The organism is Kaistia sp. UC242_56, assembly GCF_044452255.1.
Lineage (GTDB): Bacteria > Pseudomonadota > Alphaproteobacteria > Rhizobiales > Kaistiaceae > Kaistia > Kaistia defluvii_A.
In genome coordinates this window covers 1,934,471-1,989,808 of the sequence record NZ_JBIOAN010000002.1, presented here as the reverse complement: position 1 = coordinate 1,989,808, position 55,338 = coordinate 1,934,471, and the positions used below count along the sequence as shown (strand labels likewise).

Sequence of the window (55,338 nt, the reverse complement as noted above, 5' to 3'; positions counted from 1 at the left end):
TGGTCACCGGCGGCGCGCGGCGAATCGGGCGCGCCATCGTCGAGGACCTCGCGAAAAGCGGCTTCGCCGTCGCCATCCATTGCCGGAGTTCGGTCGACGTGGCCGAGGCGCTGGCCGAGGATGTCCGCAAACAGGGCGGCCGCGCCGCCGTGGTCACCGCGGACCTCGCCGATCTCGACGCCGCGCGCGCCTTGCCGGCCAAGGCTGCCGCAGCGCTCGGACCGTTGACGCTGCTCGTCAACAATGCCTCGATCTTCGAGGCGGACGGCATCGGCTCGCTCGAGCCGGAGCGCTTCCAGCGCCAGATGGCGGTCAACCTTGCCGCGCCGGTCTTCCTCGCCGACGCCTTCGCCGCCCAGATTCCGGCCGACCGGGACGGGCTGGTCGTCAACATGATCGACCAGCGCGCCTGGAAGACGACGCCGCACTTCGTTTCCTATCAGCTGTCGAAATCCGGCCTGCTGACCGCGACCCGGACTCTGGCCCAGGCGCTGGCGCCGCGCATCCGCGTCAATGCCATCGGGCCGGGCCCCACCCTGCCCTCGCCACGCCAGGATCCGGCCGAATTCCGCAAGCAGGCGGAAGCCGTGCTGTTGCGTCACGGCCCGGACCTTTGCGAATTCGGTCGGACGATACGATATCTGTATGAAACACGCTCCATCACCGGCCAGATGATCGCGCTCGATGGCGGGCAGCATCTTGCATGGGAAACGCCGGACGTCGTAGGCATCAACGAGTGAACACCCTGCCTCCCCACGATATCGACAAGCCCGAGCCCGAGATCGAAGGCGATTCCGCTGCGGTCCCGGTCGCGCCGGAAGAAGCGCCATCGGCCGAGACCGCCTTCGAGGCGGGCGGCGAATTCCTGTCGCGTGGCCAGGGCGCGTCGGTGATTGCCGATTTCGTCACGCGCCTGCCCAATGCGCCAGGCGTTTACCGGATGTTCGACCAGAGCGGCAACGTTCTCTATGTCGGCAAGGCGCGGAACCTCAAGAAGCGCGTCACCAGCTACACGCGCATCGGCATGCAGTCGAACCGGATCATCCGCATGATCCAACAGACCGCAACGATGGAATTCGTCACGACGCGGACCGAGACCGAAGCGCTGCTGCTGGAAGCGAACCTGATCAAGCGCCTGCGCCCGCGCTACAATGTGCTGCTGCGCGACGACAAGTCGTTTCCCTATATCCTGATCACCGACCACGAAGCGCCGCAGCTGGTGAAGCATCGCGGCGCGCGCAGCCGTGGCGGAGAATATTATGGTCCCTTCGCCTCGGCCGGCGCGGTGGGCACGACGATGAACGCCATGCAGCGGGCGTTCCTGATCCGCACCTGCACGGATTCGGTCTATGAAAGCCGGACGCGGCCCTGCCTGCTGTTCCAGATCAAGCGCTGCTCGGCGCCCTGTACCGGCGAGATCGCGCTCGACGACTATGCCGAGCTCGTGCGTGAAGCCAAGGGCTTCCTGACCGGCAAGTCGTCCGTGATCAAAACCGACCTGGCCCGCGCCATGGAATCGGCCAGCGCCGATCTCGATTTCGAGCGCGCCGCCATCTATCGCGACCGCATCGCCGCGCTATCGCATGTCCAGTCGCACCAGGGCATCAACCCGCAATCGGTCGACGAGGCCGACGTGCTGGCGGTGCATCAGGAAGGCGGCCAGAACTGCGTGCAGGTATTCTTCTTCCGCACCGGCCAGAACTGGGGCAACCACGCCTTCTATCCCCGCGCCGACAAGAGCCTCGACGCGGCCGAAATCCTCGGCGCGTTCCTGGCGCAGTTCTACGAGGACAAGCCCGTGCCCTCGCTCATCCTTCTCAGCCATGAGGTCGAGGAAATGGACCTGATCGCCGCGGCGCTTTCCGAGCATGCCGGGCACAAGGTCGAGATCGCCGTGCCGAAGCGCGGCGAGAAGAAGGATCTGGTGGATCATGCGCTGCTGAACGCGCGCGAGGCGCTCGGCCGCAATCTGGCGGAAACGTCGAGCCAGGCGCGCCTTCTGGAAGGCGTCGCCGCCGCGTTCGGCCTCGAAAGCCCGCCGCGCCGGATCGAGGTCTACGACAACAGCCACATCATGGGCACCAATGCCGTCGGCGGCATGATTGTCGCCGGGCCGAACGGCTTCGTGAAGAACCAGTACCGCAAGTTCAACATCCGCTCGGAGGACATCACGCCGGGCGACGATTTCGGCATGATGCGCGAGGTGCTGACCCGGCGCTTCTCCCGCCTCGTCAAGGAGGCCGGCTCGCGCGAAGCGGCGCCACGCGACGAGGACGGGTTCGGCCCATGGCCGGACCTGGTGTTCATCGATGGCGGACAGGGCCAGTTGTCGGCGGCGAAATCGATCATCGACGAACTGGGACTGACCGACCAGGTGCCGTTGATCGGCATCGCCAAGGGACCGGACCGCGACGCGGGCCGGGAGAAATTCTTCGTGCCCGGTCGCGAGGCTTTCATGCTGCAGCCGCGCGACCCGGTGCTCTATTTCGTTCAACGGCTGCGCGACGAAGCCCACCGCTTCGCCATCGGCACGCATCGCGCCAAGCGCAAGGTCGCGCTCACCAAGAGCCCGCTGGACGAAATCGACGGCATTGGTCCGACGCGGAAGCGCGCCCTGCTGGCCCATTTTGGTACGGCCAAGGCCGTCGGCCGGGCGAGTGTGCCGGATCTGCTCGGCGTGCCCGGCATATCCGAACAGATGGCGCGCGCGATCTATGATTTCTTCCACGACAATGGCGACCGGTCCGGCTAGCTAGCGACGGTCTCGTCAGCCTGGCGAGACCGCATTCCGCCAGTAGCGCAACGTCACGGCGCCAAACCTGTCCGGGTCTTCCGCATTCAGCGCTTCGAGCGCCGCCAGGAAGGCCTGTGCTTCGCGCTGCAATCCCAATTGGGTCATGGCGCGGAGAATGCGGCTGATGCGCAGCAGATTGTGGTTGCCCGGCCTCGCCCAGTTCTGCGACCGGCGCGGAAAGTCGGGCGCCTGGATGATGTGTATGTCGCGATCTCCGGAAGTCTCGGCGAAGCCGTAAAAGGCGAGCAGGCGCAGGAAGGCCTTATGGAGGGACGCCCGAAGGTCGGGCCGCTGCCGGAAGGCTGCAATATCCGTCGCGGTGAGGATCGGCGCACCGGGATTGAACGCGCTCCGTTCGGTCAGCGGAAAGAGCCATTGGATATAATCATGGACCCGTTCCAACTGGTCGTCGTTCCAGTCGAGGATTTCCTGGATCCGCCGACCCCGGCTGTCGGTCGCCACACCGGCATGGAAGCGCACCAGGGCTGACTCCGTCATGCCGGGGGCTCCCGCCGGGCTTTCCGGCCATGGACCTCATCCATCGCCGTCGGCCGATCCTCGTTCGCCATATTTCATGCCTTCCAGCTTCAGCCCGTCAGGATCGAGGAAGAATACCGCGTAGTAATCCTCGTAATATTCGGCAGCGGGGTCGACGATGGGAATGCTCTCCCGCTTCAAAAAGGCCTCGAGGTCATCGACATCCTTCCGGCTTCGCAGTTCAAACGCGTAGTGATGAAAGCCGATATTGCCGATGCGGTGCGGATGCTTCTTGCCTTCCTCATCCGCCTCGCCGATCCAGAAGCGGGTCTTGCCATTGGTCCAGCCGATTGCGTCGCCATATTCGCCCAACACCTCGAAGCCGAGAAACGTGAAGAGCCGGTCATAGAACGCCTTCGATCGCTCGAAATCACTTACGCGAATGACGAGATGATCGATCCCGACAACTTTGGCCATGGCCTCCTCCCAGTCTCCCTTGCAGACAAGGACGCCCGCATGGAAAGCAACCCGGCAAAGGGTCGGATTGTTCCCGGCGGCCCATTCCTCCCCGTAGGCAGGGGTAGACGATACCTCTCATGCGCCCCAGGACACCGCCCTGAGCGGGCGCAAGGTCCCGCCGGCAGCCCCCCCCCCTCCCCGCCCAGCCCGCCCGCCATAGCAAAAGGCGAGGCACCGGCTGCCTCGCCCTTCCATGCCGACAGGATGCGCCTCTTCAGTCCAGCTTCGAGAGCAGCGGCAGAAGTTCGCCCAGATGCGGCACTTCGCGGAAACGCGGGGCGTCGACGGGGGCATCGACGTGTTCGAAGGACCAGGTCAGGTCATGAGGCACGTAGACGCCCCAGCTGCCGGCCTCGATCGCCGGGACGATATCGGACTTCAGCGAGTTGCCGACCATCATGCTGTTGGCGGGACCATCGGCATGGCGGGTGAAGATGCGCTGATAGGTGGCCGCATTTTTGTCGCTGACGATCTCGACGGCATGGAACAGTTCGCCGAGGCCGGACGCCGCCAGCTTGCGCTCCTGGTCGAACAGATCGCCCTTGGTGATCAGGATCAGGCGATACTGGCCGGAAAGCTGCTCCAGGGTCTCGCGCACATGTGGCAGCGTCTCGACCGGATGGACCAGCATGTCGCGGCCGGCGGCAAGGACTTCGCGGATCGCGGTCGCCGGAATGCGGCCATCGGTCAGCTCGATCGCGGTCTCGACCATGGAGAGGGTGAAACCCTTGATGCCAAAGCCATAGAGCTTCAGGTTGCGCCGCTCCGCCTCGTTCAGCCGACGCGCAATATCCTCCCGGTCGCCATGCTCGGCCAACAGGTCGAGAAAGCGCTGCTCCGTCAGCCGGTAGAACTGCTCGTTCTGCCAGAGCGTGTCATCGGCATCGAAGCCGATGGCGGTGAGCGAGGGGCTGGAAGGCATTGCATCTCCCGAAATTCAGCAGAGAAAAAAATAGCGGGCCGGCAGACATGCCGACCCGCTTTGTCGCTTCGGTTCAGCCTGGGTCGATCAGGCTTCCTGGATAGCAGAGAGCTTCCACTCGCCGCCAGACTGGCGTGCGAACGTCCAGAGCTCGGTCGTCTCCGTCAACTCGTCGGCATTGCCGGAGAGGATCGCGCCGGTCGCCCGGTCGCGCATGACATCCCGGCTCTCGTAGCGCATGGCGACAGTTGCGTAGTCCGTGCCATCCTCGCTCCAGGCCTCGGCCAGGTCGCCCTGCAGCAGCTTGACGTCCGTGACGTCATTACGCTGGCCGTTGGTCGCGTTCTGGCTCAGCTCCTCGGACAGGTAGGACATGATCTCCGGCGTCGTGCGCAAACGCAGCGCCGCATAGTCCTCGCGACCGAAAGCGCCCTGCACATCGTCGAGAAGCTGCTGGAAATCCTCGAGATCACCGCCCGTGATGCCGACTTCGTCATTCGCATTCATGGCATTGGCCGGCCGGGGAGCCGCCTTGGCGCCGGAGCCGAAGCCACCCAGGCCGCCAAAACCGCCGAGGCCGGCGCCCAGACCGCTGCGCGGAGCGGTGGACGCCGGCGCTTCACGCGACGGCGCGTCGACATTGGGCATGCCGCCCGCCATCCGGGGAGCCGGACCGGCAACGCCGGCTGCGGCGCCCGCCGGACGGTTGCGATTGGCCAGGAAGCGGAACAGGAACATGGCGCCGATCGCCAGCAGCGCGAACTGCAGCATGAAGCCGAACGCTCCCGCCATGCCGCCCAGGCCATTGCCCAGCAGCATGCCGATGAGGCCGCCCATCAACAGGCCGCCCAGCATCGAGCCGCCGAAACCGCCCAGGAAACCGGGACGCGATGCCTGCTGCGCGGCGGGGCGCGCGGCGTTCGTCGCCTGCCCCGGCTGCGTCATCGAACGCTGCACGGGCTGAGCGGCGTTGGGCGCCGTCTGCGTGGCAGCAGGAGCCTGGAAGGTGCGCGTGCCACGGCTGCCGAAGCTACCGCCCCGGCGGGCGTCCGCAACATCCACAACAGCGAAGCTCATCGCCGTGGCGATGCCAATCATCGCCAGAAAAGCCGGTGTGCGCTTGCCGAAAAACATATCTCGTCCCTTTTGTAAGATAGCGAGCCTTCTCGGGCCCTCGGTCAGCATGTAGGAACGATTCCAGCCTATGTTTAGAGGTGAGCCGCGTCATTCTTGCATTTTCGTCGCTTGCGACATCGTGTTATTGCCTCGCCGCATGACACATAAGGTTGCCGCCCTGTATCAATTCGCAGCACTTCCCGACTTCGAGGACCTGCGCGCGCCGTTGCTCGAACTCTGTGCGACGCACGGAATTCGCGGAACGCTGCTGCTGTCGCCCGAGGGAATCAACGGCACGATCGCCGGGCTGGACGACGGCATCGACGCCGTCATCGCCGAGATCACCACCGGCGCCCTGTTCGGCGGCCGGCTCGACAATCTCGAGCTGAAATTCTCCAGCGCGAGTGCCATGCCTTTCAAGCGGCTCAAGGTCCGGCTCAAGAAGGAAATCGTCACGCTGGCGCAGCCGCAGGTCGATCCGACGAAGCAGGTCGGCACCTATGTCGCGGCGGAGGACTGGAACGCGCTGATCTCGGATCCCGACGTGATCGTCGTCGATACGCGCAACCGCTTCGAAGTGAAGATGGGGACGTTCGAGCGCGCGCTCGATCCCGAAACGCGGAAATTCTCGCAGTTCCCGGATTTCGTCAGCCGTACGCTCGACCCCGAGAAGAACAAGAAGGTCGCCATGTTCTGCACGGGCGGCATCCGCTGCGAGAAGGCGAGCTCCTACCTGCTGTCGCAGGGCTTCGCCGAGGTGTTCCACCTCAAGGGCGGCATCCTCAAATATCTGGAAACCATCCCGCCGGAGCAGAGCCTCTGGCAGGGCGAGTGCTTCGTGTTCGACGAGCGGGTCGCGCTCGGCCATGGACTGGTCGAACGCGCGCCGGCCGACGAAGAGGGCGAAGGCGAGACGCCTTAGCCCTTTGTCGCAGCGTCGGCTCAGCCGGCGTCTTCGGTGTCGGCCGGGTCGCCGCGCAGATAGGCTTCGACGACGCCCTTGAGCTTGATCGTCAGCGGGTTGCCGAAACGATCGCGCGCCTTGCCGGCGGCGACGCGGACCCAGCCCTCGCTGATGCAATATTCCTCGACATTGTTCTTCTCGGTACCATTGAAGCGGATGCCGATGCCGCGCTCGAGCAGCGCCTCGTCATGGAAAGGGCTCTTTGGGTCGTTGGAAAGACGGTCGGGCAGCGTGTCGGTCATGATGAAGCCTTCAAATCGAGAAGCATTGGCCGGGAGACATAGCGGGGCGGCACGGTCCTGCCAACCCGCCTGAGCCGGGGCCTCACCGGCCCATGGCGGCCGCGACCGTCAACAGCACGAGATAGAGGCCGGTTCCCACCAGCATGAACATCACGGCGGCCGAGCCGAGGTCCTTGGCGCGGCGGGCAAATTCGGATTGCTCGGGCGAGATGCGATCGACGATTTCCTCGATTGCGGTATTCAGCGCCTCTACGGCGAGCGCTGCGAAGACCAGCACGAGATAAACGCCGATTTCGGCCAGCGATCGCCCGATCGCCACCACCCACACTAGGCCAACGATCCCGGCCGCCAGTTCCATGCGAGCGGCCCTCTCGCCGCGGAACAGATCGGCCACCCCGGCGCTCGACCAGCGCAGGGCGGAGAAGAAATGATCGATCCAGGCCCGCATGCTTGTTTCCGTCCCATCCGCGCCACAACCCGTGGCTAGTCTTCTTGAACTCTTCCGCAGTGGCGCAATTTTCCCGCGACACGATATCATGTACGCGATTCCCCGCGATTGCCTCTCCCCGCATCGCATCCGCGCCAAACTTGCCGACACGCCTTGGCAGGGCGGGGCGTGGGTGCAATATGAGGGAGAGGGTTCAGGATAGACATGAGCGAACTTCGCACCTTCGACGTCAGACGGCCGCAGCGGGCGCTTCTGCTCTCGCTTCCGAACATCCTGACTTATGGCCGCATTCTCGCGGTTCCCCTCGTCGTGTTCTGCGTCGTCGGCGGCAAGGATACCTGGCGCTGGACCGCTCTCGCGCTGTTCGTCCTCGCCAGCATCACCGACTATCTCGATGGCTATCTGGCGCGGATCTGGAAGCAGCAATCCTCGCTCGGGCGCATGCTCGATCCGATCGCCGACAAGCTTCTCGTCTCCGCCTGCCTTCTGGCCCTGGTGTTCGAACGCACCATCGACGGCCTGTCGCTCTGGGCCGCGCTCATCATCCTCTCGCGTGAAATTCTCGTCTCGGGGTTGCGCGAATATCTGGCGGAGCTGCGCGTCAGCGTGCCGGTCTCGCGCCTGGCCAAATGGAAGACGGCGCTGCAGATGGTGGCGATCGCCTTCCTGCTCGCCGGACCGGCCGGGAACGTCTATTTCGCCTATACGACGATGATCGGGCTTGTCCTGCTCTGGGCCTCGGCGATCGTCACGCTCTATACCGGCTACGACTATTTCCGCGCCGGGCTCAGCCATATCCTGGAGGAAGAGCCGTGAAACTGGTCTATTTCGCCTGGGTTCGGGAACGGATCGGCATGGCGGAGGAGACGGTGGAGCCGCCTCGCAACGTCGAGACGGTCCAGGACCTGCTCGGCTGGCTGCGGACGCGCGGCGACGCCTATGATTTTGCGCTCGGCGAATCCGCGACGATCCGGGTCGCGCTTGACCACGACCACGCCGATCACGACGCATCGCTCGCCGGTGTGCGCGAGGTCGCGCTCTTCCCCCCCATGACCGGAGGCTAGGCTCGCCATGGCCAATGTCCGCGTTGCGATCGTTGCCGAACCGCTCGACATCACGGCAGAGATCGAGAAGGTGACGGCGGGGCGCGGCGATATCGGCGCGGTCGTAACCTTCACCGGCCTCTGCCGCGACGAGGACGGAAGGCTCGAGGCTCTGGAACTCGAGCATTATCCGGGCATGGCGGAAAACGAGGTCCAGCGCATCGCCGAGCAGGCGGCCGGCCGCTGGGAAATCTCTGACATCACCGTCCTGCACCGGCACGGCACGGTCCGGCCGGGAGAGACCATCGTCCTGGTGGTGACGGCGTCGAAGCATCGGCACGCGGCGTTCGAATCGGCCGAATTCGTTATGGACTTCCTCAAGACCCACGCCCCCTTCTGGAAGAAGGAACACACGGCGGCGGGTGCGGTCTCCTGGGTCTCGGCCCGCCAGTCCGACGACGACGCCGAAGAGCGCTGGAACACCCCCGATTGAACCCTACTCTCTCGAATGGCCAGGGCGGCGCCTTTGCGCCGCATCAGGCATTGGCGGAAGCCCTCCTGCCGCACGCCACCTCCGGCGATGACGGTTCGCACGATATCGCGCATCTGCAACGGGTCTGGAGCAACGCCGCCGCCATCCTCGCGCAGGAAGGCGGCGATGCCGATATCGTCGCCGCCGCGACGTTGCTGCATGACTGCGTTTCCGTCGAGAAGAACGACCCGTTGCGCGCCCAGGCGTCGCGCCTGGCCGCCCACAAGGCGGAAGGCGTGCTGCGCGCGCTGCGTTGGGAGGATGCACGGATCGCCGCGGTCGCGCATGCGATCGAAGCCCACAGCTTTTCGGCCGGGATCGTCCCCGAGACGCTGGAGGCGAGGATCCTGCAGGATGCCGACCGGCTCGACGCGATCGGCATGGTCGGCGTGGCGCGCTGCTTCTATGTCGCCGGACGAATGGGCAGCGCGCTCTATGATCCCACGGATCCGGAAGCCGCCTTCCGTCCGCTCGACGACAAGCGCTTTGCCATCGACCATTTCGAGAACAAGCTGTTCAAGCTCGCCGCGGGGTTCCAGACTGCGGCCGGGACACGGCTCGCGAAATTGCGGCAGGCGCGCCTGCGCCGGTTTCTGGACGAATTTCTGGACGAGATCTGAGGCTGCCCCTTCTGCGAGGCGCGGGCCATAGAGAGGAAACGTTTCATGCTCACGATCTGGGGCCGCAACAATTCGACCAACGTCAAGAAGGTGCTGTGGTGCGCCGAGGAGATCGGCCTTCTCTATGAGTGGATCCCCGTCGGCGGCAGCTTTGGCGGGACCGGCGATGCCGCATATCGCGCCATGAACCCGACAGGGCTGGTGCCGACCATCCGCGACGGCGATTTCGTGTTGTGGGAATCGAACGCCATCGTGCGCTATCTGGCGAGCCGCTACGCCTCCGGCACGCTGGCGCCCGAGTCGCCGACCGAGCGAGCCGGGGCCGACCGCTGGATGGATTTCGCGTCGACCAGCCTCGCCGCCCCGTTTCGCGACGTGTTCTGGGGCCTCATCCGCACGCCGCCGGAGAAGCGCGACATGACGGCGATCCATTCCGGCCAGGAAAAATGCGCGTCGGTCTTCGCTATCGCCGACCGGGCGCTTTCGACGCAGCCCTGGTTCAGCGGCGCGTCGTTCGGGATGGGCGACATTCCGCTCGGCTGCTTCGCCTATGCCTGGTTCGAGATGCCGATCGAGCGGCCGGACCTGCCGCATCTCGCGGCCTGGTATTCCCGCCTCACCGAGCGCCAAGCGTTCCGCAAGACCGTGATGATCGGGCTGAGCTGAGTCAGCCCATGCGTCTTCTTTCACCTCTCCCTCAGGGAGGTGGAAATACCGACCTTCAAAAACAAAAATGGCCGGGACAAGCCCGGCCATTTTCAGATGTCTGCTGGTTCGGCGAATTAGCCGACGAGCTCGATGCCCGAGAACCAGTAAGCGATTTCCTGGGCAGCCGTCTCGGGAGCGTCCGAGCCGTGGACCGAGTTCTCGCCGATCGACAGGGCGAATTCCTTGCGGATCGTGCCGGCATCGGCATTGGCCGGGTTGGTCGCGCCCATGACTTCGCGGTTCTTCAGGATGGCGCCTTCGCCTTCCAGAACCTGAACGACGGTCGGGCCAGCGGTCATCGTCTCGACCAGCTCGCCGAAGAAGGGGCGATCCTTGTGGACGGCATAGAAGCCCTCGGCCTGCTGGCGGGACATCCAGACGCGCTTGGAAGCGACGACGCGCAGGCCGGCTTCTTCCAGCTTGGCGGTGATCTTGCCGGTCAGGTTGCGCTGGGTCGCGTCGGGCTTGATCATCGAGAAGGTGCGTTCGATCGCCATATCTTCAGTCCTGTCATATCGTTTGAAACGGGATAATTGGGTGGCGCTGTATAGCCTTGCCGCAGGGACCGGGCAAGGGCAGCGACGGGTTCGGCACCGCTGTCGTGACGCAAAAATGTCAGCCATACTGACCTGATAAACGCGACGTTTTCGCGACCGGGGAGAAGGACCAGGTCATGAAGCCGCATTTCGAGATGTTCGCCGCCTATAACCGCTGGGCCAACGAACGCCTGTATGACGCGGCGCGCACGCTGCCGCGCGAGGACTATCTCGCCGACCACGGCGCCTTCTTCGGCTCGCTCAACGCGACGCTCAACCATCTCCTCGTAACCGACCGGATCTGGATGCGGCGCTTCTCCGGCGACGGCCCCGTCCATGCCGCGCTCAACGAGGTGCTGACCGACGAACTCGACGAACTGGCGGCATTGCGGGCCAGCGAGGACGCGCGGCTGATCGCCTATGTCGACAGCCTCGACCCGGCCGCGATCGCGGGCCAGTTCACCTATCGTCCGATCACCAACCCGGTCGAGATCACCCAGCCGCTCGGCCCCGCCCTCGCCCATCTGTTCAATCACCAGACCCACCATCGCGGCCAGGCGACGGTGATCCTGACGCGGATCGCCGGACGGGATGCGTGCCCGAGCCTCGATCTGATCCTGTTTCAGCGCCAGTCGGGCATGGGCTTGCGCTGAACGGGCAAGGCGGGCCGACACAACCGTTCGGGCGAAATATATCGGAAGTGTGTGAAGGCGGTCGCTTGATTCAGCCGGGGGGGAGGCGCACGTTTTCAGAGCGTCTGTTTCTGTTCCTGCGAGTCTCCATGTTCCGGCCCCTGCTTCTTGCGTTCGCCCTCACCGTTTCCGCCGCGCATGCCGCGACGCCGAATGTGGACGTCGAGGCGCCACAGGGGCTGTCCGACTCGGAGATGGCGGAAGTGGTGGATTTCGTCGTCGGCAATGCCGTCTTCGCGCTCTACCATCAGGCCGGCCACATGATGATGGAGCGCCTCGGCGTCGACGCAGCGGGCGGCGAACAGACCGCGGACGACTTCGCCGTGATGACGCTGCTCGAGCCCCGGACCGGCGCCGGCGACCAGACCCTGGTCGACGCGGTCGACAGCTGGATGCTTTCGAACCACCTGACCGCCTCGGCCGGCGCGGACGCGATCGGCTTGCCGGACCGGCATTCGGTCGACGCCGACCGCGCCAATGCGATCGTCTGCAACATGGTCGGCTCGAACCCCAAGGATTTCGCCGATATCGCGGAGGCTGCCGCCCTGACGCCGGCGACCCGCGCCAATTGTTCGGCTTCCTACCAGCAGAAGCGCGCGCTCTGGTCCAATGCACTGAAGCCGGTGCAGCGCGAGCCAGGCGCGCCGCTTTCGGTCATTCCCGTCGTCTACGAGCCGCCGACCGGCAACGAAGTCGCGGAACTGACGATCCTGCACGACAACAAGGTTCTGGAGGAAGTCGCGACCCGCCTCGCCAACGACTTCACCCTGGCGAAGCCGCCGACGCTGCGCGCCAAGAGCTGCGGCGCCGTCACCTCCAGCTATGACCCCGGCCGCAACGAGATCGTGCTGTGCTACGAGCTGTCGAGCTACCATGCCGAGCTGATCGTGCGCGACATTCAGGGCCGCTGAGCCTTTGCCGGCGACATCTTCGCGCGCCGCGCTTGCTTCCGGCGGCTAGGCACGGCACATAGCCGGCCATGCTGCACGTCAATGAAGTCACCTATCGCATCGCCGGCCGTACGCTCCTCGAGGGGGCGACCATTGCCCTGCCCGACGGGGTCAAGGCCGGCTTCGTCGGCCGCAACGGCACCGGCAAGACGACCCTGTTCAAGCTGGTCACCGGCGAGATCGCGCCGGAGAGCGGCTCGATCGGCCTGCCGCGTGGCGTCCGCATCGGCCAGGTGGCTCAGGAAGCGCCGGGCACCGAGCAATCGCTAATCGACTTCGTGCTGGCCGCCGATACCGAGCGCGCGGCGCTGCTGGCCGAGGCCGAGCATGCGAGCGACCCGCACCGTATCGCCGAGATCCAGATCCGCCTTTCCGATATCGGCGCGCATGCCGCCGAAGCGCGTGCCGGCACCATCCTGTCCGGCCTCGGCTTCGATGCGGAAGCCCAGCTTCGCCCCTGCTCCGCCTTTTCCGGCGGCTGGCGGATGCGCGTGGCGCTCGCCGCCGTGCTGTTCGCGGAGCCGGACCTGCTGCTGCTCGACGAGCCCACCAACTATCTCGATCTCGAAGGCACGATGTGGCTGGAGAACTATGTCGCGCGCTATCCGCACACGGTCTTCCTGATCAGCCATGATCGCGACCTGCTGAACCGCGCCGTCGACATGATCGTCCATCTCGATCAGGGCAAGCTGACGATCTATCGCGGCGGCTATGACAGCTTCGACCGCCAGCGTCGCGAGAAGCAGGCGCTGCAGCTGAAGCTCAAGAAGAAGCAGGACGACCAGCGCAAGCACCTGCAGGCCTTCGTCGACCGTTTCAAGGCCAAGGCGTCGAAGGCGCGCCAGGCGCAGTCGCGCATGAAGGCGCTTGAGCGGATGCAGCCGATCGCCGGCATCGTCGACAGCGACGTGACGCCGTTCCACTTCCCGCCGCCGGCCAAGATCCTTGCTCCGCCGATCATCGCGCTCGACAACGCCTCGGTCGGCTACGAGGAAGGCAAGCCGATCCTGCGCAAGCTGGACCTGCGCATCGACGTCGAGGATCGCATCGGCCTGCTGGGCGCCAACGGCAACGGCAAGTCGACCTTCGCCAAGCTGCTCGCCGGCCGCCTGCCCAATCTCACAGGCGCGATGCGGCGGGCGGAAAAGCTCGATATCGCCTTCTTTGCCCAGCACCAGCTCGACGATCTGCGCCCGGCCGAAACCGCCGTGCAGCACATCCGCATGCTGATGCCGGACGCGACCGAGGCCCAGGTGCGTTCCCGCGTTGGCTCCATGGGCTTCCCGACCGCCAAGATGGATACGCCGGCGCGCGAGCTTTCCGGCGGCGAGCGGGCACGCCTGCTGCTCGGCATCGCGACGTTCCGCGGCGCCAACCTGCTCATCCTCGACGAGCCGACCAACCATCTCGACATCGACAGCCGCGAGGCGCTCGTGCAGGCGCTGAACGACTATCCTGGCGCGGTGATCCTGATCAGCCATGACCGCCATCTCATCGAGGCGTCCGTCGACCGGCTTCTGCTGGTCGCCGATGGCACGGTGTCGAATTTCGACGGCGACATGGACGATTATCGCAAGCTGATCGTGAAGGGACCGGATACCTCGTCGGCCAAGAGCGACGGTGACGCGTCCAAGAACACGGCCCAAGATCGCCGCCGCGAGTCGGCCGCCAAGCGTTCCGAGCTCGCCCCGCTGCGGAAAAAGATCAAGGAAACCGAATCCTTGATGGAAAAGCTTCAGAAAGAGATTCAGAAGCTCGACACCGCGCTGGCCGACGTGAACCTCTACGCCAAGGACCCGGCCAAGGCGACGACGCTGGCCAAGCAGCGCGCCGACGCGGTCAAAGCGCTCGGCGAGCGGGAAGAGAGCTGGCTGGAAATGTCGGCGGAGTATGAGGCGGCAGCCGAGGCGGTCTGAGCTTTCTCGGAAGAGTGGCAACGCAGCGGGACCGCACCATCATCCTGAGGTGCCCGGCTTTGCCGGGCCTCGAAGGAGGGTCCAGTGGTCTCCCGTGTCCGTCCGCCTTGTCCTGCCGGCAGGCGATTGATCTCGCGTCCAGAGGCGATCTCTGGAACCTCCTTCGAGGCTTCGCTGCGCAAAGCACCTCAGGATGACGGACTTTGGGTACTAATGTTACTGTCCTCGGCGTAGCGCTGGACGCCCTCGGCGATCACGCCTTTTTCTGCCAGCGGCCCTGCTCGGATTGCTGCCAGTAGGTCGCGTCATGGCCCTCGGCCTTGACGCGCTTCCAGGACGCGCGCGCCGCGTCCAGCGCATCGGGGTCGTTGCCGTCGAACATCAGCACCACCCGGACATAGCCCGAGAGGTCGCCCGCTGAGGCGCCTGCGACGAGGAAGCGGACATTGGCGCCGTTCGGATTGCCCGGCTCCGGCGTGATCAGAACCGGATGCTGCGCCGCGTCGGGATCGCGCCAGAGGCCATGCGGCAGGAAGCTGTCCTCGCCATAGGTCCAAAGCAGCGCATCCAGCGACTCGCAGCGTTCGACCGAACCCGCCTCGACGACAACGCGCCAGCCGCGCTCCAGCGATTTCTCCAGCAGTCCCGGCAGGAGCGTTTCGAGCGGCTGCTGCTGCAGATGGTAGAACAGGACTTCGGTCATCGTGCCTTCTCAAAAAGGCCGGCCGCCCCGAGGCGCTCGGAGCGGCCGGCCCTGACCTTCTAGCAGATCAGCCTTCGTAATTGTCGGCCACGAAGCGGTCGAGGATGCGCACGCCCCAGCCCGAAGCCCAGGAGCGGTTGATCTCGCTCTGGGGCGAACCCATGGCCGTTCCGGCGATGTCGAGATGGGCCCAGGCGACGCCATCGTCGATAAAGCGCTGGATGAACTGCGCCGCCGTGATCGAGCCGGCATGACGGCCGCCCGTGTTCTTGATGTCAGCGAACTTCGATTCGATCAGCTTGTCATAGGCAGCGCCGAGCGGCAGGCGCCAGACCTTCTCGCCCGTCACCTCGCCGGCCCTGGACAGGGCTGCCGCCAACGCGTCGTCATTGGCGAACAGGCCGGCATGGTCGCTGCCGAGCGCGACGAGAACGGCGCCGGTCAGCGTCGCCAGGTCGATGATCACCTTCGGCTCATAGGTCTTCTGCGCGTACCAGAGCGCGTCGGCGAGCACGAGCCGGCCTTCGGCATCGGTGTTGATGATCTCGATCGTCACGCCGGACGCGGCCTCGACGATGTCGCCGGGGCGCTGCGCATTGCCGTCCGGCATGTTTTCGACGAGGCCGATGATGCCGACAACATTCGCCTTGGCCTTACGCGAGGCCAGCGCATGCATCAGGCCGACCACGGCGGCGGCGCCGCCCATGTCGCCCTTCATGTCTTCCATGCCGCCGGCCGGCTTGATCGAGATGCCGCCGGTATCGAAGACGACGCCCTTGCCGACGAAGGCGATCGGCTTGTCCTTGGACTTGTTGCCGTTCCAGTGCATGGCGACCAGGCGCGGCGGGCGCACCGAGCCCTGCGCGACGCCGAGCAGCGCCCGCATGCCGAGCTTCTTCATCTGCTTTTCGGTCAGGGTCTCGATGGTGACGCCCAGCGCCTCCAGCGCCGCCGCCTTTTCCGCGAACTCGACCGGTCCCAGCACGTTGGCCGGCTCGTTGACCAGTTCGCGCGCCAGGATGGCGCCCTCCGCGATGGCCGAACGCGCGACCCAGGCCTTCTTTGCCTTGCTCGCTTCGCCGCCAACGATATCCAGCTTCACATGCGCCTTGAACGCCTTGCCGCTGTCGCCGTCCTTCCCTTCCTTGTCGTTCTTGCCGCTCTTGTAGCGGTCGAACGAATAGGCCCGCAGCACCGCGCCCATGCCGATCTCGGCCAGTTGCTCGCCGGAGACCAGCGTTCCGTCCGGCCGCTCGGCCAGCAGGGTTGCCTGCTCGCCCTTGCGCAGAGCGCCCTGGATCGTGCCGCCGAGGCGCGACCAGTCGCCTTCCACAAGTTCTTCCGCCTTGCCGAGGCCGACGACGATCAGCCGGTCGAAGCGAAGGCCGGCTGGCGCGAGCAGGTCGAGCGTGCCGAGCGTCTTGCCCTTGTAATCTGCCGTCCCTGCGGCCTTTCGAAACAGATCGGCGAATCCCAATCCACTCGTCTCCGGGCCGAAATTCAGCGTCTCGTCGGTCAAGACGACCAGCGTTCCGCTCTCGGCCGAGACAGATTTGTGGAACGAAACGGCAGGGTTTTGGCTCATTTTTAGGTCTCGCAGGGCAAGGACGGCAGGCGCCGGACGGCGCTGTCAGGGACAGGGGGTGCGTGGGTAAAGCCACACCCAGAGGATGATCAATCTGTCCACCGGCTGCGTCTCTGGCAAGTGGCGCGGGTTCCAGCTAGACGTTTACGCTTCATTAAGAATGTTCTTTCGCGTTTGATTCACCCAATTGGTTCACCCATGGACGGTCGGACGTCGGATTGATGAGGAGATAGACCGAGATATCGCGCAGCCCCGGCGGGGGCTGTCATCGTTTGGCGTTCAGAGTTCGAGGATTGACGAAACCAAGATGAAGCTCATCGAGCGCTACATCTTCAAACGAATGTTCGCGGCGTTCCTGCTGAGCCTTTGCGGCTTGTCGGGCACCGTCTGGCTGAGCCAGGCCCTGCGCGAACTCGACCTGATCACCAGCAAGGGCCAGAACTTCGTCACCTTCTTCCGCGTGTCGAGCCTGATCTTCCCGGGCCTTCTCCTGATCGTCTGTCCCGTGGCCCTGCTGATCGGCGCGATCTACACCTTCAACCAGCTCAATGCCGATTCAGAGCTCGTCGTCATCAACGCCAGCGGCGCGTCGCAGACGCGGCTGCTGAAGCCGGCGCTGTCGATGGGGCTGATCACGGCGATCATCGTCGGCTCGATGTCGCTCTATCTGGTGCCGCTGTCGCTGCAGGCCTTCCGCGGCCTGCTCACCGGCATCAATGCCGACCTGATCACCAGCTTCGTGCGCGAAGGCCAGTTCATGGAACTTGGCAACCGGTTGGTCTTCCATGTGAAGGACCGCAAGCCGGACGGCACGCTGGAGGGCATCTTCATCCAGGACGGCCGCCAGCCCGACCAGACCTCGGTCTACATCGCCAATCGCGGCGCCGTGCTGAAGAACCCGCTCGGCACCTTCCTGATCATGCAGAACGGTACGATCCAGCAGAAGTCCGAGACCAACAATTCGATGTCGATCATCGAATTCGAATCCTACGCCTTCGATCTCTCGACCTTCGGCAGCCGCACCAGCCTGCCCGACTACACGGCGTCCGAACGCAGCACGCTCTATCTGCTGTCGCCGAACCCCAACGACCCGGAATACCAGAAGCGCCCCGGCGCCTTCCTGTCCGAGCTGCATGACCGCCTTTCGGCGCCGCTCTACGCGCTCTTCTTCGCCATCCTTCCCGTCGCCGCGCTCGGTCAGGCCCAGACCACCCGGCAGGGCCGCAGCCTGGTAGTTCTCGGCACGATCGCCATCGCCACCGGCGTACGCATCGGCGGCTTGATCCTCGCCAGCCTTGCCGCCAACGATTCGCGGCTGATCCCGGCGCTCTATGCGCTGCCGCTCGGTTTCATCGTGCTGTCGCTGATCGCGGTCTACAGCTCGTTCCGCTTCTCCGCCTCCGACAGCATCGCCTCGATGGCCACGGAGTTCGTGCAACGAATCGCCAATCGGTTCAGGATTGGTCCACGCCCATCGGCAGGGGGCCGGACCTAAGCCATGTTCCGCAGTCCGACGCTCAGTCTCTATTTCGCCAAGCGCTTCGCCAAGACGGCGTTGATCATCTTCATCGTCGTCTTCGTCCTAATGGCGTTCATCGACTATCTCGAACTCGCCCGCCGCGCCGCGCGCCGCGAAGGGTTCGATGCATTCCTCTACCTGATGGTGTCGCTGGCCCGCGTGCCAAACGTCATCGAAAGGGCCCTGCCCTTCACCATCCTGTTCGCTGCGATCGCCGCCTTCGTGATGGCCAATCGACAGCTCGAACTGGTGGTCGCGCGCGCCTCTGGCGTCTCTGCCTGGCAGTTCCTGCTGCCGGCCGGCCTGGTTGCGGTGATGATCGGCGTGTTCGCGACCACGATCTTCAACCCGGTCTCGACCGAGCTGAAGCAGCGCTCGATCCTGCTCGCCAACGAGCTGGCGCAAAACCGGATGAAGCTGGAGGCGAAGTCGGCCCCACCGGCGGCGCCAGCCCCCGCTCCGGCCCCGTCCATGCCCGAAGATGTGGGCTCGACACCCGAATCATCGTCCGACTGGACGATCTGGATGCGGCAGACGGGGCGCGAGGGCTCGTCGATCATCGGCGCCAAGCAGAGCCTGAATCGCGGCCTTTCGCTCGTCGACGCGTCGGCCTTCGTGTTCAAGACCGACGGCTCGCTGGACCATCGAATCGATGCATCCACAGCTGATTTCGAGGACGGCGACTGGGTGTTCCGCAACGCCACCGTGACCCGTCCGGGCACCCGTCCCGCGCCGCAGCCCGAGGTGCGGTTGCCCACCGATCTCAACGCCGATCAGGTCAGCCAAAGGCTGGCGGACCCTGAGACAGTCTCGTTCTGGTCCTTGCCAGAACTCATTGAAATTTCAAAGAAATCAGCAGTCCCGAGTGATGCGTACGAAATGCAGTTCCAGTCGCTGCTGGCCCAGCCGCTGCTCTTCCTCGCCATGGTTTTCGTGGCGGCCACGGTGTCGCTCCGGTTCTCCCGTTCCAGGGATCTGGGGCAAGTGATTTTGACTGGTGTCGCTGTGGGCTTCGTGCTTTATGTTGTCACGGAATTGGCGAGGGGATTGGGGAGGAGCGGCGTCGTGTCACCGATGATTGCCGCTTGGACTCCAGCCATCGTCGCCACCTTGTTAAGTGTCACAGTGCTTCTGCATCGGGAGGACGGATGATGGTCGTTTCCGTTCCTCTCCAGAGGCGCGGCGCGGTGTCTCGCGCTGTTCGTGGCTTGGGTGCCCTGCTCGTCGCGGCAACGCTTGGCCTTGGCCTTGCGCTGACGGCACCGGTCGACAACGCTTACGCGCAGTCCGCACCCGGCACGCTTGGCTTCGGCGCCGACAACCTGCCGCGTCCCGCCAAGGACGCGCAGATGGTGCTGGAGTCCGACCAGTTGGTCTATGACTACGACAAGGCCGCCGTCGCGGCCGTCGGCAAGGTCAAGATCTACTATGACGGCTACACGCTGGAAGCCGACCGCGTCACCTACGACCAGAAGAACAAGAAGATGCGCGCCGAAGGGCGCGTGAAGATCGTCGACAGGACCGGCGCGGTCATCACCGCCGAAACCATCGACATCACCGACGACTTCGCCACCGGCTTCGTCAATGCGCTCCGGCTCGATACGCCGACGCAGACGCATTTCGCGGCCGAGAAGGCGCTGCGCGACCAGGGCAAGACCACCACCTTCTATCGCGGCGTCTACACCGCCTGCGAACCCTGCCGCGAACGCCCCGAAAAGGCGCCGATCTGGCAGGTGAAAGCCGCCCGGATCATCGTCGATCACAACGAGCACATGGTCTATTTCAAGCGCGCCTCGCTTGAATTCCTCGGCATGCCGATTGCCTATTTCCCGGCTTTTTCGGCGCCCGATCCGACGATCAAGCGCAAGAGCGGCTTCCTGTTCCCGTCCGCGGGCTATAAAAAGACCCTCGGCGCCTTCATCCAGACGCCCTATTTCTGGGCGCTGGCTCCGAACTACGACCTGACGCTGGCCCCGGCCGTGTACACCAACCAGGGCTTCCTGGCGGACGTCGAATGGCGGCACCGGCTGGAATATGGCCAGTACTCGCTGCGCATGGCCGGCATCAACCAGCTCAACCCCGATGATTTCTACGACGAGGGAACCCGCAATTCCGGCGTCAAGGATTTCCGCGGCGGCGTGAAGACCGAGGGTGAGTTCTATCTCAACCGCTACTGGACCGTGGGCTGGGACGCGACGCTGCTCAGCGACCGCACGTTCAGCCGCGACTACAGCCTGCTGTCGACCAACACCGACATCAACGTCTCGAACGTCCACCTGACCGGCATCAGCGAGCGCAATTATTTCGATGCGCGGATGCTGTATTTCCAGGTTCTGACGAACGACGAGGACATCAAGTACGACCAAGGCCGGCAGGCGATCGTCCACCCGGTGATCGACCACAGCTACCTGTTTGACAACTCGGTTCTCGGTGGCCAGCTGTCGATCAAGTCGAACCTGACCAGCCTGTCGCGCGACGAAACCGACATCGTCAACAATGACGGTAACGGCATCACCGTCGCCGAGGGCGTGCTCAACGGCCAGCTCCAGGACGACGCGCACATTCTCGGCCTCTCGGGCAACTACAATCGCCTGAGCTCCCAGGTGACGTGGCAGCGCAGCATGATCGGCCCGCTGGGCATGGTCTTCAAGCCGTTCGGCTACCTGCGCGGCGACGGCTACTATCTCAACCAGGACCAGATCATCGCCGGCCTGAATGACGACGGAAGCTATTTCCGCGGCATGCCGGCAGTCGGCGTGGAATGGCGTTGGCCGATCATGGCCGCCGGCCTTTCCTCCAGCTTCCTGTTCGAGCCGGTCGCCCAGATGATCGTTCGCCCGAACGAGCCGATGGCAGGCCAGCTGCCGAATGAAGACGCGCAGAGCCTGGTGTTCGACGATTCCAGCCTGTTCGACTGGGACAAGTTCTCTGGCTATGACCGCATCGAAGGCGGTACCCGCGTCAATGTCGGCTTCCGCTATCTCGCCAGCATCGGCCAACTCGCCACCATTCAGGGTGTCGTCGGCCAGTCCTACCAGGTCGCGGGCGAAAACTCCTTCGCGGTTCAGGACCTGACCGCGACCGGCGCCGTCTCCGGCCTCGAGACGGATGTCTCCGACTTCGTCGCCGGCGTCACGCTCGATACCGGTTATGGCTACTTCCTGACGGCGCGGGGCCGCTTCGACAACGAGAACCTGGACGTCAACCGCGCCGAGCTGACGGCAACCGGCAAGTTCGGCGACCTCACAGCCTCCGCCTCCTACCTGTTCCTGCGCGAGCAGCCCGCGATCGGCAACGACTCACGAACCGACACGATCAGCGGCAAGGCCTCCTGGCAGATGACCGACACGTGGCGCGTGTTCGGCTCGGTCGCCTGGGACATCGAGGGCGACCAGTTGGCATCCAGCGGCATCGGCATCGCCTATGACGACGAGTGCACGACCTTCTCGATCGCCTACAGCGAGATCCGTCAGGACTACACCGATCTGCAGACTTCCAAGCAGCTGATGGTGCGCCTGGAACTGCGGACTCTGGGCGGTACGAAGCTGCATAGCGACGTCGGATCGCTGACGAGCAACAACACCAGCAATTGATCTTCATGGTTTCGCCGGATTTGCAGGGTCTATCCAGTCGAAATGAACGCCTCCCGTGGCGGCAGGGCGAGTCGGCACGCCAGCACGCCGGCGGCACGCCGCAGCTGACAGGATTCGGATATTGGCCATGCGTAATCGAATGAAATTCCTTCTTCTGCCGGCTCTCGCCATTGCTATGGGCCTGGGCTCGGTCAGCCTGCCCGCAACGGCTTCGGCGCAATCCGCCGTGCGTGCCACCGTCAACGACCAGCCGATCACCTCCTACGACGTCGGCCAGCGCATCAAGCTGATGAAGCTTTTCCGCCAGCCGAGCGGCGACAAGGCCGTTCTCAACGAGATGATCGACGAGGTGCTGCTGGCCCAGGTCGCGACGCGACGCGGCATGAGCGTGCCGGACTCGATGGTTGAAGAGCGCTTCAACGGCATCGCCAAGCAGGTCAAGCTGCCCCCGGCCCAGTTCGCCAAGGCGCTTGCCTCGCAGGGCGTGCAGGCCGAGACGCTGCGCAAGTTCCTGCGCGCGCAGATCACCGGCGCCATGGTCGTGAAAGCCAAGGCCCGCAGCATCAAGGTCAGCGAAGCTGACGTGCAGGCGCAGATCGAGAAGGAAGGCATCCAGACCGAGACGGCGACGATCCGCGAGTTCAAGCTGCAGCAGATCGTCTTCGTCGTGCCCAAGGGCTCCTCGCCGGGCTATGTCGGCCAGCGCCAGCGCGAGGCCGAGGCCTTCCGCAAGCGCTTCAGCGGCTGCGACAACAGCCTGGCCCAGGCCAAGGCGATGAAGGGCGTCGTCGTGCTCAACATGGGCCGCCGCGACACCACGCAGATCCAAGGCCCGGCCGGCGATGCGCTCAAGTCGGCTCCCGTCGGCGGCACGTTGAAGCCGGACGTCACGGAACGCGGCGTCGAGGTGATCGCTGTCTGCGAAGCCAAGGATATCCGCAGCTCGGCCGGCGTGCGCGCCGAGATCGAGGAAAAGCTGACCGCAGAGCAGAGCAAGAATGTCGGCAAGGATTTCGTTGCCGAGCTCCGCAAGGACGCCAAGATCAATTACAAATAGGCGTATCCCGCGCGGCTGCCGCGCCCTTCAAGTGAGACGATATGGTTGAATCCGCCTCGTTCCGGCCGCTTGCTCTCACCATGGGAGAACCGGCCGGCATCGGACCAGACGTCACCCTGGCCGTCTGGCGGGAACGACGCGAACGTCGCCTGCCGCCCTTCTACGTGCTGGCCGACCCAGAGGCACTTCGGGGTCGCGCCGCGCTGATGGGTCTCGATATCCCGATCGAGACCATGACGGCCGACGAGGCCGTCGACGCCTTCGACCGCGTTTTGCCGGTGGTGGCGCTGGAATCCCCGGCGGTTGCCGCTCCGGGCGTTCCCGAACGCAGCGCGGCGCGCGGCGTGATCGAGGCGATCGCGCGCGCCGTTGGCGATGTGCGCGCCGGACTGGCCTCGGCGCTCGTCACCAATCCGATCAACAAGAAGGCCCTGTTTGACGCGGGCTTCCAGCATCCGGGCCATACCGAGTTCCTGGGCATGCTGTCGGCCGCCTGGAGCGGGTCGCCCGCCCATCCGGTCATGATGCTGGCGGGACCGGGACTGCGCGCCGTGCCCGCGACGATCCACGTTCCGATCTCGGTCGTACCGCGAATGATCACCGAGGAAATGCTGATCCGCACCGGCCGTACCATCGACCACGACATGCGCCGCCGCTTCGGCATTCCGGCGCCCCGCATCGCGGTTGCCGGCCTCAATCCGCATGCCGGTGAGGGCGGCGTGATGGGCACCGAGGACGACGCGGTGATCCGCCCGGCCGTGGCGGCGCTTCGCGCCGAGGGCATCAACGCCATCGGCCCGCTCGCGCCCGACACCATGTTCCATGCCGATGCGCGCGCCCGCTATGACGTGGCGCTCTGCATGTATCATGACCAGGCGCTGATCCCGACCAAGACCATCGCCTTCGCCGAAACGGTGAACGTCACGCTGGGCCTGCCCTTCGTGCGCACCTCGCCGGATCACGGCACGGCGTTCGATATCGCCGGCACCGGCAAGGCTGATATTTCGAGCCTCGCGGCGGCCCTGCGCCTGGCCGACGAACTGGCACGCCACGAGGCGGAATACCGCCAGCACGAGCACGTCGCAGGCGTCGCTTCGTGACGCTGGCGCAGGACGGCCTCCCTCCCCTTCGCGACGTGATCGCCACGCATGGCCTGCAGGCCATGAAGCAACTCGGCCAGAATTTTCTGCTCGATCTGAACCTGACGGGCCGAATCGCGCGCGCCGCCGGCCCGCTGGCCGGCGTGACGGTGATCGAGGTGGGGCCGGGACCTGGCGGGCTGACGCGCGCTTTGCTCGCGGAAGGCGCGGAGAAGGTCATCGCCATCGAGCGCGACCGCCGCTGCCTCGATGCGCTCGCCGAAATCGCCGCGCATTATCCCGGCCGCCTCGAGGTGATCGAAGGCGACGCGATGCAGGTCGACATGTCGAAGCTGGCGACGGGCCGCGTGCGGATCGCCGCCAACCTGCCCTACAATATCGGCACGCCGCTGCTGCTCGGCTGGCTGCAAAGTGAGCCGTGGCCGCCCTTCTACGAGAAGATGACGCTGATGTTCCAGCGCGAGGTCGCGGAACGGATCGTCGCCACGCCGGAGGACGACGCCTATGGTCGCCTCGGCGTGATCTGCGGCTGGCGCAGCGAGGCGCGCATCCTGTTCGACATTTCGCCCAAGGCGTTCACGCCGCCGCCCAAGGTGGTGTCGTCGGTCGTCGAAGTCGTGCCGCGCCAGACGCCCCTGGAATGCAGCCGGGCGAAGCTGGAGCGCGTCACGGCCGCCGCCTTCGGCCAGCGCCGCAAGATGCTACGCCAGAGCCTGAAGAGCCTCGGCACCGATCCGCTGCCGCTGCTGGCGGCCGCCGGCATCGTCGAGACGGCCCGCGCCGAAGAAATCGACGTCGCCGGCTTCGTCCGCCTCGCCAACGCACTGCCCTGAGAAGCCTGCGACCGCTCCTGCCCCGGCGCACGAGCGGCCGGACCGCGTTTGACCTACGGCCCGAGCCTGGCTTGTACCCTTAGTCCTTGGTCTCGCAGGTCGTGGCTTTGCCGGCGATGGTCAGCGTCGCGCCATTGCCCTTGATCCAGAACTCGATGTCGTCCTTCGTGTAGCGTCCGCCATCCGCGGAGACTGCCTGCGGCAGGGTCACGGCCTTGCCATCGGCGAGCGTCAGGTCGACGAAGCCATCCGGCTGGTCCGGCGAGCTGAAGCGGGCCGTCACCTTCGTGCCGTCGGCGCAATGATAGGCGAAGGTCTTGGCCGGCGCGCTGGCAGCGGCCTCGGCGGCGGCGGGCTCGACGGTCGCTGCATCGGCCGGCATCAGGTCGGCCGCATGCGCGTGGGTCGCGAGCGTCCCGGCAGCGAAGGCAAGGGCAAGAGCGAGGCACGGGCGAAGGGGATTCATGGTCGGCTCCAGATGATCATCGGGCGTCGATTGTCGCAGCGCCACCGGTCGAAGGCAAATGGCGCACCCTCGGCAGCGGCGCGCCGCTCCTCGCCCAAAAGCTTGGGACAACAGCGAAGACGAGGAGCAGCCCAGACGAGGCTTGGGCCCCTCGCGGGGCGACGCCCCTACTCCTGATGGAGCAGGTCCGCCACAAACCCTTCCAGCCAGGTCGTGCGGGCGCGGCGCATGCGCTCGGCATAGAGGATGGCCTGCGCCTTCTCCAGCGAGGTCTGGAGGTCCTTGTTGATCAGGACATAGTCATAGTCGCGCCAGTGCTGGATCTCGGCCCTGGCGTTCGCCAGGCGCTTGGCGATGACATCGGGGGCGTCCTCGGCCCGGCGGACCAGGCGCGATGCCAGTTCGGCCATGGTCGGCGGCAGCACGAAGATGCGAACGAGATCTTCCGGCATCGCCTTGGCGACCTGGTCGGCGCCCTGCCAATCGATGTCGAACAGCACGTCCTTGCCGGAGGTCAGCCAAGCCTCGACCGGCGCGCGCGGCGTGCCGTAGCAATTGCCATGCACCTCGGCCCATTCCAGCAGCTCGCCCCGGTCGCGCAGCTTGTTGAAGGTCGCCTGGTCGATGAAGTGATAGTGCACGCCGTCGATCTCGCTCGGCCGGCGCGCGCGAGTCGTCACCGAGACGGAGAGGACGATATCCTTGTCCTCGGCCATCAGGTGGCGGGCGATGGTCGACTTGCCCGCGCCCGAGGGCGAGGACAGGACCAGCATCAGGCCACGCCGCGAGGGGGAATTTCCGGCAACCGACATCAGGGACTTCCTATTCGAGGTTCTGGACCTGCTCGCGCAGCTGATCGACGGCGGCCTTCAGGTCGAGACCGAGGGCCGTCAGGGAGCGATCATTCGCCTTGGCGCAGAGCGTGTTGGTTTCGCGATTGAATTCCTGGGCGAGGAAATCGAGCTTGCGCCCCACTGGCCCGCCCTCGGCGAGCAGCGCGCGGGCGGCGGCGACATGGGCCGTCAGCCGGTCGAGTTCCTCGCGAATGTCGGCCCGGGTCGCCAGGAGCGCCGCTTCCTGGTGCAGCCGGTCAGGATCGAGCGCCGGCGACGCGTCGAGCAGAGCCGCGACCTGGTCGGCAAGCTTCTTGCGGATTGCCTCGACCGTGCGGGCGGGCGACGCCTCGGCTGCCGCGGTCAGGCGCTCGATCTCGTCCATGCGGGCGTTGAGCACGGCACCGATCGCCGCTCCCTCGCGATTGCGGGCAACGACCAGTTCGGCGAGCGCCAGGTCGAGATCGGCGAGCAGGTCGGCTGCCAGCGCCTCGGCCACGGCCGGATCGTCTTCGGCATCGACGGTTTCGAGAATGCCGCGAATCGACAGGAGGCCGTCCAGCGTCGGCGGCGCCGCGTCGATCTCGCTGCCGACACGGCGGACGAGATCGAGCACCTGCCGCAGCAGTTCCTCGTTGACGCGCAGGGCCTGGGCCGTCGTCTCGCGCTGCAGGCTGAGCCCGACCTGCAGATTGCCGCGCTGCAGCAGCTTGCCGATGCGCTCGCGCACCGGCTGGTCGAGCGTATCGAAGCTCGGCGGCAGGCGAAGGCGGATGTCGAGGCCCTTGCCGTTGACGCTGCGCAGCTCCCACGTCCAGCGATAGCCGTGTCCCGCGCCGGCGGCGCGCGCGAAGCCGGTCATGCTCGTCAATGCCATCGGAATTCCCCGGCTATGAATGGTCTGTGGCCCAAGAAGGATAGCCGGTCAGGCCCCTCGTTTGGACGGCGACAGTAATGCGCGCGCCAAGGCCGCTCAAGGGCGCGGCGGCGGATATCCCTCAAACCGACACATGGACGGTGAGGGATATGGTCTATGGTCTGAATCGACCCTGGCCGGTGGGCCCTCTCCCCACATTCCGGCCGCCTCACCCTGCTGGGGAACGCGCATGCAATCCATCCTGAAATTCTCGCTCATCGCCCGCTACAGCGCCTTCGCGCTCTGCATCCTCGCAGCGCTGATCCTGCCGCTGATCCCGATGACGCCTACGCTCAACTTCCTGCTGACGATGATTTTCGCGGCGTTGAGCGTGCTCGGCGTCTACGACCTGGTCCAGACGCGCCACGCGATCACGCGCAACTATCCCGTCATCGGCCACATGCGCTTCCTGGTCGAATCGGTTCGGCCGGAGTTGCGGCAATATCTGTTCGAGTCCGATTCCGACAGGCTGCCCTTCTCGCGGGCGGAACGCTCGCTCGTCTATCAGCGCGCCAAGAACGAAGCGGATCAGCGGCCATTCGGCACGCTGCTGGACGCCTATGCCGACGGCTACGAGTTCATCGGCCATTCGATGCGCCCGGCGCCGATGCAGGATCCCAGGCACTTCCGCATCACCATCGGCAACGACCAGTGCGACAAGCCCTATTCCGGCTCGGTCCTGAACATCTCGGCCATGAGCTTCGGGGCGCTTTCGAGCCACGCCATCCAGGCGCTGAACCGCGGCGCCAAGCTCGGCGGCTTCGCGCAGGATACCGGCGAAGGCTCGATCAGCCCGTATCATCGTCAATATGGAGGCGATCTGGTCTGGCAGATCGCCTCGGGCTATTTCGGCTGCCGCCATGACGACGGCAGTTTCTCGGCCGAGAAGTTCGCGGCGCAGGCCGCCGACGATCAGGTCAAGATGATCGAGCTGAAGCTCAGCCAGGGCGCCAAACCCGGCCATGGCGGAATCCTGCCGGCCAACAAGGTGAGCCCTGAGATCGCCGCGACGCGTGGCATTCCGGTCGGCGTCGAATGCGTCTCGCCCGCTTCGCATTCCGCCTTCTCGACCCCGATCGAAATGATGCAGTTCATGGCCCGGCTGCGCGAGCTTTCCGGCGGCAAGCCGGTCGGCTTCAAGCTCGCCATCGGCCAGCCCTGGGAATTCATGGCGATCGTCAAGGCGATGCTGAAGACCGGCATCATCCCCGACTTCATCGTCATCGACGGGGCCGAAGGCGGCACGGGCGCGGCGCCGGTGGAGCTTACCGACCATGTCGGCGTGCCGATGCGCGAGGCGCTGCTGCTGGTCCACAACACGCTGGTCGGGGCGGGATTGCGGCCGCATGTCCGGATCGGCGTCGCCGGCAAGATCGTCTCGGCTTTCGACATCGCCGCCGTGCTGGCGCTCGGCGCGGATTGGGTCAATGCGGCGCGCGGCTTCATGTTCGCGATCGGCTGCATCCAGTCGCAGAGCTGCCACACCAACAAGTGCCCGACCGGCGTCGCGACGCAGGACGCGTTGCGACAGCGCGCGCTCGTCGTGCCCGACAAGGCCGAGCGGGTGGCGAACTACCATCGCAACTCGCTGCACGCCTTGGCGGAGCTGCTGGCGGCAGCCGGGCTGGAGCATCCCTCCAGCCTGAAGCCGCACCACGTCGCTCGCCGGGTCAGCTCCAACGAGATCCGCCTATACTCGCAGCTCTTCCCCTATCTGGCGGAAGGCGAACTGCTCGGCGGTGACAGCCCGCATCCCTTCTACCGGCAGACCTGGGCGCTGGCGTCGCCCGACAGCTTCTCGCTCGCCGGCGAGCTGCGCAAGGCGAGCTGAGCCTTGCCTTGATGCGGCCGATGGCCATAGCGTGCAGGTCCCGACGTCAGCGCGAGACCTGTTCATGCCCGGCCCGCATCGCGGCTCCTGCCTTTGCGGCAGGGCGACCTATGAGATCCACGGCGATTTCCAGAGCTTCTTCCTGTGCCACTGCTCGCGCTGTCGCAAGGACAGCGGTTCCGCGCATGGCGCCAATCTGTTTTCGACGGAAGCCCGGCTCGAATGGCTGTCGGGCCAGGACAGGGTGACGACGTTCCGCCTGCCGGAGACGCGGCACCAACGGAGCTTCTGCGCCGATTGCGGATCAGCGCTGCCGGGTGTTCAGATGGAGGGCGCGCTGCTGGTCGTGCCGGCGGGCAGTCTCGACAGCGAGGTGCCGATCCGGCCGAACGCGCATATCAACGTCGCCAGCCGGGCCGGCTGGGATGAGCACCTGGAGACCATCCCGCACATCGACGGATTGCCCGGCTAGAAGCCGGCAGCGGCCACAGCCGCTCCGGCCGCCCTAAGGCTTGGGCGGCGGTACCGGTGCCGCATCGGTGGCCGCATCCGGGGCTTCCCCGTCATCGACCGCATCGCCGGGGCCGGCGCTTGCCGGGACGACATCGCCCTTGGCCTTCTGCTCGGCCAGCCACTTGCGGTAGCGCGCGACGTTCTTGCGGTGCTCGGCATAGCTCTCGGCGAAGGCGTGCCCGCCTGTGCCGTCGGCCACGAAGTAGAGATCCTTGGTCCGCGACGGATTGGCGACCGCAGCCAGCGAGGCCTTGCCGGGATTGGCGATCGGTCCCTTGGGCAGGCCGTTGATCTTGTAGGTGTTGTAGTCGTTGACCGCATCGAGGTCGGAGCGGCGGATCGGCGTGCCGGACGGCAGGCCGCTGCCGCCATAGACGCCGTAGATCACCGTCGGGTCGGACTGCAGGCGCATGTTGCTGCGCAGGCGGTTGATGAACACGGCGGCGACGCGGCTGCGCTCGTCGGCCATGCCGGTTTCCTTCTCGACGATCGAGGCCAGCGTCACGAGCTCCGCCTGCGTCTTGATCGGCAGGTCCTTGTCGCGGCTGGTCCAGATCGCCGTCATCACCCGATCGCGCTCGCGCAGCATCCGGTCGATGATGTTCTGGCGGCTGTCACCGCGCGAGAAACGATAGGTGTCGGGCAGCAGGCTGCCCTCTTCCGGAATCTCGGTGATTTCGCCAACCAGGCCGGGATCGGCATTGAGACGGTCGACGATCTGCTGGCTGGTCAGGCCTTCCGGAACGGAGACCGAATAGAGGATCGCCTTGCCGCTCACCATGGCGTTCATGATGTCGCGCATGCTGGAACGCGGCGCGATCAGATAGTCACCGGATTTGAGGTCGTCCTGCAGGCCATAGGCGCGGACGCCGGCGATGAAGATCCACTTGGAAGAGATCAGGCCGCGCTCGTGAAGCTCCTCGGCGATCTCACGCAGGCTCTTGCCACGCTCGATCGAGACGGTTCGCGGCTGACCGAAATGGCTGGACTGCTCGAAGCGCAGCTTGCCGAAGAAGAACATCCCGACCGCGCCGAGAACGCCGACGACGAGGATCGTCATCGCGAAGTTCATGATGATGACGATGGGGTGGCGCGCCTGCTGCGAGCGGGGCGGCGGCGGCGGCACGCGTTCGGGGCGCAGCGTATCGCCGGGACTGCGGGGATTGATGCGGTTGCCGAATTCCGCCGAGCCGACGTCGCCGGCATCGCCAGCTTTGTTGTCTTTGGCGCCCGGTTGATTCGTCTCGTTCATCGCACCCTACTTCTCACCTGTTCGACACCCGGACTCGATCCGGGTGCCGAGAGGCGACTGTATGGAGGATTATGGCGAAAGCGCGAAGCCGCGCCCCTATTCGCCATGCCGACGGAAGATGAGCGACGCGTTCGTGCCGCCAAACCCGAAGGAATTGGAGAGCGCCACGTCGATCTGCTTCTTCTTGGCCACCTTGGGGACAAGGTCGATGGCCGTCTCGACGGAGGGATTGTCGAGATTGAGCGTCGGCGGCGCGACATTGTCGCGAATCGCCAGCAGCGAGTAGATCGCCTCGACGGCACCGGCCGCGCCCAGCAGATGGCCCGTCGCCGACTTGGTCGAGGACATCGCGATCTTCGAGGCGGCATCGCCGACCACGCGCTCCACGGCCTTCAGCTCGATGCCGTCCGCCATGGTCGATGTGCCATGGGCGTTGACGTAATCGATGTCGGAAGGCTGCAGACCCGCACGCTTCAGCGCGGCCTGCATGCAGCGGTAGGCGCCGTCGCCGTCCTCGGACGGGGCGGTGATGTGATAGGCGTCGCCGGACATGCCGTAGCCGATCACTTCGCCATAGATCTTGGCGCCGCGGGCAATGGCATGTTCGCGCTCTTCGAGCACGACGATGCCGGAGCCCTCGCCCATGACGAAGCCGTCGCGATCCCGGTCATAGGGGCGCGATGCCTCTTCCGGGCGGTCGTTGAAATTGGTCGCCAGCGCCTTGCAGGCGGCGAAGCCGGCCAGCGCGATGCGCGAAACCGAACCTTCGGTGCCGCCGGCGATCATGACATCGGCATCGTCGAGCGCGATCAGGCGCGCGGCATCGCCGATCGCATGCGAACCCGTCGAGCAGGCCGTCACGACCGAGTGATTCGGCCCCTTGAAGCCGTAGCGGATCGAGACCTGGCCGGAGGCGAGGTTGATCAGGCGGCCGGGAATGAAGAAGGGGCTGATGCGGCGGGGGCCCTTGTCGCGCAGCGTGATGCCGGCCTCGACAATGCCCTGGATGCCGCCAATGCCAGATCCGATCAGCACACCGGTGCGGATCTGATCCTCATAGGCGGTGGGCAGCCAGCCCGAATCATGTACGGCCTGATCGGCCGCAGCCATCGCATAGACGATGAAATCATCGACCTTGCGCTGGTCCTTCGGCTCCATCCAATCGTCAGGATTGTACTTGCCGTCGGCCTTGTCACCATGCGGGATGAGGCATGCGATCTGAGCCGGCAGGTCATCGACCTGGAAGCTCGTTACCTTCTGGGCGCCGCTCTTGCTGGCAAGAATATTGGCCCAGTTGGCGTCGACGCCGCAACCGAGCGGCGTCACCATCCCCATCCCGGTTACAACGACTCGTCTCATACGCTTCCCCCGATCCGGACCCATACGGGTCCGGCCGTTCTTGTCATTGGCTTGGCTTGGATGAACATCGGCGATCAGCCGGCGTTCTTCTCCAGGAAGCTTACTGCGTCGCCGACCGTCAGGATCGTCTCGGCTGCATCGTCGGGGATTTCCACGCCGAATTCTTCCTCGAACGCCATGACCAGCTCGACCGTGTCGAGGCTGTCAGCGCCGAGATCGTCGATGAAGCTCGCGCCTTCGGTCACCTTGTCGGCCTCAACGCCGAGATGCTCGATGACGATCTTCTTTACCCGATCAGCGATGTCGCTCATGTCTCAAAACCTCGATTGTTCTCTGTCTACTATTGCCGCGACTTCTCGCGCGCTGGAAACCCGGACGTATCGGCAATCCCCCGAAAACGTACCGCGATATCGTCACTAGTCTTCGGCGATCGTCAATCCACACCCGCTCCGCCGCGAAAGCGACGAAGACGCGGCACTGATATTGCGCGGTCCTAACATAGTTTCTGAACCTTGACCAGCCGCCGCAAGGGGGTGTGACAACCCCATCCGAGGGATCTGCACGAATGCAGATTCCTCAATTAAATCATAGCCATACCACCGTTAACGTGCAGGGTCTGACCGGTCACGTAGGACGCTTCTTCGGAGGCCAGATACACCACCGCCGAGGCGATGTCGTCGGCCGAGCCCAGACGCTTTGCCGGGACTCGCTCGAGCAACGCGGTGCGAATCTTTTCGTTCAATGCGTCGGTCATCGCCGTTTCGATAAATCCGGGGGCGACGCAGTTGACCGTAATATTGCGACTCGCCACTTCCTGGGCGAGCGACTTCGACATGGCGATCAGCGCCGCCTTCGACGCGGTATAGTTGCCCTGGCCGGCATTGCCCGTGACGGCGACGATCGAGGTGATCGAGATGATGCGGCCATAGCGGCGGCGCATCATGCCGCGCAGCGCCGCGCGCGTCAGGCGGAAGGCGGAGGTCAGGTTGACGTCGAGGACCTCCTGCCAGGCTTCGTCCGACAGGCGGGCAAACAGCATGTCGCGCGTGATGCCGGCATTGTTGATCAGCAGGTCGAGCTCGCCCATCGCCTCTTCGGCGCGCGGCACCAGCGTCTCGACTTCAGCGGCGACCGAGAGGTTGCACGGCAGGACGTGGACATTGGTGCCCAGCTCCGTCGCCAGCGCTTCAAGCGCCTCGCGACGGGTGCCGGAGATGGCGACGGTCGCGCCCTGCTTGTGCAGCGCCTGGGCGATCGCCCGGCCGATGCCACCGCTCGCGCCGGTCACCAGCGCGCGCTTGCCGGTCAAATCGAACATGACGACTTCCTTCTGATTACCCTGTTCATCCGTAAGCTTGGCTGCGAAGCGGCCAGCGCTCAAGCGAGACGCTCGATCGCGGCGGCCACATCGTCGGGCGTGCCGACATTCAGCGTCTGTGCCTCGGGCGCGATGCGCTTGGCAAGCCCCGACAGCACCTTGCCGGCGCCGATTTCGACAAACAAATCGCTGCCATTGGCCGCGAGCCAGCCGATCGACTCGCGCCAGCGCACCATGCCGGTCACCTGCTCGACGAGGCGGGCGCGGATTTCGGCCGGATCGGAGATCGGCGCGGCCAGCACATTGGCGACCAGCGGCACGACCGGCGCGTTGATGGTGACCTTGGCGAGCGCCTCGGCCATCACGTCGGCGCCGGGCTGCATCAAGCGGCAATGGAACGGTGCGCTCACGGGGAGCAGCAGCGCGCGCTTGGCGCCCTTGGCCTTGGCGATGTCGAGCGCCCGCTCGACGGCGGCCTTGGCGCCGGAGATCACGACCTGGCCGGGACCGTTGTCGTTGGCGGCCTCGCAGACGTCGCCCTGCGCCGCCTCGTTAGCGACCGCCTGGGCCGTCTCGAAATCGAGGCCGAGAAGGGCTGCCATGGCGCCCTCGCCGACCGGCACGGCTTGCTGCATGGCCGTGCCGCGAATGCGCAGCAGGCGGGCAGCGTCCGAGATCGACAGGCTGCCGGCGGCGGCGAGCGCCGAATATTCACCCAGCGAATGGCCGGCGACATAAGCGGCCTTGGAAACGGCGAAGCCCTGGGCCTCCAGCACGCGCAGGGCCGCGAGGCTGACGGCCATCAAAGCGGGCTGGGCATTGGCGGTGAGGGTCAGGGTCTCGATGGGGCCGTCCCAGATGACGGCCGAGAGCTTCTCGCCGAGTGCCGCGTCGACTTCGTCGAAAACGGCACGCGCCTCGGCGAAGTTGTCGGCGAGCGCCTTGCCCATGCCGACGGCCTGGCTGCCCTGTCCGGGAAAGGTGAGAGCGATCGTCATGGCTGGCCCCGCACGAATTGTTACTGCGATGATAGTCGCGTGTTCGGCGGCGGCTAATCCGCTGTTACGGCCGCCGAGTCAAGTCTCGGGGCATTTTCGGGGCGGCAACGACCGCGAATATAGGCTGACCGAGAGGCAGAATCCGACACGCCTCCACCGCGTGAAGAGCGTGCATTCACCCATGCCGGCGACGCAGGGGCGGCCTGTGGTTCGACGCCCAAAAAGCAAATCGGCGGCGGACCGATGTCCACCGCCGATCTCAAAGCTTGGGGCCTCAGACGGACTTCGGCTTGCGGATGTTGGGCAGGAAGGCCGTCAGCAGGCCCAGCACCGGCAGGAAGGCGCAGACCTGGAACACGAAGGTGATCGAGGTCCAGTCGGCAAGCTCGCCGAGCGCTGCCGCGCCGATGCCGCCCATGCCGAAGGCGAAGCCGAAGAACAGGCCGGAGACGAGGCCGACCTTACCGGGCAGCAGTTCCTGCGCGTAGACGATGATCGCCGGGAAGGCCGAGGACAGGATGAAGCCGATCACGATGGAGAGCGCGATGGTCCAGCCGAGGCTGGCATGCGGCAGCAGCAGGGTGAAGGGCAGCACGCCGAGGATCGAGAACCACATCACGAACTTGCGCCCGAAGCGGTCGCCGATCGGCCCGCCAGCGATGGTGCCGGCAGCCACCGCTGCGAGGAACACGAACAGATAGAGCTGCGAATCCTTCACCGACACGTTGAACGTCTCGATCAGGTAGAAGGTGTAGTAGCTGGTCAGCGCCGCCATGTAGAAGAACTTCGAGAAGATCAGCACGGCGAGGATCAGGATCGAGCGCACGACCACCTTGTGCGGCAGCGTCTGCACCGGCGGGGCGATGTTCGCCTTCTTGCGTTCACGCTGATGGTCCCGGTACCAGAAGCCGACGCGGGTCAGGATCATCATGCCGACGAGCGCGACCAGCGAGAACCAGGCGACGCTCGACTGGCCACGCGCCAGCACGATCACGGCGGCGAGCAGCGGGCCGATCGCCGAGCCGAAATTGCCGCCGACCTGGAACAGCGACTGGGCGAAGCCGTGGCGTCCGCCGGACGCCATACGGGCGACGCGCGAAGCCTCGGGATGGAAGATCGACGAGCCCATGCCGATCAGCGCCACCGCGACGAGCAGCATCGGATAGGTCGAGGCCATCGACACCAGCAGCAGACCGCAAAGCGTCACGCCCATGCCGACGGCGAGCGAGAAGGGCTGCGGACGCTTGTCGGTATAGATGCCCACGACGGGCTGGAGGATCGACGCGGTCAGCTGGAATGCCAGCTGGATCAGACCGATCTGTCCGAAGCTCAAGGTGAACTCTGCCTTGAGGATGGGATAGATCGCCGGAATCACCGACTGCATCAGGTCGTTCAGCATGTGGGAGATGCTGATAGCCACCAAAATTCCCAGGGAGGTCCGCTCGGCAATGCCGCGGGCGGACGACGCGGGCAAAACTTGCGCGCTCTCGCTCACTTCCAAAGTCCTTGATTGAGGATGACCTGGGGAAGGGCGAGCTCTAAAGCGGCGATTCCGGAGGTCTTTCCGAGGAAATCCACTATGGCCGCGGCCGATTGGAAAGAAAAGTGCAGAAAAATTGATGCTGTCATAACCAAAATCGATGTTTTGCCATGCCGAAGCCGTCCCGGGCGACCGCGTCCACCTATCGGCCACCTGCCGCCGGGGTGATGTCCAACCGCATGCCGTTGCGGTACACAACGGACGAGCACAACCGCCGCGACGCCTGGAAAGCCGGGCGCCGCCGCATCCTGATGGAGACGACTCCATGGCCTCGGATCCGAACAGCCCGCGCGAACCGGTGCCGCGAATCGATTCCACGTTCCGCAATGGCTCCCTGACCGCGATGGGCATCGTGCTGGGCTTCTCGCTCGGCTTCACCGTGCAGTGGGCGACCGACGATTCCCCATGGATGGTGACGGATTACATCGAGGCGGTCGCGCTGGCGCTCGGCGTCGGCCTGCAGATCAAGGCGCTGGCCGAGATGCTCGAGGTCAACTCGCTCGAGATCCCGGTCTACCAGCGCGCCAAGAACCGCTTCATGCTCGGCCTGCTCGTGACGGCGTTCGGCATCGCGCTGATGATCCTGATCAACGTGCTCTCGCCAAGCTGAGCGGCGGGCCTCAGGCGCGCAGCGCAGCCGCGGGCGGCTGGCGATAGGCCATCCAGGCGGGCAGCGCCGCCAACAGGGCGGCGACGCCCAGCAAGGCCAGGACGAGTGCGAAATCGGCGCGGGCGAACGCGACCGGCAGCACGACGCCATTCTCGCGAGTGAAGAGCGCCGACAGGAACTGCGCCGCGCCATAGCCGAGCGCGCAGCCGGCAAGGATGCCGATCGCGACCAGCACGAACAATTCCATCCAGACGATGCCGAACAGGGCCAGGCGCGGCGCGCCGAGCGCCCGCAGCGCGCCGATCTGGCGACGGCGCTGGCCGACATGCATCACCGTCACCAGCGCGATCGCAGCAGCGACCAGGAACTGCGCGCCGATGGCGACGCCGTTCAGCACGGCCTTGGCGTCGCCCAGCGTCGCATAGAGCGCCGTCAGCACCTCGCCCGGGAACACCGCCAGCGTCGAGCCGGCGCGGTACTGGGCGCGCAACTTGTAGGCATCGGCGAAGGTCCGCGGCTTGACGAGGATGGCCGGCACGCCCGGCGTGGTCTCGCTCCAAGGGCCACCCAGCGCCGCCGTCGGTTCCTCATGGCGCGGAGAATCCGCCTCTGTCGCATGGTCGTGGCCGGGCGAGTCGCGATCGTGATCGGATACGTCGTGCGCATGCGCACCACCCGCATCCATGCCGTGAAGGCCCCAGACCGCCTCGATCGGGACGAGAATGGCGCGGTCCCAGGGCGTGCCGGTCGGCGCCATGCGGCCGACGACGCGATAGGCGATCTCGGCATGGGTATGACCGCCCTCGCCCGCCATGCCGTGCATCGGCTTCACGTCCTGGCCCAGCCGGAGCGGCACCGCGGCGCCGATGACGGCTTCGGCGCGCGCGGTGAAAGCCCGGCCCCCGGCCAGCCCGCCGCCGGCGCCATCGATCAGCGCCGTGGTGGTGCCCACGATCGGATGGCCATCGAACGAATCGCCGAAGCCGACCGGCGCGGCCCAGAGGACGCGGGGATCCTCGGCGAGATCGTGCAGCACCTTGCCGGAGACGAGCGGCAGCGGCGCTGCCTGCAGGAAGATCGAGGAGAGCACCAATTGCGTCTCGCTGCCGGCGGCGCCGATGACGAGATCGAACCGGTCCGCTGCCCGCGCGCTACCGAGGCGCAGCGCCCGCTCCTGCAGCGTCACGGCGACGCCAAGCGCGGTGGCGAGCGCCACCAGCAGGATGACGACCAGCGAGCCCGCCCAGAGGCGGCGGAGATCGGCGAAGACGAAGCGAATCATGCGGCCTGTTCTCCGGCGGGGTCGGCCGCGATGCGGCCCGCGACAAGGCGGATGCGCCGGTCCATGCGCTCGATCAGCCGCGCGTCGTGCGAGATGACCAGCAGGGTCGCTCTCTCCTCGGCCGCCAGTTCCAGCAGGAGATCGCCGACCACGGCGCCGCTTTCGGGATCGAGGCTCGCCGTCGGCTCGTCGGCGATGATCACGCCAGGCTTGCGCAGCAGCGCGCGGGCGACGGCGACGCGCTGCATCTCGCCGCGCGACATGGTGGTGACCGGCTGGTCGGGACGGGCGAGCCCGACCCGGCGCATCAGCTCGCGCGCCCGCTCGAGATGCGGGGCAACGCTGCGCGCCCGCAGCCGGACGGGCAGCAGCACGTTTTCGAGCGCCGACAGGCCAGGAAATAAATGGAAGTCCTGCATCACCAGCCCGACATTCCCGGCGCGCCACGCATCGCGCGCGCCCTCCGAAAGCGTGGCGATATCGGTATCGCGCCAGCGCACGACGCCCTCGCTCGCGCGCTCCAGCCCGGTGACGATGTTGACCAGCGTGCTCTTGCCGGAACCGGAAGGCCCGGTGACGGCGACCCTCTCGCCGGGCGCGATCGCCAGCGCCGGGATCGACAGGACCGGCGTCGGCAGGCCCGGGAAGGAAACGACGAGACGTTCGAGGCGCAACCCGAGCATGGCTCAGACTTCGCCAAAGCTGGCGTCGCGCAGGCGCAGCAGGCTGACGAAGCCGGTCTCGGGGTCGGTCCACGAGCCATATTCGAGCACGCCCCTCACCTCGATCACCGCGTTCGGCTGCACGAAGGTCTGCTTCTCGCCGAGATAGACGACCAGGATATTGTCGGGCCAATCGGCATCGGACGAGCAGAACGGGCAAAGCGCCATCGGGATTTCCGTCAGAACGAAGAACGCCGCCTCGGCCTTGAGCGGCGGCGCCATGAAGCCGCGCATGGTCACGGTCTGCCCGGCCAGTTGCTTGACCTTGTCGGAGAAGGTCAGCCCGAGGACGCCGACGGAGCCATAGAGTTCGTCAAAGGTCAGCGTCGGCGCGGCGGCAAGCGCGGGCGGTGCGATCCCGGAGGCCGTCGCCAGGGCGGTGAACCCGCCCAGCAGCGCGTCGCGCCGCGAAATACGAACCAGCGTCATGGTTTTTCCTATCGGGTGCAGAGACCTTCGCTCACCTCTCCCTGAGGTGTTGGCGCAACATCATTGAAGCGTCACGCTCTTGGGACCCTCGGTCGTCATCCCGGGGGAGGCCGGGATCCAGACACACCGATGTGGCGAAGTCTGGCTTCCCCTTGATAGGCCGGTGTGCATGGGCCCCGGCCTTCGCCGGGGCGACGAAGCCACAAGCGAAAGGGATAGGCCACTAAAAGCAGCCCAGGCCTCAACAAAGCGGCTCCGGGCGCCTGCGCCCGAAGCCTGAGTATGCAGCCAGAGGCCGCCGGATCACTTCTTGGCGGGGGCGAGGGCCAGCGCGTCGACGATCACGCGGTATACGTCGCTCTGTTCCATGTAGCCCTTGAAGCCTTCCGAGCCGGGGCCGGTCGACTGCAGAACGACGTCGTCGACGGCATGGACGCCCGAGTCACCTTCGCGGGGGATGTTGCCCTGGACGAAGACGGCGCCGGGAACGTCCTTGTAGGCTTCGTTGGCGACATATTCCTTCTTCTCGTTCTGCACGGCCGGGACGAACGGGCCGTCGAGCTTCGGGCGGAAGGTCTCGTAGTGGTCGGGGCCGTTGTTGGCGGCGATGAACAGGCGACGGCTGACGTCGATCTTGTCCGGGTAGCCGTCCTTGTCCGCGTCCGTGTAGTTGGGGAAGCCGGCATCGGCATAGGTGCCGACCTTTTCGCGCATCTCCGGGCCGGCCTTGTCGTCATCGACCGTGCCGATGATCGAGACGCCGTGGGTGTGGTCGCCCGTGACGACGATCAGCGTGTCTGGGTTCTTCTCGGCGAAGGCGCGGGCCGCGGCGACCGCCTTGTCGAATTCGATGGTCTCGACGACGGCGCGATCCCAGTCGAGCGGATGGGACATCTTGTCGATGTTGGCGGCCTCGACCATCAGGAAGAAGCCCTCGGGGTTCTTCGAAAGCTGCGCGAGCGCTGCTTCCGTCATCTCGACCAGGCCCGGCTGGTTCGGGAACTTGCCGACCGTGCCCTTCTTCAGGAAGTTGCGGTCGAGCAGCGTGTCCATATTGCCGGTGTGGAACAGGCCGAGGATCTTGCCGGTATTGGTGCCGGCGGCCTTTTCCAGTTCCGCCTTGTCGGTGGCCAGCGTGTAGCCGGCGTCCTGGAACTGCTTGATGTAGTCCTTGTCGTCCTTGCGCTTGGAGCCGGGCGTCTCCTTGCCGAGGAAATAGGCCGAGCCGCCGCCGAGCACGACGTCCGGCTGCACGTCGAACATCATGCCGGTAATCTCGGCCTTGTCCGCGCGCTTGCGGGTGTGAGCGACGACGGCGGCCGGGGTCGCGTCCTGCAGTTCCGACGTGGTGACAATGCCGATCGACTTCTTGGTCTGGCGACGCAGCGCCTCGCCCAGGGTCTCGACCTTCGGGTCATCCAGCGAAGCCGGCGTGCGGTCGGCATAGACGCCGAGCGCGTTCACGGCTGTCTTGTGGCCTGTCATGTAGGCCGACATCGTATTGGCGCTGTCGGTGGCGATGGCTTCCGTCGACGATGTGCCGATGAAGGCCATGTGGTCGAGGTCGTCCATGGCGAGGCGGCCATCGGCCTTGCCCTCGGTCATGCCCTTGGACATGATTCGCGCTGCGGTCCGATGTGCGACGGAGAGGCCGTCGCCGAGCAGGAAGATGACGTTCTTGGCCTTGGGCTGCTCGGCCGTGCCGTAGACGACCCAGGAGACGGACTTGGTCTCGCCGCCAGCGGTGGCCTCGACCTTGTAGTCGCCGGGCGTGGCGAGCACGAGCTTGCGCAGCGTCAGCGCCGAGCCGAGCTTCTTGTCGTCCTTGCCGAGTTCCGTCTCGGTGAAGGTCGCTTCCTGGCCGAAGACCGTCTTGTAGTCCTGGCCGTTGACCGTGACCTTGATGTCTTCGGGCTTTACGGTCTCGTTGAACTCGACCTTGAAGTCGAACGGCGAGCCGGCGAGAATCGTGGCGCGGTCCAGCGGATAGACCGTGGTCGCCTGTGCCGTGCCGGCGAGCATGGTCGTCGCAGCCAGCGTGAACAGCAATGTGCGCATCGGGAGCCTCTTCGAAATGGGGGGCCGCGCAGCGGCCTACGGACCGGGCCTAAAAGCTGCGCATGACACCCATGTGAAAGCGCCCGACGAAAGCGCGCGAAATGACAAGCCGGCGTGGAAATAACGGCGGAGCGCGTCAGGGATGCGGCGGCCGATCCCGGATGAAATCGACGAAGGCGCGCAGCGGCGCCGGGACGAGGCGACGGCCCGGATAATAGAGAAACGGCCCGGAGAAGTGCTGCCACCAGGGCTCGAGCACCGGCTCCAACGCGCCGCTTCGAAGATACGGCCGCAACCAGTCCTCGAACAGATAGAGGATGCCGGTGCCGGCCAGCGCGGCGTCGACGGCGAGGTCGGTGGCAGGCCCCGCCTGCACGATCAGCGGGCCCGTCGGCTCGACGCGGACGATCTCGCCATCGCGCTCGAATTCCCAGGCCGCCATCGATCCGCTGGAAAAGCGGCCGCGGATGCAGTCGTGCTCCAGCAAATCGCGCGGATGTTCCGGCCGGCCACGACGATCGAGATAGGCGGGCGCCGCTGCGGTCGCGAAGCGCTGGACGCGCGGCCCGATCGGCAAGGCGATCATGTCCTGCTCCAGCCGCTCGTCATAGCGGATGCCGGCGTCGCAGCCGGCGGCAAGCACGTCGACGAAGCTGTCCTCGGCGATGATCTCGAGGCGGATTTCAGGATAGACCGCCAGGAAGGCCGGGACGATATCCGGCAGCACCAGCCGCACGGCACTGACCGGCACGTTCAGTCGCAGGACCCCGGCCGGCCGGTCGCGATAGCCATTGACCACGTCGAGGGCCGCCTGGACCTCGGCCAATGCCGGCGCCAGCCGCTCCAGTAGCCCCCTGCCCGCCTCGGTCAGCTGGACGCTGCGCGTCGTCCGGTTGAACAGGCGAACGCCGAGTTGCGCCTCCAGCCGCCGCACCGCCTCGCTCAGCGCCGAGGCGCTACCGCCGGTAAGCCGTGCGCCATCGCGAAATCCCTTGGCGCGGGCCACCGCCACGAATGCATTGAGATCACTCAGTTCCGCCGTCATTGTTCGCCAATCCGCACAAGCCGTCCGGATTGTATCGGATTATCGGAAACGCGGGCAGCCTCTATCTGTGGGTCACCGAAAACGGAGACAGACGATGTCCAAAATCGACGCGGCCGGCACCCACAAGCTCGGCAACCGCACTGTGAAGCGGCTTGGCTATGGGGCGATGCAACTCGCAGGGCCCGGCGTGTTCGGGCCACCCAAAGACCATACGGCAGCCCTCGCCGTGCTGCGCGAGGCGCTGGCGCAAGGCGTCGACCATATCGACACCAGCGACTTCTACGGCCCGCACGTCACCAACCAGCTGATCCGCGAGGCGCTGCATCCCTATTCCGACGACCTGACCATCGTCACCAAGATCGGCGCGCGACGCGGCGCTGACAAGTCCTGGATCCCCGCCTATGAGCCGGCGGAACTGACGGCGGCAGTTCACGACAACCTCCGCAATCTCGGCCTCGACGCGCTCGACGTTGTGAACCTTCGCATCATGTTCGATACGCATGGCCCGGCCGAAGGATCGATCGAGGCGCCGCTCGCGGTGCTGGCGGAGCTTCAGCGACAGGGGCTGGTGCGTCATATCGGCCTCAGCAATGTCACCCCGGCGCAGATCGCCGAGGGCCGGCGAATGGTCGAGATCGTCTGCGTGCAGAACCAGTATAATCTCGCCCATCGCGGTGATGACGCGCTGATCGACGATCTCGCCCGCGACGGCATCGCCTATGTGCCGTTCTTCCCGCTCGGCGGCTTCAGTCCGCTGCAATCCTCGACACTGAACGACGTCGCGACGCGCCTGGGCGCCACGCCGATGCAGGTGGCGCTGGCCTGGCTGCTGCGCCGTTCGCCGAACATTTTGCTCATTCCCGGCACCGCTTCGGTGGCGCATCTCCGGGAAAACCTCGCCGTCGCCGACCTGGTTTTGCCAGATGATGCTTTGGCAGAGCTGGACGCTATCGGGGCGAAGTAAGCCCTCACCCCTGCCCTCTCCCGTGCCGGGAGAGGGAGTCCCGCGGTGCCCTTCGCAAGGCTGGGAACCGAGGACCTGCGCGGGCCCGAAGGCCCTCGCCCGCTTGCGGGAGAGGGTTGGGTGAGGGTCTTGCTTTCGGTCCAGGCTTGCTCGAACATCCGCTGCGACGGGATCGAAACCTCCCGCAAGCTAGGCCGTGTGCGCCGCTGCGCCTTGCCTTCCCGGTCATTCCCGTATATGCACCGCCCGTCGTATCGACACCCGGCCGGGGGTTGAACGGAAGGCGGCGCGAGCCGTAGGGATCACAAGATCCCGTCTTCCCGTGTTCCCGCTCTCGAAGTTGTACCGATCAGCCTTTCTCGAAGGCTTCGGTGAGGCTTGGCGCCGGGCAATGAAAAGGAAGGGCAATCATGCCGCTTTATGAGCACGTATTTCTGTCGCGACAGGACGTGTCCGCACAGCAGGTCGAAGCACTTACCGAGCAGTTCAAGGGCCTCATCGAGGCCAATGGCGGCACGGTCAGCAAGATCGAGCAGTGGGGCCTGAAGTCTGTTGCGTTCCGCATTCGCAAGAATCGCAAGGCGCACTACACGCTGATCAACATCGACGCACCGGCGGCCGCCATGGCCGAGCTGGAGCGTCAGCAGCGCATGAACGAAGACGTCCTCCGCATCCTGACCCTCAAGGTCGAGGCGCATGAGGAAGGCCAGTCTGCCATGCTGCAGAAGCGCGATCGTGACGATGGCGACCGTGGCGGCCGCTTCGGCGACCGTGGCGACCGTCCGCGTGGCGGCTTCGGTGGTGGCGGCGGCGGCTTCCGTGGCGACCGTGAAGGCGGCGCCGGCGGCGGTTTCCGTGGCGAGCGCCGTCCGCGCTCGGATGAGTCTGAAGGAGCGGCTGAATAATGGCTGACATCGGCACCACCAGCACCTCCAGCGGCCAGCGCCGCCCGTTCTTCCGTCGTCGGAAGACCTGCCGTTCTCCGGCGCCAACGCGCCGAAGATCGACTACAAGGACATCCGTCTCCTGCAGCGCTACATTTCCGAGCGCGGCAAGATCGTTCCGTCCCGCATCACGGCGGTCTCCGCCAAGAAGCAGCGCGAGCTCGCCCAGGCGATCAAGCGCGCCCGCTTCCTCGGCCTGATCCCCTACGTGATCAAGTAAGACTCCGATCGCCGGAAACTCCGGTTTCCCTCGGCGATCGCTGACTTCGCCGGACCGACGCCTGCCGCCGGTCCGGCACAGCCCCTCGGGCAAGATTTCCAGTGCCTCCCTGAGGCAAGACTTGGTTGGGGTATGGCCGGGCTTCCCGTGACCTGCCTCTAACCGCTCTCGAAGCGGGACAGCGAGATAACATGTCGATGCGGAATATCCTGATTGGCTTTGGAGCCGGAATGGCGGCAGCGCTGCTGTTTGCCGGGCTCGTCAGCGGGACCGCCCTCGCCTTCCCCCTCTTCATCCTGTCCCCGCTGCCGATCGCCATCGCCGCGCTCGGATTCGGCACGCTTTCCGGCGCTGCCGCGGCCGCCGTCGCTTCGGCGCTGATCGGCTTCGCCATCGGCCATCTCGCCGGCGGGCTCTATTTTATCCTCTTCGCCGCCCCCGTCGCCTGGGCAGCCCATCTCGTCGGCCTGTCGCGGCCGGACGAAACCGCGCCCGGCGAGCGGCAGTGGTTTCCCCTCGACGTCGTGCTGATGCGCGTGTCGCTCGCCGTCGCGGCGGCCGTCGTCGTCACCGGCTTCCTGCTGGGCTACGACCCCGAGGCGCTGATCACGCAGACGCTGGCCGTGCTGAAGAGCTGGCTGGCGCAATCGGAAGGCATGACGCCGACCGATGCCGAGATGGAGCCACTGGTCCGCTTCAACATCGGGCTGATGCCGTTCACCTCGGCCAGCCTCATGCTCGGCATCCTCGTGCTCGCCACCTGGCTCGGCGCCCGGATCGCCAAGATGTCGGGCCTGCTGACGCGCGAATGGACGCCGCTGTGGACGGTCGTGCTGCCGCAGCCGGCGGCCCTGTTCTTCGGCCTCGCCTTCGTCGTCAGCCTGCTGCCGGGCGTACCGGGCCAGATCGCCGGCGCCGTCGCCGGCGCCATGGGCTTCGCCTTCGCGCTGACCGGATTTGGTCTGCTGCATGCGGTGCTTCTCGGCAAGGCGGCGCGGCCGTTGCTGCTTTTCCTGGTCTATGCCGTCAGCTTCATCTTCCTGCTGCCGCTCGGCATCATGGCCGTGATCGGACTTGCCGACACGGCCCTTCAATTCCGGGCCCGCCGCTTCGCGGCACGGCCCGGCATCTCGTAAGTCATTGATAGAATTATAGAACGAAGGAGTCATACCATGGACGTTATTCTGCTGGAGCGCGTCGCTAAGCTCGGCCAGATGGGCGAAGTCGTACACGTCAAGGACGGCTACGCCCGTAACTTCCTGCTGCCGCAGGGCAAGGCGCTGCGCGCCAACGAAGCCAACAAGAAGCGCTTCGAGGCCGAGAAGGTTCACCTCGAGGCCCGCAACCTCGAGCGCAAGTCCGACGCCGAGAAGGTCGCCGAGGCCCTCAACGGCCAGTCCTTCATCGTCGTTCGCCAGGCCGGCGAGACCGGCCAGCTGTACGGTTCGGTTTCGAGCCGCGACGTTGCCGAACTCGTCACCGAGGCCGGCTTCTCGGTCGGCCGCAGCCAGGTCGTGCTCGAAGTTCCGATCAAGACCATCGGCCTGCACGACGTCGTGGTCGCATTGCATCCGGAAGTGGAAGCAACCGTCACGATCAACGTCGCCCGCAGCGTCGACGAAGCCGCCCGCCAGTCGAAGGGTGAAGACCTCTCGGCCGTCCAGGACGACTTCGAGCTCGAGCCGCTTCCGGAAGGCGAAGGCTTCGCCGGCGTCGACGACGAAGAAGAGATCTGATCGGGTCCCTTCACCTGAAGGGAGCCTTATTTTCGAGAGAGCGCCGCGGTTTCCGCGGCGCTCTTTTCGTTTGGAAGTCGCTACGTAATCGGCTTAACGCGTACCCGCTTGAAATTGCGGCGAAATCGGGGCTACCATCGCTTCGACGGCCGGATGTCGCCGACCGCCTTGTCGCAACCTGCCTTGGTAAACCAAGACATTCAGGAGGGGGGCAGCGGATCACCATGAACCGGTTGCTCATCAACTATCTGTCAGGCGTCCTGAAGCGTGGATCGCTTGAAATCATCGACGCCAAGGGAAGGCTCCACCGCTTCGGCGATGGCAGCGGCGTTCCAGTCCGCGTCCGCTTCACCTCGGCGGCGGCCGAGCGGGCGGTCATCATGAACCCCGAGCTGAAGCTCGGCGAAACCTTCATGGATGGCGGCTTCGTGGTCGAGCAGGGCTCGATCTACGATTTCCTGGAAGTGGTCCTGCAGAACACCGGTGGCGGCGGCCGCTCCTGGTGGATGCGCGCGGTGTACCGGCTGCGTGTCTGGACCCGGCGCTTCCGGCAGTGGAACACACCGTTCCGCGCGCGCCAGAACGTCGCCCACCACTACGATCTCGACGGGAGGCTCTATTCGCTGTTCCTCGACAGCGACCAGCAATATTCCTGCGCCTATTTCGAGACGCCCGACACCGGCCTGGAAGAAGCGCAGGTCGCCAAGAAACGTCACCTCGCGGCCAAGCTGGCGCTGGCGCCCGGCCAGAAGGTGCTGGATATCGGCTCCGGCTGGGGCGGCCTCGGCCTGTATCTGGCGACCCATGCCGATGTCGACGTCACCGGCGTGACGCTGTCGGAGGAGCAGCACAAGGTCTCGAATGCCCGCGCCGCCGCGATGAACCTCGCCGAACGCGCCTCGTTCAAGCTGCAGGACTACCGGGCGCTCAAGACGCAGTTCGACCGCATCATCTCCGTCGGCATGTTCGAGCATGTCGGCGTGGGCCATTTCCGCGAATATTTCGAGCAGGTCCGCCGGCTCCTGACCGAAGACGGCGTGATGGTCCTGCATGCGATCGGCCGGTTCGATGAGCCCGGCGAGACCAATTCCTGGATCCAGAAATACATCTTCCCGGGCGGCTATATCCCGTCGCTCTCGGAAGTGTTCCCGGCGATCGAGAAGGCGGGCTTGAAGGTCACGGACGTCGAGATCCTCCGGCTTCATTACGCCGAGACGCTGAAGGCCTGGCGCGAGCGATTCCTCGCCCGGCGTGCCGAGGCGCTGGCGCTCTACGACGAGGCCTTCTGCCGGATGTGGGAGTTCTATCTCGCCGCCTCCGAGACCGCCTTCCGCTATCAGGACATGATGATCTTCCAGATCCAGATCGTCCGCGACCAGAACGCGCTGCCGCTAACGCGGGACTATATCTGGCAGGCCGAGGAAGCCCTGCGCCTCCGCGACCATGCCGGCCAGCGTCCTTCCCTGAAAATCGCCGGAAACGGCTAGAGGGAGGGCCGAATCGGTCGTTTTCACCAAACTGTCACCGAAACGCTTCGCGCAAGCGGCAAGTGCCCTTGGCGCGGAGTCTTCGGCGTTAACCTATGGATAACGGGTACGAAGGAAGCGAACGTTAGGCGGTCGGCCCATCCTGCGCCTAACTAGGGCTCAGGGATCTGAGAGCCAATCAAACATGAACGTTCCAGCGCGAGCCGCACCGCCGCAGCAAGCCGAATTCTATCGGCAGCCGCCGCATAACATCGAAGCCGAGCAGGCGCTTCTGGGCGCCATCCTCGTCAACAATGAGGCGTTCTATCGCGTCTCGGACTTTCTCGAGCCGCTGCATTTCTTCGAGCCGGTGCACAAGACCGTCTACGAGATCACCTCGCAGCTCATCCGCCAGAACAAGATCGCCAACCCGGTCACGCTGAAGAACTTCCTGCCCGCAGACCTCGCCATCGGCGAGCTCAACCCGGCGCAGTATCTGGCCCGCCTCGCGGCGGAAGCGACTACCATCATCAATGCCGAGGATTACGGCCGCTCGATCTATGACCTGGCGCTGCGACGCTCGCTGATCGGCATCGGCGAGGACGTCGTCAACATCGCCTTCGACGCGCCGATCGACATGCCGCCCAAGGCGCAGATCGAGGACGCCGAGCGCCGCCTGTTCGCGCTGGCCGAAACCGGCCGCTATGATGGCGGCTTCCATTCCTTCGAGGACGCGCTCAAGACCGCCATCGACATGGCCAGCGCCGCCTATCAGCGCGACGGCCATCTCTCCGGCATCGCCACCGGCCTCGACGATCTCGACCGCCAGATGGGCGGCCTGCAGGCCTCCGATCTGATCGTGCTGGCCGGTCGACCCGCCATGGGCAAGACCTCGCTCGTCACCAACATCGCCTTCAACATCGCCAAGGCCTATCGCGGCGAATTGCAGCCCGACGGCTCGATGAAGACCGTCAATGGCGGCATTGTCGGCTTCTTCTCGCTGGAAATGTCGGCCGAACAGCTGGCGACGCGTGTCGTCGCCGAGCAATCGGGCGTGTCGTCCTCGCATATCCGCCGCGGTTCGATCGACGAGAACCAGTTCGCCCGCGTCGTCGAGGCGTCGCGAGAGATGGCGCGCATCCCGCTCTATATCGACCAGACCGGCGGCCTCTCGATCGCCCAGCTGACCGCCCGCGCCCGCCGCCTGAAGCGCCAGCGCGGCCTCGATGTGCTGATGATCGACTACCTCCAGTTGCTGCAGGGCTCCGGCAAGGGCCAGGCCAACCGCGTACAGGAAATCACCGAAATCACCACCGGCCTGAAGGCGCTGGCCAAGGAACTGGCCGTGCCGGTGATCGCGCTGTCGCAGCTCTCGCGTCAGGTTGAGGCGCGCGAAGACAAGCGGCCGCAGCTTTCCGATCTGCGCGAATCGGGCTCGATCGAGCAGGACGCCGACGTGGTGATGTTCGTGTATCGCGACGAGTACTACCTGAAGGGCAAGATGCCGAAGGAAGGCACCGAGGAGTTTTTCAAGTGGCAGGCGGAGATGGAGCAGGTCGCCGGCACGGCTGAAGTCATCATCGGCAAGCAGCGCCACGGCCCGACCGGCACGGTGCAGCTGCAGTTCGAGGCCGAGATCACCCGCTTCTCGAATCTCGCCAAGCGCGACCACCTGCCGGAATCGTTCGAATAGCGGCGCGTCACGGCTTCAGCCCTTCCCCTATCCCTCTGGCGTCATCCCGGCGAAGGCCGGGATCCCGAAGCACCGGCTTGCGGAGATAGGGGTACCTCCTGATTGCTCGGCCGGTGTTTATGGGCCCCGGCCTTCGCCGGGGCGACGGGCTTTGTCGTGCCGCAGGGCAAAGCTGCATGCGAACGCCTTGAGATCGCCGTGAAAATCGGTGAGACCTCCGCCAGCAAGTTCCTGATCCATGCTCGCCGTGCTGGCAGCCAAGAATCGCGTACCCTCCCCTGATGGAACATTCGGATCCCACCCCCAGCCAGGCGCCCGTGACGGCCGGCAACCGGCTGACGATCGACCTCGGCGCGCTGGCGCGAAACTGGCAGTCGCTCGCCGCGCGGGCGGGCCGCGCGGAGACCGCCGCCGCCGTGAAGGGCAATGCCTACGGCATTGGCGTCGAACCCGCCGTACGGACCCTGGCACGGGCCGGATGCCGCACCTTTTTCGTGGCGCTGCCGGACGAAGGACTGCGGGTCCGCGCCGCCATGCCGGATGCCACGATCTATGTGCTGAACGGGCTCGCTACCGACCTCGCCTCGGTGCATGCCGAGGCGACGCTCCGTCCCGTCATCGGTTCGAGCGGCGAACTGAATGAATGGGCCGCCTATCGCGCCGCGGGCGGCAGCGGCCATGCCGCGCTGCATGTCGATACCGGCATGAACCGGCTCGGCGTCACCTTCGCCGAGGCGCAGGAACTGGCTGCCGATACCGGCTTGGTCGATCGGCTCGGCCTGAGCCTGGTGATGAGCCACCTCGCCTGCGCCGACACGCCCGCCCATCCGCTCAATGCCAGCCAGCTGGCGACGATGCAGGACGTCAAGGCGCTGTTCCCCGGCCTGCCGGTCTCGCTTGCCAACACGGCCGGCATCGTGCTCGGCCCCGGTTATCATTTCGACCTCGTGCGCCCCGGCATCGGCCTCTATGGCGGGCCGTTCGTCGAGGGCATGGCGCCGCTCGAGACCGTCGTCACCGCAGAGGCGCGCATCGTGCAGATCCGCGACGTGCCGGCGGACCAGACGGTCGGCTATGGCGCGGCGCAGACGCTGGCGCGGCCGAGCCGGATCGCCATCCTGTCGACCGGCTATGCCGACGGCTATCACCGCGCGGCCGGCTCGACCGACAGCCGGCCTGGTGCCGCGACCTTCCTCCATGGCCGCGTGGCGCCGCTGGTCGGCCGCGTCTCGATGGACCTGATGGCGATCGACGTCACCGACATCCCGGAGGCCGGACGCGGCGACTGGGTCGAGCTGTTCGGCCCCAATATGCCCGTTGCCGACGTGGCGGCGGCGGCCGGCACGATCAGCTATGAGTTCCTGACCAGCCTCGGCGCCCGCTATGCGCGGCATTACCTCGGAGACGTCTGATGGCGCGGGCCAAGATCCAGTACATCTGTCAGAACTGCGGCGCGGTCAGCCCGCGCTGGCAGGGCCGCTGCGAAGCCTGCGGCGAATGGAACACGATGGTCGAGGAAAGCGCCTCGGGCGGCATTGGCGGCGGTCCCGCCAAGGGCCCGGCCAAGCGCGGCCGCATCGTCGAGCTGCAGGCGCTCTCCGGCGGCAGCAACGAGACGCCGCGCATCCCTTCCGGCATCGCCGAACTGGACCGCGTCACCGGCGGCGGCTTCGTCCGCGGCTCGGCGCTGCTGGTCGGCGGCGACCCCGGCATCGGCAAGTCGACCTTGCTGCTGCAGGCCTCCGCCGCGCTGGCCGCGAAGGGCGAGCGCGTCGTCTACATCTCCGGCGAGGAAGCGATCGCACAAGTGCGGCTGCGGGCCGAGCGCATGGGCGTCGCCCACACGCCGGTGGCGCTCGCCGCCGAGACCAGCGTCGAGGACATCCTCGCAACTTTGCAGGCAGGCCCCGTCCCCGCCCTCGTCATCCTCGACTCGATCCAGACGCTCTGGACCGAAACGGCCGAATCGGCGCCGGGCACAGTGACGCAGGTGCGCGCTTCGGCCCAGGCGATGATCCGCTACGCCAAGCACTCCGGCGCGACCCTGGTGCTGGTCGGCCACGTCACCAAGGACGGCCAGATCGCCGGCCCGCGCGTCGTCGAGCACATGGTCGACGCCGTGCTCTATTTCGAGGGCGAAGGCGGCAAGCAGTTCCGCATCCTGCGCGCGGTGAAGAACCGCTTCGGCGCCACCGACGAGATCGGCGTGTTCGAGATGACCGGCAGCGGATTGCGCGAAGTGCCCAATCCGTCGGAGCTTTTCCTCGGCGAACGCAACGCCGCCTCGCCCGGGGCGGCGGTGTTCGCCGGCATGGAAGGATCGCGCCCCGTCCTGGTCGAGATCCAGGCGCTTGTCGCCCCGTCTCTGCTCGGCACGCCGCGCCGCGCCGTCGTCGGCTGGGACTCCGGCCGCCTCGCCATGGTGATCGCCGTGCTCGAATCGCATTGCGGCGTGAAGCTCGGATCGAACGATGTCTATCTGGCGGTCGCCGGCGGGCTGAAAATTACCGAGCCGGCTGCGGATCTCGCGGTCGCTTCCGCGCTGGTCTCCTCGCTCTCCGGTATTGCTCTGCCGGCGGATTGCGTCTATTTCGGCGAGGTCAGTCTGTCGGGAGCCGTCCGACCCGTCGTCCATGCTGCGCAGCGCCTGAAAGAGGCGCAGAAGCTTGGTTTTGGCAGGGCGGTGCTGCCGGCAGCCTCGATCGACAAGGAGGCCAACCTCGGTCCCGGATTGCAGGGGATCGACCAGTTGGCCGGACTTGTTGCGATGATCGCGGCCTCGGGGACGCGGCCAGAACAACGCGCCGTCCCGGATCCGGCGGCAAGACGGCGGTCCAGTGTGGCCGATGAGGCCTTGGATTCGTGATGGCGACGGGCTAAAGCGCAACCTTCTGCAGCGCGGGTCGAGGGGACATCGTAGGAATGCCGGTCACGATTCTTGACGGTGTGGTCTTTGTCGTCATTCTCATCTCGGCGATGCTGGCCATGGTGCGCGGCTTTGTGCGCGAAGTGCTGTCGGTTGCCTCCTGGGCGCTCGCCGCCGCTGCCGCCTTCTTCTTCTACAAGTCGCTGCTGCCCTTCGTAGAGCCCTATATCGCCAACAAGAACGTGGCGATCATCGCGACCGCCGCCGGCATCTTCTTCATCGCGCTCATCATCGCCAGCTACATCGCGATGAAGATCTCGGATTTCGTCATCGACAGCCGCGTCGGCCTGCTCGACCGCATCCTCGGCTTCTGCTTCGGCGTGGCGCGCGGCCTGCTGTTGGTCGTCATCGCCTTCGCCTTCCTGTCCTGGATCCTTTCGGACCGGCAGCCGGCATGGGTTGCGAACGCGCAAAGCGCGCCTATCTTGAAGTCACTCGCGGACAAGCTCGTCGCGGCGCTGCCGGAAGACATCGAGAAGACCATTCAGGACCGGCTGCACGGCAAGGGCGAGGAAGCAACGCCGCCGACGGATGCGCCTGCCGAGGATGCGCCGGACGCGACGCCCAATGCTGCGCCGGCCCAGCCCGACGCGCCGCAGACGGCGCCGAATCCCGGCTACGGCACGCAGGAACGCCAAGGTCTCGACAACCTGTTCGACAATAGCGGCGACCCACCGGCCGAAGAGCCGGACCAGACGCCGGCACCGGACTGACCCGGGGAAGCACCAATCCCTGACGCGATCGCCGCCCCCGATCGCCCGTCAGGCTAAAAGGACCGGATATGGACGATTTTTCCATGCTGCCAGCTCCCGCTGACGATGATCACTTCCACGAGGAGTGTGGCGTGTTCGGCGTGTTCGGACACGACGATGCAGCCGCGCTGACCGCGCTCGGCCTGCACGCGCTCCAGCATCGCGGCCAGGAAGCCGCCGGCATCGCCGCCCATGACGGCCGCCAGTTCTCGATCGAGCGCCATATGGGCCTCGTCGGCGACAACTTCACCCGTAAGGCGGTGATCGACCGCCTGCCCGGCCGTCGCGCCATCGGCCACAACCGCTACGCCACGACCGGTGGCGTCGGCCTGCGCAACGTCCAGCCGATGTTCGCGGAATTCGCCGGCGGCGGCTTCGCCGTCGCGCATAACGGCAACCTGACCAATGCGATGACGCTGAAGCGCGAATTGCAGCGCCGCGGCTCGCTGTTCCAGTCGACCTCCGACACCGAGACGATCATCCACCTGATCGCCACCTCGATCCACGGCCAACTGCTCGACCGCTTCATCGACGCCATCCGCCGCATCGAAGGCGCCTATTCGCTCGTCGCCCTTTCGGAAAAGAAGATGATGGGCTGCCGCGATCCGCTCGGCGTGCGCCCGCTCGTGCTCGGCAAGCTCGAGAACGCGCATATCCTCGCCTCCGAGACCTGCGCGCTCGACATCATCGGCGCCGACTATGTCCGCGACATCGATCCCGGCGAAGTCGTCATCATCACCGATGAGGGCATCGAGAGCTTCTTCCCGTTCGAACGCCAGCGCTCGCGCTTCTGCATGTTCGAATATGTCTATTTCGCCCGTCCGGACTCGTCCGTCGACGGTCGCGGCGTCTATCACGTCCGCAAGCGCATCGGCGCGGAGCTGGCGCTGGAGAGTGGCATCGATGCCGACGTCATCGTGCCGGTGCCGGATTCCGGGGTTCCCGCCGCCATCGGCTATGCCGAGGCCGCCCGCATCCCGTTCGATCTCGGCATCATACGCAACCACTATGTCGGCCGCACCTTCATCGAGCCGACCGACGCCATCCGCCATATGGGCGTGAAGCTGAAGCACAACGCCAATATGCGCGTGCTCGAAGGCAAGCGCGTCGTGCTGGTCGACGATTCGATCGTGCGCGGCACCACCTCGATGAAGATCGTGCAGATGGTCCGCGACGCCGGCGCCGCGGAGGTACACATGCGCATCGCCAGCCCGCCGACCAAGGATTCCTGCTTCTATGGCGTCAACACGCCGGAGAAGTCGAAGCTGATCGCCTCGCACATGTCGGTCCAGGAAATCGCCGATTTCATCAAGGCCGACAGCCTTGCCTTCCTGTCGATCGACGGCCTCTACCGCGCCGTCGGCGAGGCGCAGCGCAATGGCGACGCGCCGCAGTTCTGCGATGCCTGCTTCACCGGCGATTACCCGACCCGGCTGGCCGATTTCGAAGATCGTGGCAAGGTTCAGCCGCTGAAGCGACTGGCCGAAGCGAGCTGATAGCCCGCTCGCTACCCCTCTCTCCTTCCCGTCTGCCCGGGACAGGCGGCGCCGCCAAGCGCCCCGCCCCGGGCGAACCTAGAACTTGATTGGACGTCTTCCGTGACCACTCCCGACCTTTCCGGCCGCATCGTCGTCGTCACAGGCGCCTCGCGCGGCATCGGCTGGAACGCGGCGCTCGCGGTCGCGGAAGCCGGCGCGCATGTGATCGCCATCGCCCGCACGGTCGGCGCGCTTGAGGAACTGGACGACACAATCCAGGCCAAGGGCGGCACGGCGACGCTGGTGCCGCTTGACCTGCGCGACCTCGAGGCGATCGACCGGCTCGGGCTCTCGATCTACGAGCGCTGGGGCAAGCTGGACGGGCTCATCGGCAATGCCGGCCAGCTCGGCATCATCACCCCGGTCGCCCATCTCGACCAGAAGATCTGGGACGAGGTGATGACGGTCAACGTCAGCGCCAACTACCGCCTGATCCGCTCGCTCGATCCGCTGCTGCGCCAGTCTGACGCCGGCCGCGCGCTGTTCCTGAGCTCCGGCGCGGTGGTGAATTGCAGTCCCTATTGGGGCGTCTATTCGGCCTCCAAGGCGGCGCTCGAAGCGCTGGTGCGCACCTATGCGGCGGAAATCGATTCCAGCACGGTGCGTGCGAATCTGTTCGATCCCGGCCGCTTGCGCACGCAGATGCGCGCCAAGGCGAAGCCCGGCGAGGATCCCGAGACGCTGAACCACCCGCACGTCGTCGCCGCCGACATCGTCCGCATGATCGCACCCGGCTTCACCGACAACGGCACGCGCTTCGAGTTTGCGACCGGCAACGTCACGCGGTTCCTGGGGTAGGTCAGCGGTTGAAGTGACATCCCCTCTCCCTCAGGGAGAGGGGAAAAGCCCCGCTCTCGCCATTGATTTGCTGCCGTATTGGTTCGATCCCGGGCCGTCATCCCGGCGTAGGCCGGGATCCAGACACACAGGCATTTGGCAGTGAACCCGAGCCAGTATTCGCGGGACCGCGCTTATGGGCCCCGGCCTTCACCGGGGCGACGGACAGCGGCGCACACGCCAGCCCGGCTCCGCTAGAGCAGCGATACGCCTTTCAGCTT

Annotated in this window: 55 protein-coding genes and 1 pseudogene (2 of these 56 only partly in view); 32 read left to right on the top strand and 24 right to left on the bottom strand. The window is 65.8% G+C overall.

Features of this window, described 5'->3' with window-relative positions; all coding sequences use genetic code 11:
• Positions 1-740: the 3' portion of an SDR family oxidoreductase gene (locus ACHMWQ_RS12105; RefSeq protein WP_396307653.1), read on the top strand. It extends 25 nt beyond the left edge of the window; 740 of the gene's 765 nt are visible here — the last part of the coding sequence; its start codon lies beyond the left edge, outside the window; it ends in the stop codon at positions 738-740.
• A complete protein-coding gene (gene uvrC / locus ACHMWQ_RS12100; RefSeq protein WP_396307652.1) occupies positions 704-2,752 on the top strand; it encodes an excinuclease ABC subunit UvrC in 2,049 nt (682 codons plus the stop codon). Before ACHMWQ_RS12105 ends, uvrC begins: the two co-directional genes overlap by 37 nt.
• Before the next feature lie 15 nt (positions 2,753-2,767).
• On the opposite strand, the gene ACHMWQ_RS12095 is transcribed toward uvrC, so the two are convergent.
• The 4 genes from ACHMWQ_RS12095 to ACHMWQ_RS12080 all read right to left on the bottom strand — a co-directional run bounded on the left by ACHMWQ_RS12095 (position 2,768) and on the right by ACHMWQ_RS12080 (position 5,846).
• Positions 2,768-3,292, bottom strand: a complete 525-nt coding sequence (locus ACHMWQ_RS12095) for an opioid growth factor receptor-related protein (protein WP_396307651.1) — start codon at positions 3,290-3,292, stop codon at positions 2,768-2,770.
• Between the two features lie 36 nt (positions 3,293-3,328).
• Positions 3,329-3,748 carry a VOC family protein gene (locus ACHMWQ_RS12090; protein ID WP_396307650.1) on the bottom strand — a complete coding sequence of 140 codons (420 nt, stop codon included), beginning with the start codon at positions 3,746-3,748 and terminating at the stop codon, positions 3,329-3,331.
• Between the two features lie 256 nt (positions 3,749-4,004).
• Positions 4,005-4,712 carry an HAD family hydrolase gene (locus ACHMWQ_RS12085; protein ID WP_396307649.1) on the bottom strand — a complete coding sequence of 236 codons (708 nt, stop codon included), beginning with the start codon at positions 4,710-4,712 and terminating at the stop codon, positions 4,005-4,007.
• Between the two features lie 87 nt (positions 4,713-4,799).
• A complete protein-coding gene (locus tag ACHMWQ_RS12080) occupies positions 4,800-5,846 on the bottom strand; it encodes a Tim44 domain-containing protein (protein WP_396307648.1) in 1,047 nt (348 codons plus the stop codon).
• 139 nt (positions 5,847-5,985) lie between these two features.
• On the opposite strand from ACHMWQ_RS12080, the gene ACHMWQ_RS12075 reads away from it, so the two are divergent.
• Positions 5,986-6,750 carry a rhodanese-related sulfurtransferase gene (locus ACHMWQ_RS12075; protein ID WP_396307647.1) on the top strand — a complete coding sequence of 255 codons (765 nt, stop codon included), beginning with the start codon at positions 5,986-5,988 and terminating at the stop codon, positions 6,748-6,750.
• A gap of 20 nt (positions 6,751-6,770) precedes the next feature.
• On the opposite strand, the gene ACHMWQ_RS12070 is transcribed toward ACHMWQ_RS12075, so the two are convergent.
• Together ACHMWQ_RS12070 and ACHMWQ_RS12065 are read right to left on the bottom strand one after the other, a co-directional pair.
• Entirely contained in the window at positions 6,771-7,034 is a 264-nt protein-coding gene (locus ACHMWQ_RS12070) for a DUF3297 family protein (protein WP_354548326.1), read from the bottom strand.
• Positions 7,035-7,116: 82 nt separating this feature from the next.
• On the bottom strand, positions 7,117-7,482 hold the full coding sequence (locus ACHMWQ_RS12065; RefSeq protein WP_396307646.1) for a diacylglycerol kinase: 366 nt from the start codon (positions 7,480-7,482) through the stop codon (positions 7,117-7,119).
• A gap of 204 nt (positions 7,483-7,686) precedes the next feature.
• On the opposite strand from ACHMWQ_RS12065, the gene pgsA reads away from it, so the two are divergent.
• From pgsA to ACHMWQ_RS12040, 5 genes are read left to right on the top strand one after another with little or no spacing between them, the layout of a single operon-like run.
• On the top strand, positions 7,687-8,298 hold the full coding sequence (pgsA, locus tag ACHMWQ_RS12060) for a CDP-diacylglycerol--glycerol-3-phosphate 3-phosphatidyltransferase (RefSeq protein ID WP_354548324.1): 612 nt from the start codon (positions 7,687-7,689) through the stop codon (positions 8,296-8,298).
• Positions 8,295-8,546, top strand: coding sequence for a molybdopterin converting factor subunit 1 (gene moaD, locus ACHMWQ_RS12055; RefSeq protein WP_354548322.1), 252 nt, complete (start codon positions 8,295-8,297; stop codon positions 8,544-8,546). The genes pgsA and moaD overlap by 4 nt, the downstream gene beginning before the upstream one ends.
• Positions 8,547-8,553: 7 nt before the next feature.
• Positions 8,554-9,018 carry a molybdenum cofactor biosynthesis protein MoaE gene (locus ACHMWQ_RS12050; RefSeq protein ID WP_396307645.1) on the top strand — a complete coding sequence of 155 codons (465 nt, stop codon included), beginning with the start codon at positions 8,554-8,556 and terminating at the stop codon, positions 9,016-9,018.
• Positions 9,015-9,677 carry an HD domain-containing protein gene (locus ACHMWQ_RS12045; protein ID WP_396307644.1) on the top strand — a complete coding sequence of 221 codons (663 nt, stop codon included), beginning with the start codon at positions 9,015-9,017 and terminating at the stop codon, positions 9,675-9,677. The genes ACHMWQ_RS12050 and ACHMWQ_RS12045 overlap by 4 nt, the downstream gene beginning before the upstream one ends.
• A gap of 45 nt (positions 9,678-9,722) precedes the next feature.
• A complete protein-coding gene (locus ACHMWQ_RS12040; protein ID WP_396307643.1) occupies positions 9,723-10,343 on the top strand; it encodes a glutathione S-transferase family protein in 621 nt (206 codons plus the stop codon).
• A 116-nt stretch (positions 10,344-10,459) separates the two neighbouring features.
• Here ACHMWQ_RS12040 and ndk read toward each other — a convergent pair whose 3' ends face one another.
• Entirely contained in the window at positions 10,460-10,882 is a 423-nt protein-coding gene (gene ndk / locus ACHMWQ_RS12035) for a nucleoside-diphosphate kinase (RefSeq protein WP_266332209.1), read from the bottom strand.
• Positions 10,883-11,058: 176 nt separating this feature from the next.
• Here ndk and ACHMWQ_RS12030 point away from each other — a divergent pair, with 176 nt between their 5' ends.
• From ACHMWQ_RS12030 to ACHMWQ_RS12020, 3 genes are all read left to right on the top strand, one after another.
• Positions 11,059-11,574, top strand: coding sequence for a DinB family protein (locus tag ACHMWQ_RS12030; protein WP_396307642.1), 516 nt, complete (start codon positions 11,059-11,061; stop codon positions 11,572-11,574).
• Positions 11,575-11,702: 128 nt separating this feature from the next.
• Positions 11,703-12,524: a DUF4344 domain-containing metallopeptidase gene (locus tag ACHMWQ_RS12025; protein WP_396307641.1), complete on the top strand. Its 822-nt coding sequence runs from the start codon at positions 11,703-11,705 to the stop codon at positions 12,522-12,524.
• Between the two features lie 68 nt (positions 12,525-12,592).
• Positions 12,593-14,479 carry an ATP-binding cassette domain-containing protein gene (locus tag ACHMWQ_RS12020; RefSeq protein ID WP_396307640.1) on the top strand — a complete coding sequence of 629 codons (1,887 nt, stop codon included), beginning with the start codon at positions 12,593-12,595 and terminating at the stop codon, positions 14,477-14,479.
• A gap of 253 nt (positions 14,480-14,732) precedes the next feature.
• Here the strand turns inward: ACHMWQ_RS12020 and ACHMWQ_RS12015 are convergent, their stop codons facing one another.
• Both ACHMWQ_RS12015 and ACHMWQ_RS12010 read right to left on the bottom strand, forming a co-directional pair.
• On the bottom strand, positions 14,733-15,182 hold the full coding sequence (locus ACHMWQ_RS12015; RefSeq protein ID WP_396307639.1) for a DNA polymerase III subunit chi: 450 nt from the start codon (positions 15,180-15,182) through the stop codon (positions 14,733-14,735).
• 67 nt (positions 15,183-15,249) lie between these two features.
• A complete protein-coding gene (locus tag ACHMWQ_RS12010; protein WP_396307638.1) occupies positions 15,250-16,767 on the bottom strand; it encodes a leucyl aminopeptidase in 1,518 nt (505 codons plus the stop codon).
• Between the two features lie 307 nt (positions 16,768-17,074).
• Between ACHMWQ_RS12010 and lptF the strand changes: the two genes are divergently transcribed.
• From lptF to rsmA, 6 genes are all read left to right on the top strand, one after another.
• Positions 17,075-18,262 (top strand): LPS export ABC transporter permease LptF, encoded by a 1,188-nt coding sequence (gene lptF, locus ACHMWQ_RS12005; protein WP_354548306.1) that lies wholly within the window; start codon positions 17,075-17,077, stop codon positions 18,260-18,262.
• 3 nt (positions 18,263-18,265) lie between these two features.
• Entirely contained in the window at positions 18,266-19,438 is a 1,173-nt protein-coding gene (locus ACHMWQ_RS12000) for an LptF/LptG family permease (RefSeq protein WP_396307637.1), read from the top strand.
• A gap of 35 nt (positions 19,439-19,473) precedes the next feature.
• Positions 19,474-21,879 (top strand): LPS-assembly protein LptD, encoded by a 2,406-nt coding sequence (locus ACHMWQ_RS11995; protein WP_396307636.1) that lies wholly within the window; start codon positions 19,474-19,476, stop codon positions 21,877-21,879.
• A gap of 127 nt (positions 21,880-22,006) precedes the next feature.
• A complete protein-coding gene (locus ACHMWQ_RS11990; protein ID WP_396307635.1) occupies positions 22,007-22,936 on the top strand; it encodes a SurA N-terminal domain-containing protein in 930 nt (309 codons plus the stop codon).
• 41 nt (positions 22,937-22,977) lie between these two features.
• Complete coding sequence (gene pdxA, locus ACHMWQ_RS11985) at positions 22,978-24,036, top strand: 4-hydroxythreonine-4-phosphate dehydrogenase PdxA (RefSeq protein ID WP_396307634.1); 1,059 nt, start codon at positions 22,978-22,980, stop codon at positions 24,034-24,036.
• Between the two features lie 62 nt (positions 24,037-24,098).
• Positions 24,099-24,869, top strand: coding sequence for a 16S rRNA (adenine(1518)-N(6)/adenine(1519)-N(6))-dimethyltransferase RsmA (rsmA, locus tag ACHMWQ_RS11980; protein ID WP_396309434.1), 771 nt, complete (start codon positions 24,099-24,101; stop codon positions 24,867-24,869).
• Positions 24,870-24,948: 79 nt separating this feature from the next.
• Here rsmA and ACHMWQ_RS11975 read toward each other — a convergent pair whose 3' ends face one another.
• The 3 genes from ACHMWQ_RS11975 to ACHMWQ_RS11965 all read right to left on the bottom strand — a co-directional run bounded on the left by ACHMWQ_RS11975 (position 24,949) and on the right by ACHMWQ_RS11965 (position 27,045).
• On the bottom strand, positions 24,949-25,335 hold the full coding sequence (locus ACHMWQ_RS11975) for an MliC family protein (RefSeq protein ID WP_396307633.1): 387 nt from the start codon (positions 25,333-25,335) through the stop codon (positions 24,949-24,951).
• A 167-nt stretch (positions 25,336-25,502) separates the two neighbouring features.
• Entirely contained in the window at positions 25,503-26,147 is a 645-nt protein-coding gene (gmk, locus tag ACHMWQ_RS11970) for a guanylate kinase (RefSeq protein WP_396307632.1), read from the bottom strand.
• Between the two features lie 10 nt (positions 26,148-26,157).
• Complete coding sequence (locus ACHMWQ_RS11965) at positions 26,158-27,045, bottom strand: YicC/YloC family endoribonuclease (RefSeq protein WP_396307631.1); 888 nt, start codon at positions 27,043-27,045, stop codon at positions 26,158-26,160.
• A 229-nt stretch (positions 27,046-27,274) separates the two neighbouring features.
• Here ACHMWQ_RS11965 and ACHMWQ_RS11960 point away from each other — a divergent pair, with 229 nt between their 5' ends.
• Positions 27,275-28,915 (top strand): FMN-binding glutamate synthase family protein, encoded by a 1,641-nt coding sequence (locus ACHMWQ_RS11960; RefSeq protein ID WP_396307630.1) that lies wholly within the window; start codon positions 27,275-27,277, stop codon positions 28,913-28,915.
• Between the two features lie 64 nt (positions 28,916-28,979).
• Entirely contained in the window at positions 28,980-29,387 is a 408-nt protein-coding gene (locus ACHMWQ_RS11955) for a GFA family protein (RefSeq protein WP_396307629.1), read from the top strand.
• Between the two features lie 33 nt (positions 29,388-29,420).
• Here ACHMWQ_RS11955 and mltG read toward each other — a convergent pair whose 3' ends face one another.
• From mltG to ACHMWQ_RS11925, 6 genes are all read right to left on the bottom strand, one after another.
• A complete protein-coding gene (gene mltG / locus ACHMWQ_RS11950) occupies positions 29,421-30,680 on the bottom strand; it encodes an endolytic transglycosylase MltG (RefSeq protein ID WP_396307628.1) in 1,260 nt (419 codons plus the stop codon).
• 96 nt (positions 30,681-30,776) lie between these two features.
• A complete protein-coding gene (gene fabF, locus ACHMWQ_RS11945; RefSeq protein ID WP_354548287.1) occupies positions 30,777-32,039 on the bottom strand; it encodes a beta-ketoacyl-ACP synthase II in 1,263 nt (420 codons plus the stop codon).
• 74 nt (positions 32,040-32,113) lie between these two features.
• The gene (locus ACHMWQ_RS11940) at positions 32,114-32,350 is read right to left on the bottom strand and encodes an acyl carrier protein (protein ID WP_104218330.1); all 237 of its coding nucleotides are present in this window, start codon (positions 32,348-32,350) and stop codon (positions 32,114-32,116) included.
• 269 nt (positions 32,351-32,619) lie between these two features.
• On the bottom strand, positions 32,620-33,357 hold the full coding sequence (gene fabG / locus ACHMWQ_RS11935) for a 3-oxoacyl-[acyl-carrier-protein] reductase (RefSeq protein WP_354548285.1): 738 nt from the start codon (positions 33,355-33,357) through the stop codon (positions 32,620-32,622).
• A 59-nt stretch (positions 33,358-33,416) separates the two neighbouring features.
• On the bottom strand, positions 33,417-34,355 hold the full coding sequence (gene fabD, locus ACHMWQ_RS11930; RefSeq protein WP_396307627.1) for an ACP S-malonyltransferase: 939 nt from the start codon (positions 34,353-34,355) through the stop codon (positions 33,417-33,419).
• A gap of 274 nt (positions 34,356-34,629) precedes the next feature.
• The gene (locus tag ACHMWQ_RS11925; protein WP_396307626.1) at positions 34,630-35,850 is read right to left on the bottom strand and encodes an MFS transporter; all 1,221 of its coding nucleotides are present in this window, start codon (positions 35,848-35,850) and stop codon (positions 34,630-34,632) included.
• Between the two features lie 310 nt (positions 35,851-36,160).
• On the opposite strand from ACHMWQ_RS11925, the gene ACHMWQ_RS11920 reads away from it, so the two are divergent.
• Positions 36,161-36,505: a hypothetical protein gene (locus ACHMWQ_RS11920; protein WP_354548280.1), complete on the top strand. Its 345-nt coding sequence runs from the start codon at positions 36,161-36,163 to the stop codon at positions 36,503-36,505.
• A gap of 10 nt (positions 36,506-36,515) precedes the next feature.
• On the opposite strand, the gene ACHMWQ_RS11915 is transcribed toward ACHMWQ_RS11920, so the two are convergent.
• The 5 genes from ACHMWQ_RS11915 to ACHMWQ_RS11895 all read right to left on the bottom strand — a co-directional run bounded on the left by ACHMWQ_RS11915 (position 36,516) and on the right by ACHMWQ_RS11895 (position 42,041).
• On the bottom strand, positions 36,516-37,787 hold the full coding sequence (locus ACHMWQ_RS11915; RefSeq protein WP_396307625.1) for an ABC transporter permease: 1,272 nt from the start codon (positions 37,785-37,787) through the stop codon (positions 36,516-36,518).
• The gene (locus tag ACHMWQ_RS11910; RefSeq protein ID WP_396307624.1) at positions 37,784-38,470 is read right to left on the bottom strand and encodes an ABC transporter ATP-binding protein; all 687 of its coding nucleotides are present in this window, start codon (positions 38,468-38,470) and stop codon (positions 37,784-37,786) included. The genes ACHMWQ_RS11915 and ACHMWQ_RS11910 overlap by 4 nt, the downstream gene beginning before the upstream one ends.
• A 3-nt stretch (positions 38,471-38,473) precedes the next feature.
• Complete coding sequence (locus tag ACHMWQ_RS11905; RefSeq protein ID WP_396307623.1) at positions 38,474-38,938, bottom strand: hypothetical protein; 465 nt, start codon at positions 38,936-38,938, stop codon at positions 38,474-38,476.
• Between the two features lie 303 nt (positions 38,939-39,241).
• The gene (locus ACHMWQ_RS11900) at positions 39,242-40,996 is read right to left on the bottom strand and encodes an alkaline phosphatase (protein WP_396307622.1); all 1,755 of its coding nucleotides are present in this window, start codon (positions 40,994-40,996) and stop codon (positions 39,242-39,244) included.
• A gap of 136 nt (positions 40,997-41,132) precedes the next feature.
• Positions 41,133-42,041: a LysR substrate-binding domain-containing protein gene (locus tag ACHMWQ_RS11895; RefSeq protein ID WP_396307621.1), complete on the bottom strand. Its 909-nt coding sequence runs from the start codon at positions 42,039-42,041 to the stop codon at positions 41,133-41,135.
• Positions 42,042-42,135: 94 nt separating this feature from the next.
• Here ACHMWQ_RS11895 and ACHMWQ_RS11890 point away from each other — a divergent pair, with 94 nt between their 5' ends.
• The 12 genes and pseudogenes from ACHMWQ_RS11890 (at position 42,136) to ACHMWQ_RS11835 (ending at position 55,078) form a co-directional block, all read left to right on the top strand.
• Positions 42,136-43,005: an aldo/keto reductase family oxidoreductase gene (locus tag ACHMWQ_RS11890; protein ID WP_396307620.1), complete on the top strand. Its 870-nt coding sequence runs from the start codon at positions 42,136-42,138 to the stop codon at positions 43,003-43,005.
• A gap of 410 nt (positions 43,006-43,415) precedes the next feature.
• A complete protein-coding gene (rpsF, locus tag ACHMWQ_RS11885) occupies positions 43,416-43,910 on the top strand; it encodes a 30S ribosomal protein S6 (protein ID WP_354548268.1) in 495 nt (164 codons plus the stop codon).
• Positions 43,910-44,169, top strand: a pseudogene (rpsR, locus tag ACHMWQ_RS11880) (30S ribosomal protein S18). Before rpsF ends, rpsR begins: the two are co-directional and overlap by 1 nt.
• A gap of 191 nt (positions 44,170-44,360) precedes the next feature.
• Positions 44,361-45,305, top strand: a complete 945-nt coding sequence (locus ACHMWQ_RS11875) for a hypothetical protein (RefSeq protein ID WP_396307619.1) — start codon at positions 44,361-44,363, stop codon at positions 45,303-45,305.
• Between the two features lie 36 nt (positions 45,306-45,341).
• Positions 45,342-45,905: a 50S ribosomal protein L9 gene (gene rplI / locus ACHMWQ_RS11870; protein ID WP_266332248.1), complete on the top strand. Its 564-nt coding sequence runs from the start codon at positions 45,342-45,344 to the stop codon at positions 45,903-45,905.
• Positions 45,906-46,129: 224 nt separating this feature from the next.
• On the top strand, positions 46,130-47,392 hold the full coding sequence (locus ACHMWQ_RS11865; protein ID WP_354548262.1) for a cyclopropane-fatty-acyl-phospholipid synthase family protein: 1,263 nt from the start codon (positions 46,130-46,132) through the stop codon (positions 47,390-47,392).
• 184 nt (positions 47,393-47,576) lie between these two features.
• Positions 47,577-49,064 (top strand): replicative DNA helicase, encoded by a 1,488-nt coding sequence (locus ACHMWQ_RS11860; protein ID WP_266332250.1) that lies wholly within the window; start codon positions 47,577-47,579, stop codon positions 49,062-49,064.
• 281 nt (positions 49,065-49,345) lie between these two features.
• Entirely contained in the window at positions 49,346-50,476 is a 1,131-nt protein-coding gene (gene alr / locus ACHMWQ_RS11855; protein ID WP_396307618.1) for an alanine racemase, read from the top strand.
• Positions 50,476-51,930: a DNA repair protein RadA gene (radA, locus tag ACHMWQ_RS11850; RefSeq protein ID WP_266332252.1), complete on the top strand. Its 1,455-nt coding sequence runs from the start codon at positions 50,476-50,478 to the stop codon at positions 51,928-51,930. Before alr ends, radA begins: the two co-directional genes overlap by 1 nt.
• 56 nt (positions 51,931-51,986) lie before the next feature.
• Positions 51,987-52,703 carry a CvpA family protein gene (locus ACHMWQ_RS11845; protein WP_396307617.1) on the top strand — a complete coding sequence of 239 codons (717 nt, stop codon included), beginning with the start codon at positions 51,987-51,989 and terminating at the stop codon, positions 52,701-52,703.
• Between the two features lie 68 nt (positions 52,704-52,771).
• Positions 52,772-54,238, top strand: coding sequence for an amidophosphoribosyltransferase (gene purF / locus ACHMWQ_RS11840; protein ID WP_354548256.1), 1,467 nt, complete (start codon positions 52,772-52,774; stop codon positions 54,236-54,238).
• Between the two features lie 102 nt (positions 54,239-54,340).
• Positions 54,341-55,078, top strand: coding sequence for an SDR family NAD(P)-dependent oxidoreductase (locus ACHMWQ_RS11835; RefSeq protein WP_396307616.1), 738 nt, complete (start codon positions 54,341-54,343; stop codon positions 55,076-55,078).
• A 233-nt stretch (positions 55,079-55,311) separates the two neighbouring features.
• Here ACHMWQ_RS11835 and ACHMWQ_RS11830 read toward each other — a convergent pair whose 3' ends face one another.
• Positions 55,312-55,338: the final stretch of a hydroxyacid dehydrogenase gene (locus tag ACHMWQ_RS11830; RefSeq protein ID WP_396307615.1), read on the bottom strand. It continues 981 nt past the right edge of the window; only the last 27 of its 1,008 coding nucleotides appear in the window; its start codon lies beyond the right edge, outside the window; the stop codon is at positions 55,312-55,314.

Excerpts from the sequence above, each read along its gene's own strand:
- fabG (WP_354548285.1), bottom strand. The coding sequence starts at position 33,357 with ATGTTCGATTTGACCGGCAAGCGCGCGCTGGTGACCGGCGCGAGCGGT.
- ndk (WP_266332209.1), bottom strand. The coding sequence starts at position 10,882 with ATGGCGATCGAACGCACCTTCTCGATGATCAAGCCCGACGCGACCCAG.
- ACHMWQ_RS11900 (WP_396307622.1), bottom strand. The coding sequence starts at position 40,996 with ATGCGCACATTGCTGTTCACGCTGGCTGCGACGACCATGCTCGCCGGC.
- ACHMWQ_RS12015 (WP_396307639.1), bottom strand. The coding sequence starts at position 15,182 with ATGACCGAAGTCCTGTTCTACCATCTGCAGCAGCAGCCGCTCGAAACG.
- ACHMWQ_RS11990 (WP_396307635.1), top strand. The coding sequence starts at position 22,007 with ATGCGTAATCGAATGAAATTCCTTCTTCTGCCGGCTCTCGCCATTGCT.
- ACHMWQ_RS12040 (WP_396307643.1), top strand. The coding sequence starts at position 9,723 with ATGCTCACGATCTGGGGCCGCAACAATTCGACCAACGTCAAGAAGGTG.
- pgsA (WP_354548324.1), top strand. The coding sequence starts at position 7,687 with ATGAGCGAACTTCGCACCTTCGACGTCAGACGGCCGCAGCGGGCGCTT.
- ACHMWQ_RS11905 (WP_396307623.1), bottom strand. The coding sequence starts at position 38,938 with ATGACGCTGGTTCGTATTTCGCGGCGCGACGCGCTGCTGGGCGGGTTC.
- radA (WP_266332252.1), top strand. The coding sequence starts at position 50,476 with ATGGCGCGGGCCAAGATCCAGTACATCTGTCAGAACTGCGGCGCGGTC.
- alr (WP_396307618.1), top strand. The coding sequence starts at position 49,346 with ATGGAACATTCGGATCCCACCCCCAGCCAGGCGCCCGTGACGGCCGGC.
- uvrC (WP_396307652.1), top strand. The coding sequence starts at position 704 with ATGGGAAACGCCGGACGTCGTAGGCATCAACGAGTGAACACCCTGCCT.
- ACHMWQ_RS12065 (WP_396307646.1), bottom strand. The coding sequence starts at position 7,482 with ATGCGGGCCTGGATCGATCATTTCTTCTCCGCCCTGCGCTGGTCGAGC.
- ACHMWQ_RS12070 (WP_354548326.1), bottom strand. The coding sequence starts at position 7,034 with ATGACCGACACGCTGCCCGACCGTCTTTCCAACGACCCAAAGAGCCCT.
- ACHMWQ_RS11955 (WP_396307629.1), top strand. The coding sequence starts at position 28,980 with ATGCCCGGCCCGCATCGCGGCTCCTGCCTTTGCGGCAGGGCGACCTAT.
- rpsF (WP_354548268.1), top strand. The coding sequence starts at position 43,416 with ATGCCGCTTTATGAGCACGTATTTCTGTCGCGACAGGACGTGTCCGCA.
- rsmA (WP_396309434.1), top strand. The coding sequence starts at position 24,099 with ATGAAGCAACTCGGCCAGAATTTTCTGCTCGATCTGAACCTGACGGGC.
- ACHMWQ_RS11940 (WP_104218330.1), bottom strand. The coding sequence starts at position 32,350 with ATGAGCGACATCGCTGATCGGGTAAAGAAGATCGTCATCGAGCATCTC.
- pdxA (WP_396307634.1), top strand. The coding sequence starts at position 22,978 with ATGGTTGAATCCGCCTCGTTCCGGCCGCTTGCTCTCACCATGGGAGAA.
- ACHMWQ_RS11875 (WP_396307619.1), top strand. The coding sequence starts at position 44,361 with ATGTCGATGCGGAATATCCTGATTGGCTTTGGAGCCGGAATGGCGGCA.
- ACHMWQ_RS12000 (WP_396307637.1), top strand. The coding sequence starts at position 18,266 with ATGTTCCGCAGTCCGACGCTCAGTCTCTATTTCGCCAAGCGCTTCGCC.
- ACHMWQ_RS11965 (WP_396307631.1), bottom strand. The coding sequence starts at position 27,045 with ATGGCATTGACGAGCATGACCGGCTTCGCGCGCGCCGCCGGCGCGGGA.
- gmk (WP_396307632.1), bottom strand. The coding sequence starts at position 26,147 with ATGTCGGTTGCCGGAAATTCCCCCTCGCGGCGTGGCCTGATGCTGGTC.
- ACHMWQ_RS12095 (WP_396307651.1), bottom strand. The coding sequence starts at position 3,292 with ATGACGGAGTCAGCCCTGGTGCGCTTCCATGCCGGTGTGGCGACCGAC.
- ACHMWQ_RS12025 (WP_396307641.1), top strand. The coding sequence starts at position 11,703 with ATGTTCCGGCCCCTGCTTCTTGCGTTCGCCCTCACCGTTTCCGCCGCG.
- ACHMWQ_RS11920 (WP_354548280.1), top strand. The coding sequence starts at position 36,161 with ATGGCCTCGGATCCGAACAGCCCGCGCGAACCGGTGCCGCGAATCGAT.
- ACHMWQ_RS12075 (WP_396307647.1), top strand. The coding sequence starts at position 5,986 with ATGACACATAAGGTTGCCGCCCTGTATCAATTCGCAGCACTTCCCGAC.
- mltG (WP_396307628.1), bottom strand. The coding sequence starts at position 30,680 with ATGAACGAGACGAATCAACCGGGCGCCAAAGACAACAAAGCTGGCGAT.
- ACHMWQ_RS11975 (WP_396307633.1), bottom strand. The coding sequence starts at position 25,335 with ATGAATCCCCTTCGCCCGTGCCTCGCTCTTGCCCTTGCCTTCGCTGCC.
- ACHMWQ_RS11915 (WP_396307625.1), bottom strand. The coding sequence starts at position 37,787 with ATGATTCGCTTCGTCTTCGCCGATCTCCGCCGCCTCTGGGCGGGCTCG.
- ACHMWQ_RS11960 (WP_396307630.1), top strand. The coding sequence starts at position 27,275 with ATGCAATCCATCCTGAAATTCTCGCTCATCGCCCGCTACAGCGCCTTC.
- ACHMWQ_RS12020 (WP_396307640.1), top strand. The coding sequence starts at position 12,593 with ATGCTGCACGTCAATGAAGTCACCTATCGCATCGCCGGCCGTACGCTC.
- purF (WP_354548256.1), top strand. The coding sequence starts at position 52,772 with ATGGACGATTTTTCCATGCTGCCAGCTCCCGCTGACGATGATCACTTC.
- ACHMWQ_RS12010 (WP_396307638.1), bottom strand. The coding sequence starts at position 16,767 with ATGAGCCAAAACCCTGCCGTTTCGTTCCACAAATCTGTCTCGGCCGAG.
- ACHMWQ_RS12080 (WP_396307648.1), bottom strand. The coding sequence starts at position 5,846 with ATGTTTTTCGGCAAGCGCACACCGGCTTTTCTGGCGATGATTGGCATC.
- ACHMWQ_RS12085 (WP_396307649.1), bottom strand. The coding sequence starts at position 4,712 with ATGCCTTCCAGCCCCTCGCTCACCGCCATCGGCTTCGATGCCGATGAC.
- ACHMWQ_RS12090 (WP_396307650.1), bottom strand. The coding sequence starts at position 3,748 with ATGGCCAAAGTTGTCGGGATCGATCATCTCGTCATTCGCGTAAGTGAT.
- ACHMWQ_RS12030 (WP_396307642.1), top strand. The coding sequence starts at position 11,059 with ATGAAGCCGCATTTCGAGATGTTCGCCGCCTATAACCGCTGGGCCAAC.
- ACHMWQ_RS12050 (WP_396307645.1), top strand. The coding sequence starts at position 8,554 with ATGGCCAATGTCCGCGTTGCGATCGTTGCCGAACCGCTCGACATCACG.
- lptF (WP_354548306.1), top strand. The coding sequence starts at position 17,075 with ATGAAGCTCATCGAGCGCTACATCTTCAAACGAATGTTCGCGGCGTTC.
- rplI (WP_266332248.1), top strand. The coding sequence starts at position 45,342 with ATGGACGTTATTCTGCTGGAGCGCGTCGCTAAGCTCGGCCAGATGGGC.
- ACHMWQ_RS11860 (WP_266332250.1), top strand. The coding sequence starts at position 47,577 with ATGAACGTTCCAGCGCGAGCCGCACCGCCGCAGCAAGCCGAATTCTAT.
- ACHMWQ_RS11865 (WP_354548262.1), top strand. The coding sequence starts at position 46,130 with ATGAACCGGTTGCTCATCAACTATCTGTCAGGCGTCCTGAAGCGTGGA.
- ACHMWQ_RS11845 (WP_396307617.1), top strand. The coding sequence starts at position 51,987 with ATGCCGGTCACGATTCTTGACGGTGTGGTCTTTGTCGTCATTCTCATC.
- ACHMWQ_RS11895 (WP_396307621.1), bottom strand. The coding sequence starts at position 42,041 with ATGACGGCGGAACTGAGTGATCTCAATGCATTCGTGGCGGTGGCCCGC.
- fabF (WP_354548287.1), bottom strand. The coding sequence starts at position 32,039 with ATGAGACGAGTCGTTGTAACCGGGATGGGGATGGTGACGCCGCTCGGT.
- ACHMWQ_RS11910 (WP_396307624.1), bottom strand. The coding sequence starts at position 38,470 with ATGCTCGGGTTGCGCCTCGAACGTCTCGTCGTTTCCTTCCCGGGCCTG.
- ACHMWQ_RS11890 (WP_396307620.1), top strand. The coding sequence starts at position 42,136 with ATGTCCAAAATCGACGCGGCCGGCACCCACAAGCTCGGCAACCGCACT.
- fabD (WP_396307627.1), bottom strand. The coding sequence starts at position 34,355 with ATGACGATCGCTCTCACCTTTCCCGGACAGGGCAGCCAGGCCGTCGGC.